Genomic DNA, 57,671 nt, shown 5'->3' on the forward strand with positions numbered 1-57,671 from the left:
GGGTGGACATCCTGGTCATCCAGGGCACCATCGTCTCGGCCGAGCACGTGTCGACTACCGACGAGCCCCTGAACCTCAAGGAGTTCATCGCCGACCTCGACCTGCCGGTGATCGTCGGCGGCTGCACCGACTACAAGACGGCGCTGCACCTGATGCGCACCGGCGCGGCCGGCGTGATCGTCGGCATCGGCGGCGACGAGTGGTCGACCACCGAGTCGGTGCTGGGCATCCGGGTGCCGATGGCCACCGCGATCGCCGACGCCGCGGCGGCCCGCCGGGACTACCTCGACGAGACCGGCGGCCGGTACGTGCACCTGATCGCCGACGGCGACATCCAGACCTCCGGCGACATCGCCAAGGCGCTCGGCTGCGGTGCCGACGCGGTGATGCTCGGCGAGCCGTTGTCGCTCTGCGAGGAGGCGCCCGCCGGTGGCGCCTGGTGGCACTCGGCGGCGAGCCACCCGTCGCTGCCCCGGGGCGCGTTCGAGGTCTCCGGCGACCCGCTCGGGTCGATGGAGCAGTTGCTGTTCGGCCCGGCCGACGAGGCCGACGGCCAGCTCAACCTGTTCGGCGGGCTGCGCCGGGCGATGGCCAAGTGCGGCTACCGCGACCTCAAGGAGTTCCAGAAGGTGGGCCTGGTCCTCGACCGCTGACCTGCCCCCTGCATGCCGGAAGGCCGGCCCCGCCACGTTGCGGGGCCGGCCTCCGTCGTTCCCAGGGGGTCAGCCCACTGTGAATTCGACCCAGTTCAGGTTGCCCAGGCCGCTGGTCGGCCCGCCCGGTACGGCGGTGTAGACCAGGTAGAGCCGGTGCGCCCCGGCCGGCTGGTTCACCGGCACCGAGGTGCTGGTGAAGGCCGCGTTGCCGGTGGTCGCGTTCAACGTCGCAGTGGCGACGAGCGGGCCGGTCGGCGAGTCGAGCCGCAGTTCCACCGCCGCGCGGGGGGTGCCCGCTGTGGCGGCCGAGCCTCCGGAGTGCCGCAGCGTCACGCTGGACACCCCACCCAGGTTGATCGGGTCGAAGGCGATGTGGTCGCCCGGGTCGATCGAGCTGACGTGCTGACCGCCGCCGGTGTCACCGGTGTTGGCGATCGTGACGCCCTCCTTCACCTGGGCGTTCTCGGCCTGCTGGCGAGGCGTCTGGATGATCGCCTGGCCGACTGTGGTGAGCGGGGCCTGCCCGCCGCCGCCCAGGTCGGTGTAGGAGGCGCTGATCCCGCCGTACAGGTAGCCGCCGGCGTGGTCACCGCCGTCGGCGGGGGTGGCCAGGATGCCCGTGCAGCCGGTGGTGGAGCTGTCCGGGTGCCCGTGGCTGTCGTGGCCGAGGACGAACGTCACCGTCACCCGTGAGCAGTCCACCGGCCCGTCCTCCGGGTCGGTCACCGTGACCGTGAACGGCACCGTGTCACCCCAGTTGAAGAAGCTGCCGGACACCGGGGAGGTGACTGTCACTGTGGGCGCGGTGTTGCCGACCACGATCTCCCTGGTGAGTACGGCGGTCCTGCCGCTGGAGTCGGTCACCGTCAGCTTGGCGCTGTAGGTGCCGTTCGCCGTGTAGGTGAACGACGGGTTCGGGTCTGCCGAGTCGACGGTGCCGTCGTTCGTGAAGTCCCAGGCGTACGAGATGGACTCGCCCGGGTCCGGGTCGTAGCTGCCGGCCGAGGAGAACTGCACGGTCAGCGGCACGGTCCCGGAGGTTGGCGTGGCGTCGAGCTTCGCCACCGGCGACCGCTGGCCCTTGACGTACCGGATCACCGACAGTTGCGCGTCGGGGTTGGCCCGGAAGAAGCCGTCGCCGTACTCCAGCAGGTAGAGCGAGCCGTCCGGCCCGAACTCCATGTCCATCGGGTTGTCGAAGACGAAGCCCGGCAGGAACTGCTCCACGCCGGTCAGCTTGCCCTTGCCGTCGGTACGCATCATGAAGATCTTGTCGCGGGTGAACTCACCGAAGACCACAGCGTTCTGGTAGTACTCGGGGAACTTCACCTCGGAGGTCGACTTCGAGTCGTACGAGTAGATCGGGCCGCCCATGGGGCCGACGCCGCCGGTGCCGATCACCGGCCACTTGAAGTCGCAGGCGACCGGCGGGTTCTCCAGGTACGCCCCGGCGCACGGGGTACGGGCGTCGAACGTGTACCAGAACTGCGGCTGCTCGACCTTCGGCAGCACCCGCAGGCCGGTGTTGCGCGGCGAGTCGTTTACCGGGGCACCGCAGTTGAACGGTGCGCCGGAGGTCCGGGTGACGAAGTCGTAGTCGACATACGGCAGGCTCGGCGAATAGCAGTACGGCCAGCCGTAGTTGCCGGCCTTCTTTGTGGCGAACCAGCGGCCGGTGCCGTCCGGGCCCCGGGTGGCGCTGGGCACGCGGGAGTCCGGCGAGTAGTCACCGACGTAGACAGTGCCGTCGGCGCCCACGTCGTACCGGAACGGGTTGCGCAGCCCCATCAGGAAGATCTCCGGCCGGGTCTTGCCGGCCTGGTCCTTCGCCTCGTCGAAGAGGTTGCCCTTCGGGATTGAGTACGTGCCGTCGGACCGTACCTTGATCCGCAGCAGCTTGCCGCGCAGGTCGTTTGTGTTGCCCGACGAGCGCTGCGCGTCGTACCCGGGGCCCTGGGCCGGCGACTCGTTGATCGGGGTGTACCCGTCGGAGCCGCCGGCGTTGGTGTCGTCGCCGGTGACGAGGTAGAGCAGTCCCTTGGCGTCGAACTTGATCTCGCCGGCCACGTGGCAGCAGATGCCGCGGTCGGCCTCGACCCGGAGGATCTGCTGCTCGGTGCTCATGTCCAGGCGCGGGGTCGGGGTTTCCACGAGCTTGACCCGGGAGAGCTGGTTGTAGCCCTTGAACTTGTCCCACACCGTCGGGTCGTTCGACGTGGCGGGCGCGTCGCCCTCGTTGACGCCCGGGGTGCTCGGGTCGTCGACCGGGGTGTTGAGCTTCGGCGCGTAGTAGATGTAGACCCACTTGTTCTTCGCGAAGTCCGGATCGATCGCCACCGACTGGAGGCCGTCCTCGTCGTGCTGGTACACGTCGATGGTGGTGATCACCGGGCTGGCGCCGGTCGCCGGGTCGTAGAGGCGTACCTCGCCGCCACGGGTGTTGTGCAGCACCCGGCCGTCGGGGAGCACTGCCAGCGACATCGGCTCGCCCGGTTCGCCGTTGAGGGTGACCTTCTCGTAGTTGCCGAGCACCGTCGCGCCGCAGTCGCCCTCGATCACGCCGGCGGACCACTGGATGCCGCCGAGCAGGTGCTCACGGAACTTCGCCGAGCGGTACGTCTCGATGCTGTGCCCGAGGCCGGTGTAGAAGGAACGCCCGCCCTGGTAGTCCTTGCACCAGGTGATCGGGTGGTCGTACCCCATCGTGCCGCCGGTGTAGGTCTTCTCGTCGACAGTGGCCAGGACGTGCGAGGTGCCCCGGACGTTGCGGTCGAAGTTGTACCACTCCTCGGTGAGGGTGAGCGTGCGCGGCAGCGTCTCCGACGCCGGGTGGGCGCGGTCGGCGACGTCGACCACGCCACGGGTGACGGTCGAGGCGCTTGCCACCTTCGCGCCGACCAGGTCCTGGTAGAAGGTCCAGTCCGGTTCGGTCTCCGCTGCGGCGTGTACGCCGACGTAGCCGCCGCCGGCCTTCACGTACGCCTCGAAGGCTGCCTCCTGGCTGGCGTTGAGGACGTCACCGGTGGTGTTGAGGAAGACCACGGCCCGGTACTTCGCCAGCTCGGTGGGGGTGAACACTGCGGCGTCCCGGGTGACAGTGACAGTGAACTTGTTGGCCTTGGCCAGTTTCCGGATCGTGTCGACACCGTCGTTGATGGACGCCCGGCGCTCACCGGCGGTCTTCGTGAACACCAGGACCTGGTAGGTCTTCGGGGCGCGCTTGGGGGAGCGGAGCGCGGCGGGGCCGTTCTCCACGACGGCTGTACCGCTCGGGGGTGGGTCGGTTGGCGCCGCAGTGGCGGGTGCGGCGGAGATGAGGGGGACGGTCAGGATGAGCCCAGCGGCGACGGCGAACCATCGTCGTCCGGTCGGTCGGATCATCGTTCCTCCGGTGGTCGGCGGGCGCGCGGCATCCCCGGCCCGGTGGGGCCGGCCGCGCGACTGCGTGGGGGGATGGACCGTGCGCGTCCCGTCGCCGTACGGGAGCGCGAAGGTGATCGGGGACGGCGGTTGTCCGCGCCCGTCACCACCGCCGGCTCGACGGCCGGCGGAGTGTGGGCACGGCCGGCGTCGAGCGGACGCCGGCCGTGCGGGGTGTTACTTCTTCAGGTAGATCGTCAGGTCGGACATGTTGCGGTAGCTGAGCGCCGCGAGGTCGAGCGACTGTCCCCGGTTGGCGGTGCCGCCGGGAGCGGTGTCCATCTCCCAGTTGGCGTGGTGGAAGTCCCGCTCGCCGATGGTCTGGAAGAACTGCTGGAAGTTGATGTCGCCCTCGCCGAGGGGTGCCATCTGGTGACCGTTGGGCACGCTGGTGTCGCGGTCGCCGTCCTTCGCGTGGAACAGCGGGAACCGGGTGGTCCGGTCGGCCACGTTGAGGATCGGGTCGAACAGGTCGGTCACCTCACGCCCGGCCGGGTCGACGTACTTCTGGTGCTTGTAGCGGGCCACGTAGCCCCAGTAGATGTCGAACTCGAAGAAGACGTACTTCGGGTCGGTCTTGCCGAAGAAGTACTCCAGCCGCCGGACGCCCGACGAGCGGGTGGGGCGGCCCTGCGCGTCGAGCGGCCCGGAGTCGAGCAGGAAGCTGTACGCGACGTCGTGGTTGTGCGTGTAGAGCCGCATGCCCCGGGCGCGGGCCTGCCGGCCCAACTCGTTCCAGAGGTCGGCGGCGGCGTCCCAGTCGGCCTTGTAGGCGCTGTTGGTCGGGTCGCTGCCGGTGCCGATGTTCTTCATGCCGAGTTCCTCGGCGATGTCCAGCTGCTGCTGGAAGGTGGCCGCCTGGATCGAGGCGTGGGTGCCGTTGGCGACCAGGCCGTTGTCGTCGAGGATCTTGCGGATCTCGCGCGGGGTGATCTGCCGGCCGAGGATCGAGGTGTGCTGGGTGTAGCCAGCGAACTCGATTTCCTTGTAGCCGATCTCGGCGAGTCGGGCGAGGACGCGTTCGAAGCCGTACGGCACTCCGCTGTCGTCGGGCGCTGCGGTGATCCGGTCCCGGACGCTGTAGAGGATGATGCCGCGGTTCTTCTCCGGGATCAGCGGTTCGACCCGCAGCTTGCTCTTGTCCTTACCCTTACCCTTGCCCTTGTCTTTGTCCTTGGGGTGGGCGAGGGCAGGGGAGCCGGTGGCGAGGACCGGCAGGCCGGCCGCGCCAAGTGCGGCGGCGACGCCTGCGGAGGCGGCGAGCAGGGACCGGCGGTTGATCCGGTTGGTCGGCGTGGCGTCGGTGTGGTCTGGCATGGTCCCACCTTTCGCGACGGCGTATGCCGTCGATAACGATCAGCAAGGGTGCGACGAGGGTCCGTCGCAGGGCGCCGCCGAGCGCCTTGTCCGCGTCTCCGGCGAGGCCGGGGGCCTGCGGTGTCGTGACATCGAAGGGGCAACTGCACGCCGCCGCCACGGCGTGTCGGTGTGGGACGCGACGTCCCGCTCCTGGACGCGATCGGCTGGGATGTTCCGAACGCGTTACATCTTGGGGTCAGACAGTAACGTCGGCGGTGGCCAAAAGAAAGTGTCAATGTGAGCTAACTTTTGCTTGTTTAAACGAAAGTAACTGACGATCGTCGATACACACCTCCGGCCCGGCCGTGCTGGCTACGCTCGTCGTGACCCGGGCGACCGGGCGAAAGGAGACGTGAATGGTCCTGACCGGACGGACGCCGCGCCGCCACCGGCTGGCCATAGTCACCGCGTTCACCTGTGCCGTCGCGCTCGGCGCCGCCGGATGTACGGGTGCAGACAACGACGGGTTCCGGCCCGGCGCCGCCGACGCCGGTGACCCGTACGTGCCCGGACGCGGCAACGGCGGCTACGACGTCACGCACTACGGCCTGGGCGTCCGCTACGACCCGACGACCGACCGGCTCACCGGCCGGGCCGCCATCACGGCCACCGCGACACAGGATCTGTCCCGGTTCAACCTGGACCTCGCCGGCCTGGACGTCGGCGCGGTCACCGTCGACCAGGCGCGGGCCGAGCACCGCCGCGACGCCAGCGAACTGGTGGTGACACCGCGCGACCGGCTGCCACGCGGCCGACAGTTCACTGTGGTCGTCGACTACCAGGGTGTGCCCAGTGCCGTCACCGACGGTGCGCTGGGCAGCGGCGGCTTCCTGCACACCGACGACGGCGCGATCGCGCTCGGTCAGCCCGACTCCGCAGCCACCTGGTTTCCGGTCAACGACCACCCGTCGGACAAGGCCAGCTACGACATCGCCGTGACCGTTCCAGACGGACTCGCCGCGCTCAGCAACGGCGTGCCCGGCCCGCGGAGCAGCGCCGACGGCTGGACCACCTGGCGCTGGTCGGAGCGCACCCCGATGGCCAGCTACCTGAGCACCCTCGTGATCGGCAACTACCGGGTGGTCGACGGCAACCACGCCGGACGGCCGATTGTCACCGCCGTCGCGGCGAGCCTCCCGGCGACCGGTGGCGCGGCAGGCTCGCTGGCCCGCACCGGCGAGATCGCGGACTTTCTGGCCAGCCGCTTCGGCCCGTACCCGTTCGACTCGTACGGGGGCATCGCCGTCGCGGACGACCGGATCTCCTACGCGCTGGAGACCCAGTCCCGGCCGGTCTACGGGCCCGCCTTCTTCACCGACGACAGGCCCAACCCGGGCGTTGTCACGCACGAGTTGGCCCACCAGTGGTTCGGCGACAGCGTCTCCCTCAGCAGGTGGGGCGACATCTGGCTCAACGAGGGTTTCGCCAGCTACGCCGAGTGGCTGTGGGAGGAGCACGACGGCGGCCGGACCGCGCAGCGCAACTTCGAACTCCAGTACGCGGTGACCGACTGGTCGCAGCCGTCGGTCGAGCCGGGCCGGGAACGGATGTTCGGCACCGCCGTCTACAAGCGCGGCGCGCTCGCCGTGCACGCGCTACGCCGGACCGTCGGTGACGACACGTTCTTCCGCATCCTGCGTACCTGGACCACCGAGCGGGCGGGAGGAAACGCCACCACCGCGGACTTCGTGGCGCTGGCCGAGCGGGTGTCGAACCGGCATCTGCGGCCACTCCTTGACGCCTGGCTGGTCGGCGGCACGGCACCCACCCTGCCGTGACGGGCCTGTGATGCCCTGTCGATAGGCTGCCGCCTGCGATCGGCACGGGCACCGGTCACGCGCGGGCGGCGATGCCTCCGCGCTGCCATACGGGGAGGGTTCGCGATGCGGAAAACGCCGCGCAGGCTGCGGGTGGCCGCCGCACTGCTGGTAACCGGGGCGCTAGTGACATCGGGGTGCGACTCGACAGCGCCGGACACTGCGACACCGGCGCCGAGCACGTCCCCGAAGCCTTCGCGTGTGTTCACCGCCGGTGCGGCCGGAGTCGGCGACAGCTACTTCCCCACCTACGGCAACGGTGGCTACGACGTCGGGCAGTACACGATCAAGGTGCGCTACGACCCGGCGAAGGACCGGCTGACCGGCACCGCCACAGTGCAGGCCACAGCGACAGCCGACCTGTCGACGTTCAACCTCGACCTGGCCGGCCTGACCGTCTCAGAGGTCACGGTGGACGGCGCGCCGGCCACCCACAGCCGGGACAAGAACGAGCTGGTGATCAAGCCGGCTGCCGGCCTGATCAGCGGCAACGGGTTCGTCGCCGAGATCACGTACTCCGGCGTGCCGAAGCCGCTGGAGAACGAGGCCCTCGGCAGTGGCGGCTTTCTGCACACCCCCGACGGCGCCATCGCGCTGGGCCAGCCCGAGTCGGCGAGCACCTGGTTCCCGGTCAACGACCACCCGTCCGACAAGGCCGCCTACGACATCGAGATCACCGTCCCGAAGGGCCTCACCGCGATCAGCAACGGCGTGCCGGGCGGCTCGACCACCACTGACGGCTGGACGACCTGGAAGTGGTCGGAGAAGTCGCCGATGGCCAGCTACCTGAGCACCGTGGTGATCGGCAAGTTCCGGATCACCACCGGCGAGCACAAGGGGCGGCCGGTCTACAGCGCGGTCACCACTACCGTGGCCAAGGGCGCCCCGGACGTGTCGATCGCGCAGACCGTCAAGGTGGCCGACTACCTGGAGAGCGTCTTCGGGCCGTACCCGGTCGACGCGTACGGCGGTGTGGTGGTCTCCGACAGCCGGATCTCCTACGCGCTGGAGACCCAGAGCCGCCCGGTCTACTCCGCAGGCTTCTTCAGGCGTGGCGAGAACACCGATGTGGTCGCCCACGAGTTGGCCCACCAGTGGTTCGGCAACAGTGTGGCGATTGCCAAGTGGGAGGACATCTGGCTCAACGAGGGCTTCGCGACGTACGCGGAATGGCTCTGGGCTGAGCACACCCGGCAGTCCACGGCCAAGCAGGCGTTCGAGGCCCGGTACGCAGGCGTGCCGGCCGAGGTGTGGAGGACGCCGCCGGGCCGGCCGGGGATGACGAAGCTGTTCAGCGAGTCGGTCTACCAGCGCGGAGGAATGACAGTGCACGCGCTGCGGGTGGCCGTCGGGGACAAGGCGTTCTTCGAGATCCTCAAGGCCTGGCTGGCCGAGAAGCGCAACGGCACCGCCACCACAGCGGAGTTCGTGGCCTTGGCCGAGCGCATCTCCAACAAGAAGCTCAAGCCCCTCTTCGACACCTGGCTCTACGGCACCCAGAAGCCCCCAACCCCCAAACCCCTCTAACCCCCCTCGCGCGCGCCCTTCCACCCCCGCGATCTTGCACTTTCTGCCAGGGCGAAAGGGTCGAATCACCACGAACCGGCGACCGCAAGTGCAAGATCGCGGGGGAAGGTGGGGTGGGGTTAGGTCTTTACCAGCAGGGTTGGGTGTTTTGTTAGGTAGGCGTCGGCTCGGCCGGCGCGGAGTTCGGTGAGGAACCCTCGGCCGGTCGCGGTGAGCTGCTCGCCGCGGTAGGCGCTGCCCCTGCCGACGCCCGAGCCGGGCAGGCCGACAAGCACGAACCGGTTCTCCGGCACCTTGCTGAGCGCGTACGCCAGGTCGACGATCTGGCGGCCACCAACGTAGATCAGGGTGTTTCCCAGCGCCTTGACCACCTGGTCGACGCGTTCCGGCTGCCGGGCCAGGTCCTCGGCGAGGATCTTGCGGGTCAGGGCACGGATCAGCTGCTGCTGGTGGCGTTGCCGGGCGTAGTCCCCGCCCGTCATGTAGCGCTGCCGCGCGTAGTCCAGCGCCTGCCAGCCGTTGAGGTGCCGCTCGCCCTTCTCGTAGACCATCTGTGGCCCGGTGTAGCCGCCGGGCGCGCTCTGCCGGTGCTTGCCGTCCGGCCGGCGGTGCATCGACGCGACCCGCTGGTCGACGTAGATGTCCACCCCGCCCAGCGAGTCGACCAGCCGGTCGAACCCGGTGAAGGTGAGCACCGCGCCAGCGTCGATGCGCAGCCCGGTGTAGCCGCTGACGGTGCTGCGCAGCAGCTCGTACCCCTGGGCGGTGTTCGGCTGCTTCGGCTTGCCCGGCACCCGGCTGCCGTAGCTCATGGCGTGGGTGAGCTTGGTCCGGCCGCCCGGGTAGCCGGCCTTGGGGAACGCCGGGATGTCCACCACCAGGTCGCGGGGCAGGGAGAAGAGGTACGCCTTACCCAGCCCTTTCGGAACGTGCAGCACGAGTACGGCGTCGGAGTGCGGCTCCCAGCCGGGCACGCTGACCCGGGTGTCGACCCCGACCAGCAGCAGGTTCAGCGGGCCGGTGATGTCGGCGCCCGGCGGCGGGCCGGTGGGGCTCGGGGTGGGCGTGCTGGCCGGCGACGGGCTCGGCGAACCGGCCGCCGGTGCCGCGCGCTGTGGCGTGTCGTCTCCGGCCAGCCGGTTGACGACCACCGTCCCGGCCACGACAAGCGCCACGATCGCCAGGGCGGTCAACCCGAGTAACAACCACCGTCGGCGCGGTGCCATCGATCCCAGAACCATCTCTGCTTCCTTCCCCGTATCGGAACAACGCTCCGACGGGTGCTCCGGGTTGCGGCCGGAAGGCTCCGGGTCGGTCGGCCGGAGCATGATCGCGCGAAAACTGCCGCTAGCGCGAGCGCTACTCGCGAGTAATGATGCGTGTATGCGGTATGACGTGCTCGTCATCGGATCCGGGTTCGGTGGCAGCGTCACGGCGCTCCGCCTCGCCGAAAAGGGCTACACGGTCGGCGTGCTGGAGGCCGGCCGGCGCTTCGCCGACGACGAGTTCCCGCAGACGTCCTGGCGGTTCCGCAGGTTCCTGTGGGCGCCAAAGCTGGGCTGCTACGGCATCCAGCGGCTCACCCTGCTCCGCCCGGCCGAGCGGCGCTCCGGAAACGGGGTGCTGGTGCTCTCCGGTGCCGGTGTGGGCGGCGGGTCCCTGGTCTACGCGAACACCCTCTACGAGCCGCTGCCCGCGTTCTACACCGACCCGCAGTGGCGGGACATCACCGACTGGCGCGACGAGTTGGCCCGCCACTACGACCAGGCGAAACGAATGCTCGGCGTCACCACGTACCCCGTGGACACCGGCGCGGACCGTGCCATCCGGGCGGTGGCCGAGCGGATGGGGGTGGGAGACACCTTCCACGCCACCCCGGTGGGTGTGCACATCGGGCGCCCCGGCGAGCGGGCCTCCGACCCGTACTTCGGCGGCGTCGGCCCGGAGCGCACCGGATGTCTGCACTGCGGCTCGTGCCTGACCGGCTGCCGGCACGGGGCCAAGAACACGCTCGTGAAGAACTACCTGTGGCTCGCCGAGCGGCTGGGTGTCACAGTGCACCCACTGACAACTGTGACCGCCGTCAAACCGGCCGCCGGCGGTGGGTACGACGTGCACACCGTCCGCACCGGCGCCTGGGTGCGTCACCGCCGTCAGGTGATCCACGCCGACGAGGTGGTGTTCGCCGCCGGGGCGCTGGGCACCCAACGGCTGCTGCACGCGATGAGGGACGACGGCGTGCTGCCGAAGCTCTCGCCCCGCGTCGGCGAGCTGACCCGGACCAATTCGGAGGCGATCCTGGGCGCCTCGGTGGCCCGCCACCGGGCCCGGTCCGAAGGGCTGGACTTCACCGACGGGGTGGCGATCACCAGTTCGTTCCACCCCGACCCGCAGACCCACATCGAGCCGGTCCGTTACGGGCGCGGCTCCAACGCCATGGGGCTGCTCCAGTCGTTGCTTGTCGACGGCGGCCCGCACCGGGTCCGGCGCTGGCTGGGCAGTATCGCGCGGCAGCCGAGGCTGGCCGCCCGGATGCTGTCGGTGCGCGGCTGGTCGCAGCGGACGGTCATCGCCCTGGTGATGCAGTCGGTGGACAACTCGCTTACCACCCGCTGGCGGCGGGGCGTGTTCGGCCGCAGGCTGGTCACCGGCCCCGGCCACGGAGCGCCGAACCCGACCTGGATCCCGGCTGGCAACACCGCCGCCCGGCTGCTCGCCGACGAGATCGGCGGTACGCCCGGCGGCTCGGTCACCGAGCCGTTCGACATTCCGGTGACCGCGCACATCCTGGGCGGGGCGGCGATCGGCGCCACCCCTGCCGACGGGGTGATCGACCCCTGGCACCGGGTGTACGGCCATCCAGGGCTGCACGTCGTCGACGGTGCCGCGGTCTCGGCCAACCTCGGGGTCAACCCGTCGCTGACGATCACCGCGCAGGCGGAGCGCGCGATGTCCTTCTGGCCCAACAAGGGCGACGAGGACCCCCGCCCGCCTCTCGGCACCCCGTACCGCAGGCTCCCGCCCGTACCCCCGAACAACCCGGCAGTCCCGCCAAACGCCCAAGGCGCGCTACGCCCCTAACCCCCACCCCACCCGGGAGCCCGAGCCCAAGCCCGACCGCATCGTCGATCATGGAGTTGTGGTGCCTCGCAAAAGGTGCATCTAGCCGCCATTTGCCCACCACAACTCCATGATCGACGTGGGCTGGCCCTCGGCTCGCGCGATCTTGCGGTTTTGGTCGGGCATGCGTGGCTTAGGAGGCGTTTGACCCGGGCGGCAACTGCAAGATCGTGGAGGAGAGGTGGGGGGAGACGCGGGGGTGTGGTGACTGGCGAGCCGGTGCTGGGGGTGGGGGTGACTGTCGGTAGGCTTTGTGCACATGAGCCTGCCTCGCCCTGTCCTCGTGGTGGACTTCGGAGCCCAGTACGCCCAGCTCATCGCACGCCGGGTCCGCGAGGCGAGGGTCTACTCCGAGATCGTGCCGCACTCGATGCCGGTCGCCGAGATGCTGGCGAAGAACCCCGCCGCGATCATCCTCTCCGGCGGCCCGTCCAGCGTCTACGCGCCGGACGCCCCGCAGATCGACGCCGGTATGTTCACCGCAGACGTGCCGGTCTTCGGCATCTGCTACGGCTTCCAGGCGATGGCCCAGGCGCTCGGCGGCACTGTCGCGAAGACCGGCAACCGTGAGTACGGCGGCACGCCGCTGCGCCCCCGCCTCCTCGAGCCGGGTGTGCTGCTGCGAGACCTGCCGGCCGACCTGCCGGTGTGGATGAGCCACGGCGACTGCGTAACCGAGGCCCCGGAGGGCTTCACGGTGACCGCCGAGTCGGCCGGCGCGCCGGTGGCGGCGTTCGAGGATGTGGCCGGTCGCCGGGCAGGTGTGCAGTTCCACCCGGAGGTCGGGCACACTGCCCACGGCCAGGAGATGCTCCAGCGCTTCCTGTACGACATCGCCGGCATCGAGCCGACCTGGACGCCCGAGAACATCATCGACGAGCAGGTGGCCCGGATCCGCGCCCAGGTGGGCGACAAGGAGGTCATCTGCGGCCTGTCCGGCGGCGTGGACTCCGCGGTCGCCGCCGCGCTCGTGCACAAGGCCGTCGGTGACCAGCTCACCTGCGTCTTCGTCGACCACGGCCTGCTGCGCGCGGGTGAGGCCGAGCAGGTGGAGAAGGACTACGTGGCGGCCACCGGCATCAAGCTCAAGGTGGTCGACGCGGCGGACCGGTTCCTGGGCGCGCTGGCCGGGGTGACCGACCCGGAGCAGAAGCGCAAGATCATTGGGCGGGAGTTCATCCGGGTCTTCGAGGCCGCCGCCCGCGAGATCGCCTCACACGGCGACGTGGAGTTCCTGGTCCAGGGCACCCTCTACCCGGACGTCGTCGAGTCCGGCGGCGGCACCGGCACCGCCAACATCAAGAGCCACCACAACGTCGGCGGCCTTCCGGAGGACCTGAAGTTCGCGCTTGTCGAGCCGCTGCGCACGCTCTTCAAGGACGAGGTCCGGGCGCTCGGCCTGCAACTCGGTCTGCCCGAGGCGATGGTCTGGCGGCACCCGTTCCCCGGCCCCGGCCTGGCCATCCGCATCATCGGCGCTGTTGACCAGGAGCGGCTCGACCTGCTGCGCCGCGCCGACCTGATCGCCCGTGAGGAGCTGACCGCTGCCGGGCTCGACCGGGGCGTGTGGCAGTTCCCGGTGGTGCTGCTCGCCGACGTTCGCAGCGTCGGTGTGCAGGGTGACGGGCGCAGCTACGGGCATCCCGTGGTGCTGCGCCCGGTCTCCAGCGAGGACGCCATGACCGCCGACTGGTCGCGCCTTCCCTACGAGGTGGTCGCCCGGATCTCGACCCGGATCACCAACGAGGTGGCCGAGGTCAACCGGGTGGTGCTGGACGTCACCAGCAAGCCGCCGGGCACCATCGAGTGGGAGTGAGCACCGCTCAGGCCGCCGGCGGCGGCGTGCTGGGCGGGGTCGACGGCGGCATGCTCGGCAGGGTCGTCGTCGGCGTGCTGGGCGGGTAGGGCGGCGTCGGGGCGTACCCCTGCTGGCCGCCCATCGTGGGCGGACCGTGCGGCGCGGCACCCGCCGGGTGCGGCCACGCGGGCGCGCTTGTGGGCTCCTCGGGCATCAGGAACCACATGATCGGGTACGCGAACAGCGCCAGCCCGCCGGTGAGCAGGCCGGTGACCGCGAAGATCACCCGGACCGCTGTGGGGTCGACGTTGAAGTAGCGACCGAGACCGCTGGCGACACCGGCCACCATGCGGTCGGTCGTGGGTCGCCGGAGCTGCTTGTACGGGGCGCGGGGAGGGGCGGTGTCTGTCATGCCTCCACGGTCCGCGCTGACGCCCGACCCGACCTCGGTGACCGCCCGGATCCTTACCCTGACCGACCCCTGAGTGGGGCCGCAAAGTCAGGAATCCGACTCTTTTCCGTTCCGGTAACCCGACCCGGGGAGAATTTGGTTCCGTGACCACCATGCTGGAGCCGCTTCGCAGGATCGCGGCATACGCAGTTTGTGCTGATTCAGACGGCCGAGTGTTGCTGGTCCGCGCATCGGAGCGCTCCGGCACCCCCGGCACCTGGTCGCTGCCTGGCGGGGCGGTCGACCACGGCGAGGACCCCAACCACACAGTGGTCCGCGAAACCGCAGCCGAGACCGGCCTGTCCGTCGCCGTGGCGGGCCTGGCCGACGTGCTCGCCGACATGCGGGCCCTGCCCGAGCGCGGCATCACCATCCACACCGACCGGCTGATCTACCGGGTCGGGGTGCGCGGCGGGACGCTCGCCGACCGGGCTGGCGATCGCCCCACCGACCTGGCCCGCTGGTACACCCTGGACAAGGCCCGTCGGCTGCCGCTGCGCTCGTTCACCGCACGTGCCCTGGGGCTGCCTGCGTCCTCAGCCGACGTGGTGCCCGACGAGGCACCCGAGTTCCCCTCCTTCTACGCGGTTCCCGGCCCCGACGGGCTGCACCGGGCGCAGCGCTTCGCCGCGTACGCCGTGTGCACCGACCCGGCCGGTCGGGTGCTGCTCACCCGGGTCTCCGACGGCTACCCGGGCGCCGGCTGCTGGCACCTGCCCGGTGGCGGCACCGACTACGGCGAGCAGCCCGGCGCGGCGCTGATCCGTGAACTTGTCGAGGAGACCGGCCAGACCGGTCGCCTCGTCGAGCTGCTCGGTGTGGCCAGCCACCGCGACGCCGCCTCGCTCGGCCCGGAGGGCTACCCGATCGACTGGCACGGCGTCCGCGCCTTCTACCGCGTTGTCGTCGACCAGCCCAACCCGCTGACCATCGCCGACGTGGGCGGCTCCACCTGCGAGGCCCGCTGGTTCGCCCGCGACGAGCTGGGCGCCCTCCCCACCGACCGCCTAACCGAGGTAACAGCAGAAGCGGTCCAAGCAGCCCGCCTAACCTAACCCCCGCCCCCACCTCCCCGCCCCCACCCGCCCTGCGTTGTTGATCATGAGGTTGACGGGGTGATCTGTCTGTCCCGGCCCCGCTAACCTCATGATCGATGACACTGGCGGGTGGGCGGGAAGCGCGTGGGTGGGGGCGGCAGGTGCGGGAGTTAAGACAGGTCGGGGCGTACGGAGTGCTGCGGGACGAGCACGGGCGGGTGTTGCTGGCGCGCGGGTCGGAGACCTCCCCGTGTCCGGGGGTGTGGCAGTTTCCCGGGGGTGGGGTCGAGCACGCTGAGCACCCGGCCCGGGCGGTCGAGCGCGAGTTCGCAGTGGGGACCGGGCTCGCCGTCACGGTGGGCGCGATCCGCGCGGCCGTCGCCGATGTGGCCACCTTCCCCGACGCCGACGCCGACGCCGACGCCGACGCCGACGCCGACGCCGACGCCGCCCACGCCGATGCCGCCCACGCCGACGTCAGGATGCACACCGACCGGCTGATCTTCGAGGTCGAGGCGACAGGTGGTGACCTTCGGCCGGAGCCCGCCGGTGGCACCGACGAGCTGGGTTGGTTCAGTCCCGATGAGGCGGCCCTACCGCTGATGCCGTTCACCGCCGAGATGCTCGGGCTGCCGGTGTCACCCCTGCCCGCCGGTCTTCCCCGGATGCCACCGCCCGATCCGGTCCCGAACGCCGACCGCCGCCTCCGCTTCGGGGCGTACGGGCTGGTCACCGATCCGGCGGGACGGATCCTGCTCACTCAGATCGCCACCGGCTACCCGGGGTCCGGCAAGTGGCACCTGCCCGGCGGCGGCACCGATCACGGCGAGCAGCCGACCACGGGGCTGCTCCGTGAGTTGGTCGAGGAGTGCGGTCAGTTGGGCCGGGTGGTGGAGCTGCTCGGGGTGGACAACCTGCACAACCCCGCCGCGCTCGGCCCGGAGGGCCGTCCACTGGACTGGCATGGCGTCCGGGTGATCTATCGGGTGCTCGTGGACGTACCTACCGACGCGGTGGTGACGGAATCCGCAGGCGGCTCGACTGCTCGGGCCGGCTGGTTCACCCGGGCCGAGATTGCCGGCCTGTCGTTGACAGGGGTTGCGGCGATGGCAATCGGGCAGCTCGGCCGATAGCCCTCCGCTCGACGAGCCGAGATGGTGACCCTCCGGTACAGTCAGAGGTGGGAATGATGGAGGAAACGGGCGATGAAGCCCGGGATGGGAATAAGACAGCGATTCGTGCGGTTTAAGCCTACAAGTACCGCCGGCAGCTATCGCCAAGCCACATTCCCCTATGCGATGGTGTACTCCGCAGAACGGCTGCCGGGCCCACGCAAGGTCCGGCACTAGATGACCGGACACCCGCCCCCACGGCGGTAAGCCGATCCGGTGATGGAGGAAACGTGCCGAGAGCCCCATGGCGCCGGCGTCGTACGACTGACAGTCCGCGCCCCGCCGGGCGTCGCTGGGCGGGCCGGTTGCGCCGCAGCAGCACGTTCGCCCGCCAGGTGCTTCTGGTTCGCGTGGGCCGCCGCGACGGCGACCTGCGCCCCACCGACCTCGCGCTGCCCGAGCACCGGTACGCAGAGCGGCAGCGTCGCCGCTACGGCCTGGACCGGCTCAACCGGCAGTCGCTTACCGCCAGCCGGGCGGAGATCGAGGCGGTGACGCCGGTCAGCCCGGCGCTGCCGCCCAGCGCGTACGCCGACGAGGCGTCGTCCAGCACGATCCCGCTGCTCCCTGGGGAGCGCACTGTCGCCCGCCGGATGAAGTTCGCACTGGTCAACGCCTGCACGCTTGCCAGCCTGATGCTCGGCATGCTGGCGATCTTCCTTGCCATGCAGGGTCAGGTGCAGATCGCCGCGCTCTGCCTGATCGCCTGCGTCGCCTTCGACGGTCTCGACGGCGCACTGGCTCGCCGGCTCGGCGTGGCCAGCCCGTTCGGCGCTCAGATGGACTCGCTTGCCGACATGTGCTCGTTCGGCCTCGCGGCACCCGTGGTGGTCTACGCGTCGCTCGCCGGCTCCGTTCCGACGGCTGCGGCCGCGGTGGCCTGCGCCCTGGTCGCAGCCTGTGCCGCGATCCGGCTGGCCCGCTTCAACGTCTCGCCGAAGGACGGCCGGTTCTTCTCCGGCGTCCCCACCACGATGGCGGCGGCGGTGCTTGCCGTGACCGTGGCGATCGGCGTGCCGGTGCCCGGCCCCGTGCTTGTCGCCGGGGTGGCGCTGCTCGCCTTCGCGATGGTGTCCAGCTTCCCGTACGCCAAGCTCGCCCGCCTGGTGAAGCTGCCGCCGTGGCTGTGGCTTGCCCCGGTGGTCGGCGCGCTTGTCGACGTCCAGCTCACGTTCGTCCTGATCGTGGTGGGTTACCTGGTCAGCGGGCCGGTGCTCTGGCTGCGCCAGCGTCGCACCGCCTGACCCGAGCACCCGAAACCTCCGAGCACACGAAACGGGGCGCCGCTGACAAGCGGCGCCCCGTCTCGCTCGTCGTGGGTCAGCGCCAGCGGGCGATGACAGTGGAGCCGCCGACGACCTTGTCGCCGGGCCCCACCAGCGGCTCGGCGGCGTCGGCCGGCAGGTAGACGTCGGTCCGCGAGCCGAACCGGATGAGCCCGAAGCGCTCGCCCTTGGCCAGCAGCGCGCCGATCGGCGCGCGCTGCACGATCCGCCGGGCGATCAGGCCGGTCCGCTGCGCGACCACCACCGTGCCGTGGCTGGTGTCCAACACCGTGTACGCGGCGACGTTGTGCTCGGCATCCGGCTTCATGGCGTTGACGAAACCGCCGTCGGCCACGAAGTAGTCGACCACCTTGCCGGCGACCGGAGACCGGTTGACGTGCACGTCAAGCACCGACAGGAACACCGCGACGCGCAGCCACTCGGCGTCGCCGAAACGCTCGTCGTGCAGGCGCTGCACCGACAGGACCTTGCCGTCCGCGCTTGCCACCACGGCGTTCGGATCCTCGGGTACGTCCCGCTCCGGGTCGCGGAAGAACGCGGCGACCGGCCCGGCGGCCAGTGCCGGCAGCAGCCACAGCTTGGAGGACGGCCGCGCCACCCGGGCCAGTGCGGCCAGGCCCAGCGTGATGCCCGCCGCCGCCACCCCGTTGGAGTCGATGTGCATGCCTCGGACCAGCGGCACGCTCGACGGCCGGTACGCCGGAGCCAACCGGTCCGCCGCAGCGGGAGCAGCCGTGGTGAAACGCAGCCGGTAGACGCGCACCGGAGGCACGTTGCGCACCACGAGGTCGGCGCCGACGCCGTAGAGGGCGTCCTGCCTGGCCAGCTCGGCAGCGGCGCCGGTGGTCCGGCCCGGTGTCGCCGGGGTGGCGACGCTGAGCACCGCGCCGTCGGTCAGGTGCTTGGCCAGCCCGTCGATGGCGCTGCGGGTCTCCTCGGCGGTGCCGGTGAACGCCTCACCGGCGATGACCACCGCTGCGGCCTCCGCCTCGGGCAGCGAGTCGACCACGCGTACCCGGTCGGCGACCCAGCGGCCCTGGGCGGTGACGTGCTCGCGGAGCGCGGTGGCGTCGGACGTCTCGGCGGGGACCACTGTGAGCCGGTCACCGGGGAGCAGCGCCTCGATGGCCGCGGCCAGCACCGCGGACTCCGGGCTCGCGCCGACCAGCAGGGCGGCCTTGGGGTCGTTCATCCGGGCCAGCTCGGCCACGAGCGTACGGGCGGCTCGCTCGCCGATGCGGACCGGACCGGACCGGCCGGTGGTACGCACGGCGGGGGACTGCGTCATGTCGGGCGGGCTCCTGACGGGGGTAGAGACGGGAATCGCGGCGGGGCCGTCACGGCGGGACGGGCCGGCCGGCGGAGGCGAGATCTCTCCAGCGGCCAGCATATGCGCCTGCGCGCGCCGACCGCACTGCCGTGGTGGTGCGGCAGTGCGGTCGGCGGCGACACCATGGTCACGATTTCGGCTGCGGGCCCTTCCGCTCGTCTGCCGGGTCGACGTCGGGCTGCCGGAGGTCGACCCGGGTCGGCCCGTCGGCCCCGGCCCCGACACCAGCACCGGCCCCGGCCTCGGGTGGACCGGAGACCGGCGCGCCCGCCGCCTCCGTCGGTGGCTCTGCCTCCGTCGACGGTTCCGCCGTCTCAGCCGCTGGTTCCGGTTCGGCGGGCGGATGGGCCAGCCAAGCGGGGTGGATCACGTCCGCCGTCGACGGTTGCGGGGTCGATGCCTGTGGCGTCCGCAGTTCGGCGGTCGGCGTCTCCGGCGTCGATAGTGGCGGAGGTGCGCCCCAGGTCGGTGCCTCCGGCGCCGGTCGTGACGGGGGAGCGTCCCAGGTCGGCGCTTCCGGTGCCGGTGACGGCGAGGGAGTGTCCCAGGTCGGCGCCGAGCCGAAGGCCAGGGTCGGTGCCCCGGAGGTCGGTGCCCCGGGCTCGGCACCGACAGTGTTCGGTGCGGCGTCGTCCGGCGCCGGACGGCCTGGTTGGCCGGAGCGCAGCGCGCCGACCAGTCCGAAAACGCCGATCAGGATCAGCGCGCCGGCCAGGAACCAGCCCACCGGCGGCAGGACGAGCCCGAGCAGCTGGGCGAGCAGCCACCAGGCCGAGAGGGCGAGGAAGAGCAGCCCGAAGGCGAACGAGATCAGATCAGTGCGGTGAGCCTTCACCGGGTCACCTCCAGGTTGCCGGCGTTGACATGGATGTACAGGCGCAGTGTTCCGCCGCCGGCGCCGTCCGCACCGAGGTCGGTGGACTCCCGCAGTTCGCCGTCAAGCCCGCCGGAGCGCTTGCCGAAGATGATGGCGTCGCCCGCGTTGACGTCTGCCACCGTCGTCACGTCCACGTTCGGGGGAACGACAACTGTCGCGTGACCGAAGTTGACCTGCACGGTCACCTGGCTCTCCTGCTTCGTGAAGTCGATCCCCCGCAGGTCGAGCACTGCGTCGCCGAAGCTGTTCTCGTACCGGTCGGCGAGGTCGCGGTGATCGGTTGGTGCCCAGGTGACCGCGCCGTCGACGCCGCGGATCCGGTCGTAGGACTCGGCGACCGTCGCCGTCCCCAGCGCGGCTGCGGTCACCAGACCGAGCGCGATCAGCCAGCGGGCCCGGCCGAACCAGGTGCCGACCAGCAGCCCCAGCCCCACCGTTGCCAGCGCGGCCGCGAAGTACGCCGACGCGCCGAAGGTGAAGACGTCCAGCAGGTCGAGCAGACCGACCAGACCGAGGGCCAGGAAGATCAACGAGAAGGTGACCGCGCCGAGCGGCGAACGCTCCCGGGGCCGCTTCGGCGGCTTCGGTGGTTTGGGCGGGGGGGACGCGGCCGGAGTCGCCGAGGCGTACGGGCCGTGCGGCGCGAACGGGGGACGGTAGCCGCCCGGTGTCGCCGCGCTCCGGTGACCGGTTGGCGCGCCGGTCACCGGAGCCGACGGCCAGCTGGCGCTGCGCGTGCCGGTGGTCGGCGTGCCCGTGCTGGGCCAAGTGGACGTGCCCGTGCTGGGCCAGGTCGGCGCGGGAGCCGACAAGCCCGCCGGCGAAGGAGCCGTCGAGTCGGCAGGCGCCCCGGTCACCGGCTGCCCGGATACCGGCTGTTCGGTCGTCGGCTGCTCGTACACCGACTGCTCGGTCACCGGCTGCTCGGTCACCGGCTGGCCGGTCGCCGGCTGCGCGGTCGCGGGCTGCGCGGCGGTCGAGGGTTGTGCCGCGTAGGCGGGGGCGGTCGGTGGTGCGGTCGTGGTGGCGTACGCCGGGTCACCGCCGGACAGCGGTGCCGTAGCGAGCGGGCCGGCGGGCGGTGCCGCACCGTGCGCCGGTGCCGGCCAGGCGACCGGTGGGACCGGCCCGGGTGGCGTGCCGGCCGGGCCGGGCGGGGTGCCAACCGGAGTTCCGGGCTGTGGCCCCCGGCCGTCCCGGTTGAGCAGCAGGGCGCCGCCGATCAGGATGGCAACGCCGAGCAGCACCGCGCGGAAGGCGTCCGTGACGATGTAGCCGAAGCTTGCCGCGACCAGGATGCTCAGCACGATGACTGTCACCGGCGACATGCTGGAACGGCCGCGGCCCAGCATGGATTCCACCGGGGACGCCGTGTCGCCCTCGTTCGGGATGATCAGCCAGGCGGCGACGTACACGAGGATGCCGATGCCGCCGAAGAAGCCGAGGACTGCCAGCAGTACCCGCCAGAGCACCGGATCGGTGTTTGTGGCCCGTCCGATCGCCGCACAGACGCCGGCCAGGTAGCGGCCGTCGCGGGGCCTGACCAGCCCGTACCGCGAGGTGAAGCCGTTGCCCCCCAGCGGGCCGACCGACGGTCCCCCCGGCCCGGGTGGCGGCGTGCCGGCGCCACCGCCCGCTCCGTACCCGGGTCCGTATCCCGTGCCCGCCGCGAACCCGGCAGCGGGCCCGGAGCCGGTCGCGCCCGGCTGGAAGCCGCCACCGGGGTGTTGGCCCGTGCCCGGCTGGGAACCGGCGGATTCATACGTGCCGGACGGGGCGCTCGGTGTCGGTCCGCCGGTCGGGCCGGCGCTGGTGGGCGGGCCGAACGTGGTGGGCTCGGTCCAGCCGGCGGGTGTCGTGGCTGGTGCGGGCGGTGCTGAACCGCCCGGCGGTGACGACCCGGGGCGGGGCGACGGGGCAGCTTCCTCGGTCATAGGTCGATCCTGCTGCCCACTGCGCCCGAGCGACCTCAGGACCCGACCCTGACCCCACCCTGAGATCCGGGCCTCCGGAATGTCGGGGGGCTCCCCGTGGTCGTGGGACGCCGCAGCGTGTGACGATCGGACGCACCGACCTCGCCCATCCACCACACCGTGACCAGGGAGCCTCCGATCAGCACCGTGACCACGCCACCGCGCCTCTACCGCGCACCCGAGCATCGGATGGCCGCCGGGGTCGCTGCGGGCATCGCCGACCACCTCGGCATCTCGGTGCTGCGCGTGCGGGTCGCCTTCATGGTGCTGCTCGGGCTGAGCGGGCTCGGCCTGCTGCTCTACGCGGCGTTCTGGGCGGTGGTGCCGCTGCGGCCCGGTGACACCGCCGTGCCACCTCGACGCGACGTGGGGCAGCTTCTGCCGTTCGTCGGGATCGGGCTCGGCGTCCTGCTGATCCAGGTGATGGTCTTCGACTCGGTGGGGGCGGCAGGCACCGCAGGCTGGCTGGTGGCGATCATCGCGGTCGGCGCGGGGGTCATCTGGCACCAGTCCGCGCCCGAGCGGCGGCGGCAGTGGGGCGACACGATGGCGGTGCCCTGGCTCGGTGCGGTCGTGGAGGAGAGTGACCGGCGGGCCTTCGTCCTCCGGTTCATCGGCGGCGGGATCCTGGTCGCGGTCGGCATCATCGGCGTCGCCGCCGTCTACTCGCCGGCGCAGAACTTCGACGCGGTGATCAACGGCGTGATCTTCGCGCTGGTGGGGCTGGCCGGCGTCGGTGTGGTCGCCGCGCCGGTGCTGTGGCGCACGTACAGCCAGCTCCGTTCGGAACGGGAGGGCCGCATCCGCGAGCAGGAGCGGGCCGAGCTGGCGGCGATGGTGCACGACCAGGTGCTGCACACGCTGGCCCTGATCCAGCGCAACGCCAGTGACGTCAAGACGGTGCAGCGGCTGGCCCGCGGGCAGGAGCGCTCGCTGCGTAACTGGCTCTACAAGCCCACCGCGTCGCCGAACGAGCGCTTCGCCGCCGCCCTGGAGCAGGCCGCCGCCGAGGTCGAGGACACCTTCGCCATCACCGTGGAGGCGGTGGTGGTGGGGGACCGGGAGACCGACGAGCGGGTCGGCGCGCTCGTCGCCGCCGCGCGGGAGGCACTGGTGAACGCCGCACGGCACGCCGGCGTGCAGACCGTGTCGCTCTACGCCGAGGTGGAGCCCGACCAGGTAAGCGTCTTCGTCCGGGACCGAGGTGCGGGCTTCGACCCGGATACCGTGGAGGACCACCGGCACGGCGTACGCGGCTCGATCATCGGGCGGATGAAGCGGCACGGCGGACGGGCCGAAATACGGTCCGGTCCGGGGGAGGGGACCGAGGTCCGGTTGATCCTGCCGATCTCCCGGGACTCGTCCGCAGCGGAGAGGAACAAATGACCATGTCCGAGCAGCCGACGGAGCACCTGGACCCGGCGAACGACCGCCCCGAGCGGCTCAGGGTGTTCCTGGTGGACGACCACGCCATGTTCCGTGCCGGCGTACGCGCGGAGCTGGGTGCCCACGTGGAGGTGGTGGGCGAGGCGAGCACTGTGGCCGAGGCCGTCACCCGCATCGCTGCCGTCGCCCCGGACGTGGTGCTCCTCGACGTGCACATGCCCGACGGCGGCGGCCGCGCGGTGCTGGAGGCGATGCGGCGCAGCCACCCGCAGGTCAAGTTCCTGGCGCTGAGCGTGTCCGACGCCGCGGAGGACGTGATCGGGTTGATCCGGGCCGGTGCCCGGGGGTACGTCACAAAGACCATCTCGCCGGACGAGCTCGCGGCGGCGATCCGCCGGGTGGCCGACGGTGACGCGGTGTTCAGCCCACGGCTGGCCGGGTTCGTGCTGGACGCCTTCGCGGCCCGGCCGGACGCCCCGGTGGCCGACCCGGAGCTGGACCAGCTCACCAACCGGGAGCGGGAGGTGCTGCGGCTGCTGGCGCGGGGCTACGCGTACAAGGAGATCGCCAAGGAGCTGTTCATCTCCATCAAGACGGTGGAGACGCACGTGTCGAACGTGCTGCGCAAGCTCCAGATGTCCAACCGCTACGAACTCTCCCGCTGGGCGGCGGACCGTCGGTTGGTGTGATCCGCCCCTATCTGTTTCGCCTTCGGCCCCGGCCCGCTCTCGCGGTGCCGGGGCTGATGTCTTCTACGCCCGTGACGAGGACGGCCCGGTCGATGTCTTCGGCGCCGTGACGGCCACGGCTCCGGCCGCTGGGCCGACGCATCGGGTAGGTAATTCGGTTGCGGGTGTCGATCGAGAGCGGCGGCACCGTCGCCCGCCGATGATCAGACGGCCTACCTCGGCGTCTTCATCCGCCCGGCCGGTGATGACACCCGTGCAGACGAGGTCGACATCGTCCGGATGGCCAAATAGCAGGGCTGCGCGCTGACGTCGAATGTGCCGGGACGGGACGCGGGAAAGCTCACAGAATGCCCGGACCCAGGTCGTGCGGCGACGTCCGGCTAGCCACGTTTCTCCTGGTCAGAGCTGTTTGAGTGGCCGGTTTTATGATCATTTTTCAAGTATCGGCAACGTGGCGGGCAACTAACGTCTTGATAACGGCACCTTCACGGAACCGGCAGGTAGGTGTCACAGTGGCAGCACCTCACCCTCGGTGTAGGGCACTCCGCACGGCTCGCGACCACGACCTCCGCTGTTTCCCGGCGATTCGTGGTCGTGATGCCTGCGTAGAGTCGTGCCCCGTCGGGTGGGGAGCCCGGCGGATCGGAACATCAGGGGTGTCCCCAGCTTCCCTGTGGTCCCGGCGACCCCCGCCCCGGGGTGGTCGGGCGGTGTCACCCCCAAAACGTGCGTGAAACCCACGACGGAACCAGGTTAGAAAGAGGAGGCCCCTCGGAATGAGAGTCTCGAAGCGGGCGACGAGCGCGATCGCGCTCAGCGCGGCTGCCGCGCTTGTCGCGAGTGGTTGCTCGAGCGGTGACGGTGACGGCGACGCCGCCGCCAGCAAGGACGGCTCGATCGTCATCCACGGCGTCCAGCCGGAGAACCCGCTGGTCCCGTCCAACACCACGGAGACCGGCGGTGGCAAGGTCATCGACTGGCTGTGGACCGGCCTGGTCGAGTACCCGAACGACGGTGGGGCCCCGCGCAACGCGCTGGCCGAGTCCATCGACACCAAGGACTCCAAGGTCTTCACGATCAAGATCAAGAAGGGTACCAAGTTCCACGACGGTACCGAGGTGAAGGCGAAGAACTTCGTCGACGCCTGGAACTGGGCCGCCTACTCCCCGAACGGTGCGCAGAACGGCACCTTCTTCTCGGACATTGACGGCTTCGACAAGACCTACACCTCGGACCCGGATGGCCCGGACGGCCCGCAGAAGGCCCCGGAGCCGTCGGCCAAGGAGATGTCCGGTCTCAAGGTCATCGACGAGCAGACCTTCGAGGTCACGCTGGCTGCCCCGACCGCGGTCTTCCCGACCAAGCTCGGCTACAGCGCCTTCATGCCGCTGCCGGACGCCTTCTTCACCATGAAGCCCGAGGAGTTCGGCAAGAAGCCGATCGGTAACGGCCCGGTGAAGTTCGTGTCGTGGGACGACAACGTCCTCATCAAGCTCACGCGCTTCGATGACTACAACCTGCGCGACAAGATGAAGATCAAGGACGTCGACGTCAAGCTGTACCAGGACGAGACGGCGGCCTACAACGACCTGCTGGCGAACAACCTCGACTTCATGGAGGTTGTCCCCACCTCGGCGCTCGCCGGTGACAAGTGGAAGACCGACCTCGGTGACCGGGGCATCTCGACCGTCACGCCGTCGACCGCTTTCATCGCGTTCCCGATCTACGACAAGCGCTTCCAGGACCCGCGCCTGCGTCGTGCCGTGTCGCTGTCGATCAACCGGCAGGAGATCTCGGACAAGATCTTCTTCGGTACCCGCAAGCCGGCCGACAGCTGGGCCAACCCGCTGACCCCGGGTGCCAAGCCGGGTAACTGCACCGCCTGCAAGTTCGACCCGACCACGGCGAAGCAGCTGCTGGACGAGGCCGGCGGCTTCAAGGGCGAGATGGTGCTGTTCTACAACGCCGACTCCAGCCACAAGGACTGGATGGACGCCGTTGCCCAGCAGATCAAGACCAACCTCGGCATCGACGCTCGGGCTGAGGGCGTGCCGACCTTCGCGGTCTTCCGCCAGAACATCAACGCCCACAAGATGACTGGTCTGTACCGCGCTGCCTGGCAGCAGGACTACCCGGACGTGGAGAACTGGGTCAACCCGCTCTTCATCACCGGTGGTTCCTCGAACGACGGCCTCTACAGCAACAAGGATGTCGACGCTCTTGCCAAGCAGGCCAGCGCCGCGCCGAGCCTGGAGGCCTCCCACGAGGCGTTCGCCAAGGCCGTCGAGCTGGTCGACAAGGACGTCCCGAGCATCCCGGTCTACTTCTACGGCCAGCAGTCCGGCCACTCGGAGAAGATCAAGAAGCTCGAGCTGACCAACGTCGGCGAACTCGACATCACCTCGGTCGAGCTCTGATCCGAACGGTCTGACCCCGGGTCGGGCTCGCCACATCCGGTGAGCCCGACCCGGGGCCGTTCCGCGAGTGGGTGTCACCACACGCACTCGCACGTTGTCACCCCGTGTCGGCCGTCCGACGCGCCCCTTGTCTGGAGGACCACCCCATGGGCCGTTATCTGTTGAGGCGGCTGCTCCAACTCGTGCCCGTCTTCATCGGGACGACGTTCCTGATCTACGCCCTCGTCTGGGCCGTTCCGGGAGATCCGTTCGCCGGCAAGTGCGGTGAGCGCCGTTGCCCGGACCAGTACATCGCCTTCATGACCGAGAAGTACAACCTGGACCAGAACGTCGTCGTCCAGTACGCCAGCTACATGAAGAACCTGCTGCAGGGCGACTTCGGTCAGACGTTCTCGCAGCGCGAGATCAGCGACATCATCCTCACGTCGTACCCGAACACGCTGAAGCTGGCCCTTGTGGCCCTCGCCATCGAGGCCGTGATCGGCCTCGGCGCCGGCGTCCTGACCGGCCTGCGGCGCAACGGCTTCCTCGACAACCTCGTTCTGGTGTCGACCCTCTTCCTGATCGCGCTGCCGGTGTTCGTCATCGGCTTCGTGCTCCAGTGGCTGCTCGGCGTGCAGTGGGGCATCATCAAGCCGACCGTCTCCTCCGAGATGCGGTTCTCCGAACTGATCGTGCCGGGCTTCGTGCTCGGTAGCGCGTCAGTGGCATACATCGCGCGGGTGGCACGAACGAGCATCGCGGAGAACCGCCGTGCCGACTACGTGCGTACCGCCATCGCCAAGGGCCTTCCGATGCGGCGGGTGGTGGGCGTGCACCTGCTGCGCAACTCGCTCATCCCCGTGGTCACCCTGCTCGGCACCGACCTCGGTGCCCTGATGGGCGGCGCGATCGTCACCGAGGGCATTTTCGGCATCAACGGAATCGGGCGCCAGGTCTTCCGTGCGATCGTCACCAAGGAAAGCGCTACCGTGGTAGGGATCGTGGTTGTCCTGGTGCTGGTCTATCTCGTGATGAACCTGCTGGTTGACCTGCTCTACGCCGCCCTGGACCCGAGGATCCGCTATGAGTGACCCGAGTACCGCATCGATCGTCAGTACCCCTGCCGCGCAGCCGACCGAGGCGGGCACCCCTGCCACCGGCGCGCCGCAGAGCAACGAGAAGCCGCGTGGCCTGCTCGGGGATGCCTGGCGTGACCTGCGACGCAAGCCGCTGTTCTGGATCTCGTCCACGCTGATCGTGATCTTCCTGCTGATGGCCGCCTTCCCGGCGCTGTTCGCCCCGGGCGACGCGGTCAACGGCGCGTTGTCCCGCAGCCTGGTCAAGCCGGGCGCGGACGGCTGGTTCGGTTACGACGTGCAGGGCCGGGACGTGTACGCCCGGGTCATCTACGGCGCGCGTGCCTCCATCGTGGTCGCCGTGCTCTCCGTGATCGGCACACTGCTTGTCGGTGGCACCATGGGCATCATCGCCGGCTACCGTGGTGGCTGGGTGGACGCCCTGCTCAGCCGCATCGCCGACGTCTTCTTCGGCCTGCCGTTCGTGCTGGGTGCGATCGTCATCCTCACCACGTTCAACGGCTCGGGCACCAGCAACAGCAAGGCCGAGATCATGGGCCTGGTGATCGTCTCCCTGGTCGTGCTGAGCTGGCCGGTCGTCATGCGCCTGATGCGTTCCTCGGTGCTCGCCACCAAGGAGGCCGACTACATCGTGGCGGCCCGCGCACTGGGTGCCGGCACCGGGCGGATCATCCTCAAGCACCTGCTGCCGAACTGCCTGGCCCCGCTGCTGGTATACGGCACGATCATGGTCGGCTCGTTCATCGGCGCCGAGGCAACGCTGTCGTTCCTGGGCGTCGGCCTGAAGTCGCCGGTGGTGTCCTGGGGCATCATGATCAGCGACGGGCAGCAGTTCATCCGGGTCGCGCCGGGTCTGGTGTTCTTCCCCGCCGCGTTCCTCGTCGCCGCAGTGCTGAGCTTCGTGATGCTCGGCGAGGCGGTCCGCGAGGCCCTCGATCCGAAACTCCGCTAGGGGAGATCCAGTTGTCCGACATTCTCGTGTCCGAGCAGTCCGCGCCGGGAACCGGCGGCTCCGGACGTCCCTCCGGCCGGTTGCTCGAGGTCGACGACCTGCGGGTGGAGTTCCGTACCCGGGACGGCGTCGCAAAGGTCATCAACGGGGTCACGTACCACGTCGACGCGGGGGAGACCCTTGCCGTGCTCGGCGAGTCCGGCTCCGGTAAGAGCGTCACGGCACAGACCATCATGGGCATCCTCGACACGCCGCCCGGCTTCGTCACCGGTGGGCAGGTCCGCTTCCATGGCAAGGACATGCTCAGCATGGGCCAGGAGGAGCGCCGCCGCATCCGCGGCGAGGGCATCGCGATGATCTTCCAGGACGCGCTCTCCGCTCTGAACCCGGTCTTCACCGTCGGGTTCCAGATCGCCGAGCAGTTCCGGGTCCGGCGGGGCATGGGTCGCGCCGAGGCCAAGAAGCGCGCGATCGAGATGCTCGACCAGGTCAAGATCCCGAACGCCAAGAGCCGGTTCAGCAACTATCCGCACCAGTTCTCCGGCGGTATGCGGCAGCGCGCGATGATCGCGATGTCGCTGGCGCTCGACCCGGAGGTGCTGATCGCCGACGAGCCGACCACCGCGCTCGACGTGACGGTGCAGGCCCAGATCATGGACCTGCTCGCCGAGCTCCAGCGTGAGCGGCAGATGGGCATGATCCTGATCACCCACGACCTCGGTGTGGTCGCCGACGTCGCGGACCGGATCGCTGTCATGTACGCGGGCCGCATCGTCGAGGAAGCCGACGTGTACGACCTGTACGCCAAGCCGGCGCACCCGTACACGATGGGTCTGATCGACTCGATCCCGCGCATGGACGAGAAGGGGCAGCAGCTCCGGACGATCAAGGGCCTGCCGCCGAACCTGATGAACATCCCGCCGGGCTGCCCGTTCAACCCGCGTTGCCCCATGGCTCAGCCGGTATGCCGGGAGAAGATCCCCCCGCTGCTGCAGGTGGGTCCTGCCCGGGCCAGCGCCTGCCACTTCGCCGAGGAGCTGGTGAACCGTGTCTGAGAACATCCTCGAGGTCCGTGACCTGGTCAAGCACTACCCCGTCACCCAGGGCGTGGTGTTCAAGAAGACCGTCGGTCAGGTCAAGGCCGTCGACGGGGTCTCGTTCGGTCTGCGTACTGGTGAGACGCTCGGCGTGGTCGGCGAGTCCGGCTGCGGCAAGTCGACCCTCGCGCGGGTGCTGATGAACCTGGAGAAGCCGACCGCGGGCAGCGTGGTCTACAAGGGCCAGGACATCTCCAAGCTCTCCGGTGGGGCACTGCGGCGGCTGCGTCGGCAGATCCAGCTGGTCATGCAGGACCCGTACACCTCGCTGAACCCGCGGATGACTGTCGGTGACCTGATCGGCGAGCCCTTCGAGATCCACCCGGATGTGGCACCGAAGGGCAGCCGGCGCACCAAGGTCCGGGAGCTGCTCGACCTGGTGGGCCTCAACCCGGAGCACATCAACAGGTACCCGCACCAGTTCTCCGGCGGTCAGCGCCAGCGCATCGGCATCGCCCGCGCGCTCGCGCTGCGCCCTGAGGTGATCGTCTGCGACGAGCCGGTCTCGGCGCTCGACGTCTCCATCCAGGCCCAGGTGATGAACCTGCTGGAGAAGCTGCAGAGCGAGCTGGGGCTGTCGTACGTCTTCATCGCGCACGACCTCTCGGTGGTCCGCCACCTGTCGGACCGGGTCGCGGTGATGTACCTCGGCAAGATCGTCGAGATCGGCACCGAGGACGAGATCTACGAGCGGCCGACCCACCCGTACACCCAGGCGCTGCTCTCGGCGGTGCCGGTGCCGGACCCGACACAGCGGAACAACAAGACGATCATCCGGCTCACGGGTGACGTGCCGTCGCCGATCAGCCCGCCCTCGGGCTGCCGGTTCCGGACCCGCTGCTGGAAGGCGCAGGACATCTGCGCCGAGCAGGTTCCGCTGCTGGAGGTCCGACGCGACTCGGACCACCCGAGCGCCTGCCACTTCGCGGAGCGGCGCGAGATCGTCGCCACCCACGAGGCGTAACAGGTCATCGGAACTGCCTGCCGACGTCACCACGACGTCGGCAGGCGGTTTCGTCTGTCCGGTGTTCCCTCAGCGGGCCGGTGCGACCCCGAACCCCCGACCGGTGCCCGGAGTGCCTCCGGTGCCCGGCGGAAGGCCGGAGGCGGTCACAGCGGGCCGCGACCCGCACGGAGCAGCAGCAGTGCCAGTTGGGTGCCGTCCGCGCCGAGCGCACCCCGGAAGCGTTCCAGGATCTCCCGCTCCCGGGAGAGCACAAGACGCGTCCCGCCGGAGGCCATCCGGGTCACCCCGACCTCCTGCGACAGCGCGGCCCGCTCCTGCCAGAGCGAGATCAACGCGTGGTCGATCTCGTCGATCCGTTCCCTGATCTGCACGATCCGTGCGGCTGCGGTCGGCTCAACGGTGCCGGTACCGGTGCCGCTGCGGGCCCCGGCCGTGTCGCGGGCCTCGACCGAGGGCTGGTCCGGCTCCGGCAGGGTCGGGCCGCTGCTGTGCTCCACCACGTCTGTCATCATCGGGTACCTCTCGCGCTGTGGTGCCCGGTGCCCAGAACCCGGGACGAAAAAGCCCCGGGCTCCAGGAGCCCGGGGCTTTCGCAGGTCTGATCGATCAGGCGCGACCTACGGCAGCCGGACTCCCGGTGCCGTAGTAAAAGTAGTAGCGCTCAGCGATCACGCGGTCGAGTATGCCCACGTCGACTGTGGGTGCGCAAGGATTCCGCGGCAAAAGGCGGCCCCTGCCACAGCGGGAAGCGTCGGCAGTGGGAGCCGTCCACCGCCGGAGGACGCGGTCGGCAGGCTGCCTGCTCCGGCGACGGCGCGGTCGGGAAGTGTCCGGCCGGCGGCATAGACTTGTCGCGCGATGCATCCTCTCTTCGACATTCCCGCGTCCCCGCCCGCGCCGGAGTCCGCGCCGGCCCGTCCGCACCGCCCCGGGTCGGCCTCAGCCCGCCTCGATCCGCGTGAGCTGCTCGCCGGGTTGAACGGGCCGCAGCGCGACGCGGTCAGTCACGCCGGCTCGCCGCTGTTGATCGTGGCCGGGGCTGGGTCCGGCAAGACCCGGGTGCTCACCCACCGGATCGCCTACCTGCTTGCCGCCCGGGACGTGCATCCCGGAGAGATCATCGCCATCACCTTCACCAACAAGGCGGCCGGCGAGATGAAGGAGCGGGTCGCGGCCCTTGTCGGCCCGCGGGCCCGGCTGATGTGGGTGTCGACGTTCCACTCCGCGTGTGTCCGCATCCTTCGCGCCGAGCACGAGCACGCCGGCCTCAAGTCGACGTTCTCGATCTACGACGCCGACGACTCCCGCCGGCTCATGCAACTGGTCACCCGGGAGCTCGACCTCGACCCGAAGCGCTACCCGGCGCGCGGGCTGGCCGCCCAGGTCTCCAACCTCAAGAACGAGCTGGTCGACCCGGAGCAGTTCGCCGCGCGGGCCAGCGGGCCCAACGAGCGGGCGCTCGCCGAGGCGTACACGCTCTACCAGCGCCGGCTGCGCGAGGCGCACGCGCTCGACTTCGACGATCTGATCATGACGACGGTGCACCTGCTCCAGTCCCACCCGCACGTCGCGGAGAGCTACCGGCGACGGTTCCGGCACGTGCTTGTCGACGAGTACCAGGACACCAACCACGCCCAGTACGTCCTGATCAAGGAGCTGGTGTCCGGCACCGACGGGCTGGCGCCGGCCGAGCTGTGCGTGGTCGGTGACGCCGACCAGTCGATCTACGCGTTCCGGGGCGCGACGATCCGCAACATCCTGGAGTTCGAGCGGGACTTCACCGACGCGCGGACGATTCTGCTGGAGCAGAACTACCGCTCCACCCAGACCATCCTCAACGCTGCCAACGCGGTGATCGACCGGAACACCTCCCGCAAGCCGAAGCGGCTGTGGAGCGAGGCCGGCGACGGCGAGCGGATCGTCGGCTACGTGGCCGACACCGAGCACGCCGAGGCGGACTGGGTGGGCCGGGAGATCGACCGGCTTGTCGACGCCGACGAGACCCGCCCCGGCGACGTCGCGGTGTTCTACCGCACCAACGCGCAGTCCCGCGTCTTCGAGGAGGTGTTCATCCGGGCCGGTCTGCCGTACAAGGTGGTCGGCGGGGTGCGCTTCTACGAGCGCAAGGAGGTCCGCGACGCACTGGCGTACCTGCGGTCGGTGGTGAACGACGACGACACGGTGAGCCTGCGGCGGGTGCTGAACACTCCGCGCCGGGGCATCGGTGACCGCGCGGAGGCGTGCGTCGAGGCACTGTCCAGCCGGGACCGGATCTCTTTCGGGGCGGCGCTGCGCCGGGCCCGGGAGGCGCCCGGCATCTCCACCCGGGCGGCCAACGGCATCGCCGACTTCGTGGCGCTGCTCGACGGCGCCCGGGAGATGGCCGAGACCGGCACCCCGGAGGAGGTGCTGGAGGCTCTGCTGACCCGCTCGGGCTACCTCACGGAGCTGGAGGAGAGCCTGGATCCGCAGGACGCCGGCCGGGTGGACAACCTCCAGGAGCTGGTGAGCGTCGCCCGGGAATACACCGAGCGGATCGAGGCGACCGGCGCCGACGGCGAGCGGGCCACGGTGGCGGGCTTCCTGGAGCAGGTGGCGCTGGTCGCCGACGCCGACCAGATCCCCTCCGACGACCCCGACCACCAGGGCGTCGTCACGCTGATGACATTGCACACCGCCAAGGGCCTTGAGTTCCCGGTGGTGTTCCTCACCGGTCTTGAGGACGGCGTCTTTCCGCACCTGCGCTCGCTCGGTGACACCCGCGAGCTGGAGGAGGAGCGCCGGCTGGCGTACGTCGGCATCACCCGCGCCCGGCAGCGCCTCTACCTCTCCCGTGCGGTGACCCGCTCGGCCTGGGGCCAGCCGTCCTACAACCCGCCGTCGCGGTTCCTGGAGGAGCTGCCACCGGAGCTGGTGCGCTGGGAGCGCACCGAGGGGTCGTACACCTCGTGGGCAGGCGGTGGCGGCGGCGTCGGCGGGCGCGCGGACCGCGCACCCGGCGGTCGCGGCACCTTCACCGGGGGTACGCCGAAGGCGGCGCAGTTGGCCCAGCGGCTCGGCGTGGACGCCAGTCGCCTCACCACGGCCAGCGAGTTGCCGCAGGGACCGAAGGTGTCCGCCGGTGACCGGGTCAACCACCAGCGCTACGGGCTGGGGCGGGTGCTCGCCGTCGAGGGGCACGGCCCGGGCGCCCGCGCGCAGATCGACTTCGGTGACCAGACCATGTGGCTGGTGCTGCGGCACGCCCCTGTCGACAAGCTCTGATCAGGGCGGCCACGGCTGCCCGCCGCGCGACCGGCCGGCATCGCGCTGTTGCACGGAAAGAGTGGCCTCGGCGCTGCCGGAGGCCACTCTTTCCGTGCTGTCGCAAGAACAGGCGGACCTGCCAGGTGCGCTGGTTCAGCAGCCGAGGTCGACGCCGCGCGCCCGCATGAACGGCGCGGGGTCGACCTGGTTCCACATGCCCTGGTGCACCTCGAAGTGCAGGTGCGGGCCTGTGGAGTCGCCGGTGCTGCCCTCGTAGCCGATGACCTGACCGGCCTTGACCTTCTGGCCGACGGTGACCGCGAGCCGGCTCTGGTGGGCGTAGTGGGTCAGGTAGCCGTTGCCGTGGTCGATGAAGACGGAGTTGCCGTATCCGTCGTAGGCGTCGCCGGCCTTGGTGACGGTGCCGGCGGCCGCGGCGTGGATGGGCGTGCCGGAGGGCAGCGCCAGGTCGATGCCGGCGTGCAGGGTGCCCCAGCGCTGCCCGTAGCAGGAGGTGATCGCGGCACCCGACATCGGGTTCACCCAGGCGGCCGTGGTCTTCGTGGTCTTCGTCGCCGCCTTCTTCGCCGTTGCCTTCGGCTTGGCGGTGGCCTTCTTCGTCGGCGTCGGGCTGGCGGTGGCCGACGGGCTCACGGTCGGGCTCGCGCTGGGCGTAACCGACGGGGAGTCCGGCGCTGTCGACTCGCGGGCGGAGCGGTCAGCCCGGCTGGCGGCATCGGCCCGCGACTGCGCGTCGAGCGAGACGGCGGTGGGTGCCGGGCGGTCGCCGCCGGTGGTGGCGACGGCGACGCCACCCAGGCCGAGGGCCACCAGGGCAGCTGCGCCGAGCGCGATGCGACGGTTCCGCTGGCGGGCGCGTCGCGGCTGCTCGGTGATGGTGTCGGGGGTGTTCTCGTTCTGGACGGGGCTGTCTTCCTGCACGGCGGACCTTCACAGTCGAGGGGGCACTTGACCTCGAAATACTGGTGTCGGGTCGAGCCGGACGGGGCATCGGGACCGGGCGGCCGATCAACGGGCGCGGCGCCGACTGCCCGGATTTGAGGCACTACGAAGCGGTCTGTCCGAAAAAAGGATCATGTGGGATGGTGCCGTCGGTCACACTCGCCACTGTGATTCGGCAGACATCCGGCGGCGGCCGGCAACGAAAAACCGCCCGGATCGACAGATCCGGGCGGTCAACGGTCGGTACGCAACGTCAGGACGCGGCTACCTCGCTGTAGATTGCCTCGACTTGCAGCTTGATGTCCACTCCGCGCTTCTGGAGGTAGGGCACCGGGTCGATGGGCTGGCCCTTGACATGCAGCTCGAGGTGCAGGTGGGTGCCGTAGGCGTGGCCGGTCTGACCCACGAGGCCCAGTTGGTCGCCTGCCTTGACCTGCTGCCCCTCCTTGACGCTGAGCGCGGAGGAGTGGCCGTAGATGGCCTCGCTGCCGTCCGGGTGCTGGACGATCACCGCGTAGCCGTAGCCGCCGAACCAGCCGGCCTTGGTGACCAGTCCTTCGTGCACCGCCACGTACGGCGTGCCCTCGGGGACGACCAGGTCGACGCCGGTGTGCAGCTTGCCCCACCGCATCCCGTACGGCGAGTTGAAGTCGTAGCCCTGCAGCGGCAGCATCCAGACCTCGGGCTCGGCCGCTTCCTTGCCGCGGCTGTCCCGGGAGGCACGATCGGCGTTGCCCGCACGCTCTGCGGCGTCCTGGCTGGTGACCGACGCCTGCTTGAGCTCGTCGAGAACCGACGGGCTGACGTCCTTGGCGTCGGGCAGGGCGCTCGCGCCGAGGGCGACGAGGCCGGCACCGACGAACGCGGTGGTGACGACTGCCGCGTAGCGGCTACGCGGGGGGGTGGGGACACGGCGACGACCGCGATATCGATCGGGCTCAGACGACAGGCGCTGGCGCACGCACACCCTCCGTTGTCGGGGTTCCGAAGCGGCTAATGGACGTCCGTGAAGCTCGGATGAACGTCTGCCAACCGCGTCGTCACCCGTCCATGGACCTGATGACAACCGTGGACACGTTAGCCAACCCCCAGGCGAGTCACAAGCCAGAGTGAAGAATTGGCGTGTCGATCTGTCCGTTTGCGTTCCCGATTGTCACGCATCACGGCGTCGATCGGTGCCCCCGTAACTGCCCGTTCGTCGCCGAGCGTGACCGGACCGGCGGAGTCGTCCGACTTGACGCTGCAGCCTGCCGGACTTCGTGCTCCGGCGGGTACGCCAGGTCGGTGCGGCCGGAACGCCAGGCGGTTTTCCGGTCCGGATTTCCCGCCCCCCGTCGTACGGGTTACCGTTCGTTCAGGTGAAGGTCGTGTAGCCGGTGAAAGGTGTGCGCTGATGAGCTCTCGAATTCGGGTCGTCGTCGCCAAGCCGGGCCTGGATGGCCATGACCGGGGCGCGAAGGTCGTGGCGCGTGCCCTGCGGGACGCCGGGATGGAGGTCGTCTACACCGGCCTGCACCAGACCCCGGAGCAGGTAGTGGAAGCCGCCATCCAGGAGGACGCCGACGCGGTTGGCCTCTCCATTCTCTCCGGCGCGCACATGACGCTGTTTCGCCGGGTGCTCGAACTGCTGGGGGAGCGGGACGCCCGCGACATCGTCGTGTTCGGTGGCGGCATCATCCCCAACGGCGACATCCCCGAGCTGGAGAAGATGGGCGTAGCCAAGATCTTCACGCCGGGAGCCACCACCCAGGCGATCGTCGAGTGGGTCCGGCAGAACGTCGGACAGCCCGTCGCCTGAAAGACGGTGCGCCGGGGGTGTCGAACCGGAGCCGGGCACGGGGGAGGGGCCGGACGCACCCCTCACACGTCCGGCCCCTCTATGCACGATGCCCCGCCGCCACCCCTCGACCGACAGGGCATCGGCCGTCTCCCGTCATCGCGCTGTTCAGCGCTCCGACACCTGACTCAACGACGCCCCCACGGCCGGGTTACGCACCCTTGCCAACATCGCCCGGTCGATTGATGCCGGCCAAGCCGTGACCGGAACTCCCACGTCAGGTGTCCGGTTGTGCATTACCGCACACCGCGCACCCGCTCGGTTGCCGGCCGTGCCCACCTCGCTAGGCTGCCGCCAATGGCCTGTGTGAAGTGATGACAGGCGTCAAACTGTTTTTGAACGCTGGTGGCGGCGCGACGGCGCGCCGCGGAGACGGGACGGGACGCGCAATCGTGGACCTGTACGAGTACCAGGGGCGGGACCTGTTCGAGCGGCACGGCTTGCCCGTGTTGGCCGGCGGCGTCGCCACTACCCCGGAGGAGGCCCGCGCGATCGCCGAACGCCTCGGCGGTCGGGTGGTCGTCAAGGCGCAGGTAAAGGTCGGCGGCCGAGGCAAGGCCGGTGGCGTCAAGCTCGCCGAGGGCCCGGATGAGGCGGTGGCCAGGGCCACCGACATCCTCGGCATGGACATCAAGGGCCACACCGTCCACAAGGTCATGATCACCGTGACCGCGGACGTGGCCGACGAGTACTACTTCTCTTATCTGCTCGACCGGGCGAACCGCACCTTCCTCTGCATCGCCAGCGTGGCCGGCGGTATGGACATCGAGCAGGTCGCCGCCGAGACCCCGGACCGCGTGGTCAAGGCCCCCATCGACGCCGTCAAGGGTGTCGACGAGGCGAAGGCCCGCGAGATCGTCACCGCCGCCGGGTTCCCGGCCGAGGTCGCCGACCAGGTCGTCGAGGTGGCTGTCGGGCTGTGGCAGGCGTTCGTCGCCGAGGACGCCACCCTGGTCGAGGTGAACCCCCTCGCGAAGAACGGCGACGGGCGGCTGCTGCTGCTCGACGCCAAGATCAGCCTGGACGAGAACGCCGCGTTCCGGCACCCGGACCACGAGGCGCTTGTCGACCAGGCCGCCGTGGACCCGCTGGAGCAGGCCGCCAAGGCCAAGGACCTCAACTACGTCAAGCTCGACGGCGAGGTCGGCATCATCGGCAACGGCGCGGGTCTTGTCATGTCGACCCTCGACGTCGTCGCGTACGCCGGTGAGCGGCACGGCAACGTCAAGCCTGCCAACTTCCTCGACATCGGCGGCGGCGCGAGCGCCGCGGTGATGGCGAACGGGCTGGAGATCGTGCTCTCCGACCCGGCCGTGAAGAGCGTATTCGTCAACGTCTTCGGCGGCATCACCGCCTGCGACGAGGTCGCCAACGGCATCATCCAGGCGCTGGCCCTGCTCGAGCAGCGTGGCGAGCAGGTCACCAAGCCGCTCGTCGTCCGCCTCGACGGCAACAACGCCGAGGCTGGCCGGGCGATCCTGGACGGCGCGAACAACCCGCTCGTACAGCGGGTCGACACCATGGACGGCGCGGCCGAGCGGGCCGCCGAGCTGGCAGCTGCGGGGGTCTGATCATGGCTATCTGGCTGACCAAGGACTCGAAGGTCATCGTTCAGGGGATGACCGGCTCCGAGGGCTCCAAGCACACCCGGCGGATGCTCGCCGCAGGCACCAACGTCGTCGGCGGCGTCAACCCGCGCAAGGCGGGCCAGAAGGTCGACTTCGACGGCGCCGAGCTGCCGGTCTTCGCGTCCGTGGCGGACGCCATGGCCGAGACCGGTGCCGACGTCACAGTCATCTTCGTGCCGCCGCAGTTCACGAAGGCCGCAGTGGTCGAGGCGATCGACGCCGCGATCCCGCTGGCCGTGGTGATCACCGAGGGCGTGCCGGTGCACGACACGGCCTCGTTCTGGGCGTACAACCTGTCGCAGGGCGAGCGGACCCGGATCATCGGGCCGAACTGCCCCGGCATCGCCTCCCCGGGCGCCGCCAACGCCGGCATCATCCCTGCCGACATCACCGGCTCCGGCCGGATCGGCCTGGTCAGCAAGAGCGGCACGCTGACCTACCAGATGATGTACGAGCTGCGCGACATCGGCTTCTCCACATGCGTCGGCATCGGTGGCGACCCGATCATCGGGACCACGCACATCGACGCCTTGAAGGCGTTCGAGGCCGACCCGGACACCGACGCCATCGTGATGATCGGTGAGATCGGCGGCGACGCCGAGGAGCGGGCTGCCGAGTTCATCAAGGCCAACGTCACAAAGCCGGTGGTCGGCTACATCGCCGGCTTCACCGCGCCCCCCGGCAAGACCATGGGCCACGCCGGAGCGATCATCTCCGGTTCGGCCGGCACCGCCGAGGCGAAGCAGGCGGCGCTGGAGGCGGTCGGAGTCAAGGTCGGCAAGACGCCGACCGAGACCGCGAAGCTCATGCGGGAGATCATGTCCGGCAACTGAGCCGGTCAGGCAGCAGCGCAGGGGTCGACCGGTATCGAGCCGGTCGACCCCTGCGGCGTACCACCCAGGCGAAGTGGCCCAGGATCAGTCGTTGTTGCTCCAGAACGGGTAGTTGCCCGTCGACCGGAGGATCGCGCTCCCGATGATGTTGATCACGCCGAATGCGATGGCGAGGTAACCGAGAACCGGCGACTGGCCGTACCGCCGGGCGTCGCGGATCGACAGGTAGCCGAAGATGACGCCGAGAATGCCGCAACAGATCAGGCCCAGCACGATGCCCAGCACGCCCCAGAGCGTGGTGCGGTCCCGGCCCCTGGCCGGAGGGGGTGGGGGCGGTGGGTATGCGGTCGTCACGGCTACCTCCGGGCGATCATGGGCGGGCCGACCCGGGAGTGACCGGCGGACCCGACCCGGAAGGCGGCGACGGGCCACCTCCTCTGGGCCGAGGCTAGACCCGGCCGGGCGGCTCCGAACCCCGGTTCGCCCAACTCGCCGCAGTCCAGGCCGCTTAACGGACTGCCACCGCCCGTCTGACATGCCAGAGTAGAGCGGATGTCCCCCGTCACCCCTGACCATCCCAGTCGCCCCGGCGGCGTGCGTGCCGACGACCTGTCGGTCGACCGCGCCGCACCGCGGCGGCGGGTGCCCGCGCCCCGCGCCGGCGAGTCGCCGCGCGGGCGGGCACCGCTGCCCGTCGCCGCCGGGGTGGCCGCCGGTTGGGCAGCCCTCACCTCGTACCTGCCGGTCGCCATCGTGCTCGGCCTGGTGCAGCTCGGCGCCGACTCCACCACCCTGAGCGGCACCCTGCGCACCGCGCTGGCCGGCTGGCTGGTGGGGCACGGCGTACCGCTGCACACCGACGCCGGCCCCTTCGGTCTCGCCCCGCTGGCGCTCACCGTGCTCGCGCTCTGGCGACTGACCCGGGCCGGCGTGCACGTCAGCCGCGCGATCGGCGCGCGTGACAGCTATTCACCGCGACGAGCGCTTATCGCCGCGGGCACTGTCGGCCTGGCGTACGCGCTGCTCGGCGCGCTGGCCGCGGTACTGGTGGGCACGGGAGGGCCGGACGTGTCCCCGGTGCGGGCGGCGGTCACGTTCGCGGTGGCCGCCACGCTCGCCGCACTTGTCGGCGCAACCCGGACCACCGCTGTGACCCGCCTGCTGAGCACCCGGCTGCCGGATCCGCTGCGAGACGCTGTGCGCACCGGGCTGGTGGCCGCGCTCCTGCTACTCGGGGCGGGTGCCGGCGCGGCAGGTCTGGCTGTGGCCACGGGCGGCGGTGACGCCGCGGACATGATCGGCGCGTACCAGACCGGGGTGGCCGGGCAGGCCGGGATCACCCTGGTCAGCATGGCGTACGCGCCGAACGCCGCGATCTGGTCGACAAGCTATCTGCTCGGGCCGGGCTTCGCGGTCGGCGTCGACACCGCCGTCCGCACAAGCGAGGTGTCGGTGGGCGCGCTTCCGGCCATCCCATTGCTCGCCGGCCTGCCCCGTGGCCCCGTGGACGGCCTCGGCGCACTGCTCCTCGCGGTGCCGGTGCTGGCCGGGATGGTGGTCGGCTGGTTGCTGGCTCGCCGGATGGCCCGCCTCGCCGGGCCGGAGCAGGCCCCGCTGCGCTGGGGCGGGCTGTTGGCGCCGGCGGCACTGGCCGGGCCGGTGGCCGGCGTACTCCTCGGCGTGGCCGCCGCGGTCTCCGGTGGGCCGCTCGGTGCCGGCCGTCTGGCGCAGGTCGGTCCGGTGGCCTGGCAGGTCGGGGTGGTCACGGCCGCTGTCATCACGGCCGGCGCACTGCTCGGAGCCGCCGCCACCCGGACGCTCACCCGGAGCCCTCGCGGCAACCAGCCCCGCCGGCGCGATCCGGAGCCGGACCGGCGCGACCTGTCCTAGACGAACGCGCCGTTGCGGCTCGCTGGACGCGGCCCGGATGTGCTGGGGACGGCGCGGGGCGCCCCGGACGAATCCGGAGCGCCCCGTCAGGACCGGACCGATCAGGGCTGGGCCGGCAGGTTGATGTTCGCGAAGATGCCCAGGATGATCAGCAGGATGCCCAGGCCGGCACCGACTGCACCGCAGATCAGACCCGTCTTGGCCTGGCCGCCGTTGCTGGCCTGGCCCTGAGCGGCCTTCTGCTGGCCCAGGTAACCGGTCACCACAGCGGCGATGCCGACCGGGATGCCCAGGTACAGGCAGCAGACCAGCGGGATCGACGCGATGCCGAGGATCATCGACACCAGGCCGAGGGTGTTGTTCTGGCCCTGCTGCTGCGGGTAGCCCGCGTTCGGGTAGCCGGGAGCGCCACCGTACTGCGGCTGCTGACCGTACGGGTCCTGCGGCTGCTGGCCGTAGGGCTGGCCCGAGGTGGGCTGCTGGCCGTACTGCTGGCCGTACGGGTCCTGCGGCTGCTGACCGTACGGCTGGCCCGAGGTGGGCTGCTGACCGTAGGGCTGACCCGACGTCGGCTGCTGGCCGTAGGGGGCGGCCGGCGGCTGACCGTACGGGTCGTGCGGCGGCTGGGGTGCGGTCGGGTCCGGGTTCGGCTGCTGGCCGTACGGGTCCTGACCGGGGTTGCCGGGCTGCATTCGAGAAGCTCCTTGGATTGTTCCGTTAGTTACTGCTGCCGTTCCCACTCATGATCGCGCTCAGACCGCCCAACGCGCAGCACAGCAGCACGATGACATACCACGCAATGCCGACGATAAGTGCCCACTTGGACCACTTGCGTGATTCTGCGGCCGCGGCCTGGGCCCCGGCGTAGTCGCCCTGCTGAAGCAGCGGGTTCACCTTTGACGCGTTGATGATCGCTGGGATGGCCAGCGGCCAGAAGAGGAAGACAGCGACGATCGACATCGTCATGTTGTTGTCGACCGGCGGTTGCTGCTGGGGGTGGTGACCGGGCTGCATGGGGGTGCTCCTCATTCCAACGACACGGCTGGCGTGCCGGAACAGTGACGTGGTGCGGGCCGGCACGGTGTCCAGCCCGGGCGACCGGCAGCGTACCTGGTCGATGCCCGTGAAATCTGTCAGAGATCGGCGCGCCGCCCAGCCGGAGAGCGTCCTGACCTGCCCGATAGGGTGGCCCGGTGACCGCGTCCGTCGCCCGCCTCGTCGTCCTCGTCTCCGGCTCCGGAAGCAACCTTCAGGCGCTGCTGGACGCCGCCGCCGACCCCGCGTACGGCGCGCAGGTGGTGGCGGTCGGCGCGGACCGCGACGGCATCGCGGGCCTGGACAGGGCGCAGGCCGCGGGGGTGCCGACCTTCGTCGAGCGGGTCCGCGACCATGAGACGCGCGAGGACTGGGACCTGGCGCTCACCGCGCACGTCGCGAAGCACCAACCCGACCTGGTCATCTCCGCAGGCTTCCTCAAGCTGGTCGGTGAGCATTTCCTCGCCGCCTTCGGTGACCGCTACCTGAACACCCACAACACTCTGCTGCCGGCGTTCCCCGGCATCCACGGCCCGCGCGACGCCCTCGCCTACGGCGTGAAGCTCACCGGGGCCACGCTCTTCTTCGTCGACGCCGGCATGGACACCGGGCCGATCGTGGCGCAGGTCGCGGTGCCGGTGCTCGACGACGACGACGTGGACGCGCTCACCGAGCGCATCAAGGAAGCCGAGCGGCGCCAGCTCGTCGAGCAGGTCGGCCGCCTGGTCCGCGAAGGCTGGACCATCACCGGAAGGAAGGTCACGGTTCCGTGAGTTCCACTCAGGACGGGCGCCGCCCGATCAGGCGGGCGCTGGTCAGCGTCTACGACAAGACCGGGCTGGTCGAGCTGGCGCAGGCCCTGCACGCCGCCGGTGTGGAGATCGTCTCCACCGGCAGCACGGCGGGCACCATCGCCGCCGCCGGGGTGCCGGTGACGCCGGTGGAGACGGTGACCGGTTTTCCCGAGGTGCTCGACGGCCGTGTGAAGACCCTGCACCCGAAGGTGCACGCGGGTCTGCTCGCCGACCTGCGCAAGGACACCCACGTGGCGCAGCTCGACGAGCTGGGGGTGGCGGCGTTCGACCTGTTGGTCTCCAACCTCTACCCGTTCCAGGCGACGGTCGCCTCCGGTGCCGGCGTCGAGGAGTGCGTGGAGCAGATCGACATCGGTGGGCCGGCGATGGTGCGGGCCGCCGCCAAGAACCACGCCTCGGTGGCGGTGCTGACCGACCCGGCGGGATACCCGGCGTTGCTCGGCGCGCTCGGCGAGGGCGGCTTCACGCTGGCCCAGCGTCGCGCCCTGGCTGCCCGCGCGTACGCCGACATCGCCGAGTACGACGTGGCAGTGGCCCAGTGGTGTGCCCGGGAGCTGGCCCCGGCCGACGACTCCTGGCCGGCGTTCGCGGGGACCGCACTGCGTAAGTCGACGGTGCTGCGCTACGGGGAGAACCCGCACCAGCCCGCCGCGCTCTACACCGACCCGGACGCCCCGGCCGGGCTGGCGCAGGCAGAGCAGTTGCACGGCAAGGAGATGTCCTACAACAACTACGTCGACGCGGACGCCGCCTGGCGGGCTGCGAACGACTTCGCCGACCAGCCGGCCGTGGCGATCATCAAGCACGCCAACCCGTGCGGCATCGCCGTGGGCGCGGACGTGGCCGAGGCGCACCGCCTGGCGCATGCCTGTGACCCGGTGTCGGCGTTCGGCGGCGTGATCGCGGTCAACCGGGCGGTCTCGGTCGAGATGGCCCGGCAGGTGGCCGAGATCTTCACCGAGGTGGTGGTCGCCCCCGGCTTCGACGAGGGCGCCGTCGAGGTGCTGCAGGGCAAGAAGAACATCCGGCTGCTGCGCGCGCCGGTGTGGACCCCGGCGACTGTCGAGTGGCGGCAGGTGACCGGTGGCGTGCTGACCCAGGTCGCCGACCGGGTGGACGCCCCGGGCGACGATCCGGCCAACTGGCAGTTGGCAACCGGTGAGGCCGCCGACGAGGAACTGCTGCGTGACCTGGCGTTCGCCTGGCGGGCGGTCCGCGCCGTGAAGAGCAACGCGATCCTGCTCGCCAAGGACGGCGCCACAGTCGGCGTCGGCATGGGTCAGGTCAACCGGGTCGACTCGGCGCAGCTCGCGGTCAGCCGCGCCGGCGCCGACCGGGCCCGGGGTTCGGTGGCCGCCTCGGACGCGTTCTTCCCGTTCGCCGACGGCCCGCAGATCCTCATCGACGCCGGCGTCCGCGCCATCGTCCAGCCCGGCGGCTCGATCCGCGACGAAGAAGTAATCGCAGCGGCCAAGAAGGCAAACGTAACGATGTACCTAACCAAAACCCGCCACTTCTTCCACTAACCGCGCTGCCCCACCCCCCCCACCCCACCCCACCCCACCCCGCCCCGCCCCACCCCACCCCGCCCCACCCCGCCCCGCCCCGCCCCGCCCCCACCCCGTCGATCATGGAGTTGTGGTGCCCCGCAAAAGGGGTATCGGCTGAGAAATCGCCCACCACAACTCCATGATCGACGCGATTGGTGGGGGGAGGGCGAGAGGGGTTAGGGGGTTGGGGGGCGTAGTTCTGCGAAGTGGCAGGCGGACGGGTGGGGGTCTGCTGCGCGGGGCACGGTTTGCGGGTCCTCGACCGCGCAGATCTCCTGGGCCTTCCAGCAGCGGGTGCGGAAGTGGCAGCCACTCGGCGGGTCGGCAGGGCTGGGCACGTCGCCGACCAGGCGGATCATGTTGCGCTGGTCGCGTACCTCCGGGTCCGGCACCGGCACGGCCGAGAGCAACGCCTGGGTGTACGGGTGGGTGGCCCGCTCGTAGATCTCGTCCTCGGTGCCGATCTCGACGATCCGACCGAGGTACATGACCGCCACCCGGTCGGCGATGTGCCGCACCACGGACAGGTCGTGCGCGATGAAGATGTAGGAGAGCCCGAACTCGTCCTGGAGCTGCTCCAGGAGGTTGATCACCTGGGCCTGGATGGAGACGTCGAGCGCGGAGACCGGCTCGTCGCAGACGATCACCTCGGGCCGCAGCGCGAGCGCGCGGGCGATGCCGATGCGCTGGCGCTGACCGCCGGAGAACTGGTGCGGGTACCTGTTGATGTGCTCTGGGTTGAGCCCGACGACGTCCAGCAACTCCTGTACCCGCTTCTGCTTGCTGCCCTTCGGCGCCGCGTCGCGGTGGATCTCGAACGGCTCCCCGATGATGTCGCCGACGGTCATCCGCGGGTTCAGCGAGGTGTACGGGTCCTGCATGACCATCTGCATGTTGCGGCGCAGCCGACGTAGTTCGCCGCCGGAGGCCTTGAACAGGTCCTTGCCCTCCAGGGTGGCCCGTCCGGCGGTGGGTGTCTCCAGCCGCATGAGCAGCCGGGCGAGTGTGGACTTGCCGCAGCCGGACTCGCCGACGACGCCGAGCGTCTCGCCCCGGCGCAGCTCGAAGCTCACGCCATCGACTGCCTTTACGGCGCCGATCTGCCTCTGGAACAGCACGCCCTGGGTGATCGGGAAGTGCTTCACCAGGTTGTCGACGGAGAGGATGGTCTCGCCCCGGACCTTCGTGGGGCTAGCGGGCGCTGTCATCACGGACCTCCTGCGCGAAGTGGCAAGCGCTGGTCCGGCCGTCGCCGAGGACCAGGTCGTGCGGCACCACGTCCACGCAGACCTGCTGGACGTACGGGCACCGGGGGTGGAACGGGCAGCCGGAGGGGATCCGCATCAGGTTCGGCGGCAACCCCTTGATCGTCGACAGTTCCTGGCCGCGGACGTCCATCCGCGGGATCGATTCCAACAACCCTTTTGTGTACGGGTGGGCGGGCGCCTTGTAGAGCGAGCGGACGTCGGCGTGCTCGACGATCCGGCCGGCGTACATGACGGCGATCCGGTCCGCGACGCCGGCGACCACCCCGAGGTCGTGGGTGATCAGGATCATGGCCATGTTGAGGTCGCGGCGCAGGTCGGCCAGCAGGTCCATGATCTGGGCCTGCACTGTGACGTCGAGGGCGGTGGTGGGTTCGTCGGCGATGAGCACCTTCGGGTCGAGCGCCAGCGCCATGGCGATCATGACGCGCTGCCGCATGCCGCCGGAGAACTGGTGCGGATAGTCGCCGACCCGCTTGGCCGCCCCGGGGATCTTGACCAGGTCCATGAGTTCGATGGCCCGGCTGCGGGCGTCGCTGCGGGACATACCGGAGCGCTGGCGTAGCGTCTCGCCGATCTGCCAGCCGACCGGGAAGACCGGGTTCAGCGCCGAGAGCGCGTCCTGGAAGATCATCGCGATCTCCTTGCCGCGGACCTGCCGGCGCTGCTCCTCGGAGCTGGTGAGCAGGTCCTGACCCTGGTAGAGGATCTGGCCGGAGCGGACGAACGCGGGCGGGGTGTCCAGGATGCCCATGATCGCCTGGGCGGTGACCGACTTGCCGGAGCCGGATTCGCCGAGCACCGCGAGGGTCTCCCCGGCGTCCAGGTGGTACGACACGCCGTTGATCACCCGGGCCACGCCCTCGTGGGTGCGGAACTCGACGTGCAGGTCCCGCAGCTCCAGCAGATGACCGCCCTCGGGTGTGGCGGAGGCGGGCGTGGGTTGAACGGTCATGACGGTGCCTGCCTTTCGCTCGCGACTGCGGGGCTCGCTTCGCTCACTCCTCGCGCTCGCACGGTGCCTGCCTTTCGCTCGCGACTGCGGGGCTCGCTTCGCTCACTCCTCGCGCTCGCACGGAGAATCTCACCGCAGCTTCGGATCGAAGGCGTCACGGATCGCGTCGCCGAGCATGATGAACGCCAGTACGGTCAGCGCGAGGAAGGCCGACGGGACGATCAGCGGGGTCGCCGCCTCCCGCATGTGGATCCGGCCGGTGTCGATGTCCTGGCCCCACGAGATGGTCGGTGCTTTCAGGCCGATGCCCAGGAACGAGAGTGTGGCCTCGGCTGCGATGAACGAGCCGAGCGCGATCGTCAGCACCACGATGGCCGGGGCCAACGAGTTCGGCAGGATGTGCCGCCACATGATCCGGCCGTTGCCGGCGCCGAGCATCCGGGCCGCCGCCACGTAGTCCTGTTCCTTGGCGGTGATGACCGAGGAGCGGACGACACGGGCGGCCGTGGTCCAGCCGAGGATGGCCAGGACGAAGATCACCGCGGCGATCCGGGCGTTCTCGCTGTCACTGGAGACGCGCTTGAGCAGCACGATCGCCGCCAGCAGCAGCGGGATGCCGAGCACCACGTCGATCACCCGGGAGAGCAGCGCGTCGATCCAACGGCCGAAGTACCCGGCAAGCATGCCGACCGTCAGCGCGATCACCCCGGTGCCGAGCGCGGCGAGCGCGCCGACAAGCAGCGAGGCCCGTGTGCCGTAGACCGCCCGGGAGTACGTGTCGCAGCCCTGGAAGTCGTACCCGAAGATGGCCCCGCCGGACGGCCCGGCGTGCTGCCGGGACAGCAGGCAGTCGTTCGGGCTGTTGGCGGTGAACAGGCCGGGGGCGAGGGCCATCAGGGTGAAGACGATGACAAGCGTCAGCGAGATCCAGAAGATCGGGTTGCGGCGCAGGTCGCGCCACGCGTCGCCGGCCAGGCTGCGCGGTCTCTGCGGCGTGTCGACCTGGTTGGGTGCGCCGGGTTCACCGGAGGGGCCGCGACGCGCCGCCTGGTTCTCGGTGGCGGCCACCGTCTCGAAGTCACTCATGCCGGCACCTCGCTGTGCTCACTCATAGCGGATCCTCGGATCGAGTACGGCGTACAGGACGTCCACCAGCAGGTTCGAGACCAGGTAGACCACGACGAGCACGCTGACGATGCCCACCACGAGAGGGCCGTCCTCGGTGCGGATGCCGCGGAAGAGGTTGAAGCCCACACCGGGGATGTTGAAGACGCCCTCGGTGATGATCGCGCCGCTCATCAGGTTGCCCAGCTCCACACCGAGGAAGGTGACCACCGGGATGAGCGAGTTGCGCAGGACGTGGACGGTGACGATGCGACGTTTGACGAGGCCCTTGGACCGGGCGGTGCGCACGTAGTCGGCGCGGAGGTTCTCGGCCACCGAGGTGCGGGTCAGGCGCAGCGCTGTGGCCAGGGACAGCGAGCCGAGCACGATGCCCGGCAGCAGCAGGGCGTAGAACGTCGGTTGGGAGCCGGCGGTGGGCGGGAAGAGCTGCCACTTGACGCCGAGGAAGTACTGGGCGAGCGGTGCCAGCACGATGGTGGGGATGCCCAGCACCAGCAGTGTCAGCACCAGCGTCGAGTTGTCGAAGATGCTGGCCCGGCGGATGCCGGCGATCACACCGGCGCTGACGCCGAAGATGATCGCCACGGCGAGCGCTATGAGTGCGAGCTTCACGGTGACCGGCCAGGCGGCCTGGAGGATGTCGCCGATCTGCCGGCCGGTAAGGGACTGGCCCAGGTCGCCCTGGAGCAGGTTCTTGACGTAGTCGAAGTAGCGGTAGAAGAAGCCGCCGACGCCTGTCGCGTCGAGGTGGTACTTCTCCGTCAGGTAGGCCCGCTGGGCCGGCGTCACCGGTCGTTCGCCAGCGAGTGCCTGGATGGGGTCACCCTGGCCGGCGAACATCAGCGCGTAGACGATCAGGGTGGTCCCGAAGAACGCCAGGACCATCTGGAGGAGGCGCCGAAGGATGTAGCGGAGCATGCTTAGCAGTCTCTCCGGAAATATGCGAAAGGGTCGCAGGACGGCATCTCTGGTCGTACCCGAAATATCGGAGATGTGCCGTCGGCCCCGGTGGAGGTCCGCACCGCCGGTGTCGCGCCCGCGTCAGCGGGCCGGCGGGTACCGCGCGGTTCGGGCCACCCGGGCGTTGTCGCTCGGGTGGCCCGCACCTCGGTCAGCTCAGCTGGCCGCTTCGATCTCGATGAGGTTGACCCGCTGGAACAGGTCCATCTCGACGTTCTTGACCTTGGACGAGTGGCCGTACACGTTCTCGCCGAAGCGGAGCGGGATCACCGGCATGTCCTTGGCCAGGATGTCCTCCGCCTGCTGGTACTTGGCGATTGCCTCGTCCTGCGTCTTGGCGGCGGCACCCTCCTTGAGGAGCTTGTCGAACTCCGGGTTGCTGTAGCCGTAGTAGTTCGACGAGCCGTTCGCGCTGTACAGCGGGCCGAGGTAGTTCTCCATGGTCGGGTAGTCCATCACCCAACCCATCCGGAAGGCGCCCACCGGCTGCTTGGCCTCGACCTTGGTCAGCAGGTCGGCGAACTTCGGCTCGGCCGAGCCGACGGCGTCGACACCCAGGTTGGCCTTGAGCTGGTTGACCGTGGCGTCGACCCAGTCCTTGTGACCGCCGTCGCCGTTGTAGGAGATGACGATCTTCGACGGGCCGCCAGCGGCCTGGTAGAGCTTCTTGGCCTCGGTCGGGTTGAACTCCCCGGCCGCACCCGCCGTGTTCTCCCGGTAGCCCGGAAGCACCGGCGAGACGAACGAACGTGCCGGCGCCTGCGAGTCCTTGAAGACCGACTTGGTGATCTCGTCACGGTCGATCGCCATCGAGATGGCCTTGCGCACGTCCGGGTTGCTGTAGTCCTTGTCGAACGTCGGGAACGCGAGGAACTGGAACGACGACATCGGGCTGGACTGGTAGCGGTCGCCCAGATCGCTCGGCGCGGTGCTCAGGCTCTCGGTCGGGATCGTGGGCAGCACGTCCAGGTTGTCGGCGAGGACGTCCGCGTAGGCCGCGGTGAGCTGCTGGTAGATCCGGAACTCGACGTTCTTGACCTTGGGCTTCTCGCCCGGGTACGCGTCGTACCGCTCGACCTCGATCTTGCTGTCGTGCTGCCAGGAGCCCTTCATCTTGAAGGGGCCCTGACCGATCGGCGCCTGCTCGTACGAGTCCTTGATCACGCCCGGGGCCGAGAACGCGGCGTCCGGCAGCGGGAAGAACGCGGTGTAGCCCAGCGTCGTCTTGAAGTCGATGTACGGCTCGGAGAGGGTCACCTGGAAGGTCAGGTCGTCGACCTTCTTCAGGCCGGACAACTCCTTGGCCTTCGGCTTGTCGCCCTGCATGTCGGCGTAGCCAGCGATCTTCTCGAAGAAGTAGTTGCTGTCCTGGCCGTTGGGGGCGTACGCGCCGTAGTTCCAGGCGTTGATGTAGTCCTCGGACGTCACCTTCTCGCCGTTGTGGAAGGTGTAGCCGTCCTTCAACTTGATCGTCCAGACCTTGTTGTCGGACGAGGTCACCGACTCCGCCGCCACCTCGTACGGCTTGTTCTGGGCGTCGTAGTCGATGAGCGGGCTGAACAGGCCGGCGAGGACCTGCGCACCCGACGTCTCGGTGGTGTTTGTGGGAACCAGGTGCTTCGGCTCGCTGATCTGGATGCTGACCGCTGAACTTCCGCTTCCGCCGGACCCACCGTCTCCGCCGCTGCCGCAGGCCGCGAGGCCCAGCGTCACCGCGAGCGGGAGGGCGGTCCAGGCGGCGAGCCTACGAACTCGCATTGTGCCTCCTCATCTCCTCACGCTGCGCAGTCAGGCCCGACGCTGGGTTTACGCTGCGCAACAAGCGGCAACGGTAGGTCGCGCTACCGGCCGTCGACAACGGCTCGGTAGCGGGCGCGTAACGGTCGGAATACCCTGCCGGGTGACGCAGGCGACAGTCGCCTGTATCGAATCGGACGGGCTGGCTCTGGCCTAGACATATTCGCGTCTGGTCAGGTGCCCACTGTGTTCGTGTGGCCCGGATTCGCCACTGCTCGGTTCGTCGTCCGGGCTCCGCCCGATCGATCACTCTGACCGGTCCGCGCGTGACCAGCTCCACAAATGCTCACTGATAGTGACGAGAAGTGTGTCACTATCCGTTACTGATTCGGGTCCGGGTGCCCGTCCAGCGAGGTCGTCTGAAGGGCAGGTGCCGGACATGAGACGATCTGCTCGTGACGGCGACGCTTCTGGACGGCAAGGCGACCGCGGCGGAGATCAAGGACGAGCTGCGGATACGCGTGAAGGCACTCGCGGAACGCGGCATCATCCCCGGGCTGGGCACGGTCCTGGTCGGCGCGGATCCCGGCAGCCAGGCGTACGTCAACGGCAAACACCGTGACTGCGCCGAGGTCGGCATCGCCTCGATCCGGCGGGAACTGCCGGCCGACGCCACCCAGCAGCAGGTCGACGATGTCATTGCCGAGCTGAACGCCGACCCGGCGTGCCACGGCTACATCGTCCAACTGCCGCTGCCGGCCCACCTCGACACCCAGCGCGTGCTGGAGCTGATCGACCCGGACAAGGACGCCGACGGCCTGCACCCGGTCAACCTGGGGCGACTCGTGCTCGGCTACGACGGGCCGCTGCCCTGCACCCCGCGCGGCATCGTGGAGCTGCTCCGCCGGCACGACGTGGCGCTGCGCGGCGCGACAGTGGCGGTTGTCGGCCGGGGCAACACCGTCGGCCGACCGCTCGGCCTGCTGCTCACCCGCCGCAGCGAGAACGCCACTGTGACGCTCTGCCACACCGGCACGCTCGACCTCGCCTCGCACACCAGGGCCGCCGACATCGTGATCGTCGCGGCAGGCGTACCCGGTCTGCTCACCGCCGACATGATCCGGCCCGGCGCCGTTGTCGTCGACGTGGGCATCACCCGGGTGATCGGCGCGGACGGCAAGGGCCGCTACACCGGTGACGTGGCCCCGGAGGTGGCCGAGACGGCCGGTGGGCTGGTGCCCATGCCCGGTGGTGTCGGTCCCATGACGCGGGCCATGCTGCTCACCAACGTGGTCGAACGCGCCGAGCGCGGCTGAAGTGTAAGGAAGGGCACCTTTCTTGCCGCCACCCGCGTCTGACGGGGCCCTTCCTGGCTCAACCAGGCCGTAACCGTCCGCCCCTGGCCTGATCGGTGCCAGGATGGCTGATACGGTCCGGAAAACCGACTGGTAGCAGGGAGTGGGACGACCATGGGTAAGAAGGTCACTGTCGTCGGGGCTGGCTTCTACGGCTCCACCACCGCACAGCGCCTGGCCGAGTACGACGTCTTCGACACCGTCGTGATCACCGACATCGTGGATGGCAAGCCCGCGGGACTCGCCCTGGACCTCAACCAGTCGCGGGCCATCGAGGGCTTCGAGACCAAGGTCGTCGGCGTGACCACCGGCCCGAACGGCGAGGGCTACGAGGCCATCGAGGGCTCCGACGTCGTGGTGATCACCGCAGGCCTGCCGCGTAAGCCCGGCATGAGCCGCATGGACCTGCTCGAGACCAACGCCAAGATCGTCCGGCAGGTGTCCGAGAACGTGGCCAAGTACGCCCCGAACGCCGTGGTCATCGTGGTCTCCAACCCGCTGGACGAGATGACCGCCCTGGCCCAGCTGGCCACCCAGTTCCCGAAGAACCGGGTGCTCGGCCAGGCCGGCATGCTGGACAGCGCCCGGTTCACCAACTTCGTCGCCGAGGCGTTGAGCGTCCCGGTCGCGTCCGTACGGACGCTCACCCTGGGCTCGCACGGCGACACCATGGTGCCGGTGCCATCGAAGAGCACCGTCAACGGCAAGCCACTGCGTGACGCGATGCCGGCCGCGCAGATCGAGGAGCTGGTCGTCAAGACCCGCAACGGTGGCGCCGAGGTCGTCGCGCTGCTCAAGACCGGTTCGGCGTACTACGCGCCGTCCGCCGCCGCCGCCCGGATGGCCAAGGCCGTCGCCGAGGACTCCGGCGCGGTCATGCCGGTCTGCGCGTGGGTCGACGGCGAGTACGGCATCTCCGGCGTCTACCTGGGTGTCGAGGCCGAGATCGGCGCCGAGGGCGTCAAGCGGGTCGTCGAGACCGACCTGGACGCCGACGAGCTGGCAAGCCTGAAGGAGGCCGCCGAGGCCGTCCGCGCCAAGCAGGGCGACGTCGCCAGCATGTGATCGAACCCAGCCCATGCTGAAGGGGCGCGCCGGCAGAGCCGGCGCGCCCCTTCAGCGTCCGCGTCCCTTCCGCCTCGCCCCACCCGCCCCGGCGCGGCCCGATCCTGGTTGTAGTGGTCTCCTGGGCTCTCCAGGCCCATGTATCCAGGAACAAGCGCGATCTTGGCCCGCTCGACTGATGATCATGGTTGGTGGAAGGGTGTGAAGGGGTCGCCCAGATGCGGCGTGGCGAGTACGACGGGCGAGAGGCTGCCGAGCAGGCCGGTGCGGGAGCGCCGGGCCGCCTCCGGGTCCACCTCGTGGGCGTACGCCAGGTCGGGGTCGACCAGTTGCACGGCGTGCACCAGCAGGTCACCGGTGAACAGCATCCGCTCGTCGGCCGCCTCCAGCAGCACCGACTGGTGGCCGGGGGTGTGCCCGGGAGTTGGCAGCAGTCGTACCCCCGGGGTGAGGGTGGTCTCGCCGTCGACCACCCGGAGCTGGCCGGCGGCGCGCAAGGGCGCGACAAGGCTTGCCCGCAGCCCGGGGTTGATCATCTCCAGGGCGGCCAGCTCGGCCCGCTGCACGAGGTAGTTCGCATTGGGGAAGTACGGCCGCCCCGGCGTGCCGGTCACCGCCCAACCGACGTGGTCGGTGTGCAGGTGGGTAAGCACGACGGCCCGCACGTCGTCCGGGTCGATCCCGGCCGAGGCCAGCTCCGCCGGCAGCCGGCCCGGCACCGGCGCCCAGCTCGCGGCGGGGGAGTCCACCGGCCCGATACCGGCGTCGACAAGGGTTACCGGCCCGTCGCCGGCACGGAGGGCGAAGCTGCGGAACGGCAGCAACCACCGCCCGTCGACGGTGACACTTGTCGGGTCGCGCCGGTCGGCCTCCCGCCAGTGCGCCGCGGTGGCCGCCGGAAACGCCCTCGCGCGGGACTGGAAGAACGGCCCCTCCCCGTCGGTGAGTGGGGTGACCGTGATAGACCCGAGGGTGCGGCTCAGAGGCATCGGGTGATGGTGCCAGGGAAATCCTGTGCCGTGCAGCCCGGTATCCGCCGGCCGGTCGAGGCCGGGTGGGGGCTGCCGGCCCATTTGCAGTACGCTCGTACTGCTTGAGCACGTGTCCCCCGAGAGGAGCGCCGGCCGATGGCGAAGATCAAGGTAAACAACCCGGTCGTGGAGCTCGACGGCGACGAGATGACCCGGATTATCTGGAAGCAGATCCGGGAGCAGCTGATCCTGCCCTACCTCGACGTCGACCTGCACTACTACGACCTGTCGATCCAGCACCGCGACGAGACCGACGACCAGGTCACCGTTGACGCCGCCAACGCCATCAAGGAGCACGGCGTCGGCGTCAAGTGCGCGACCATCACCCCGGACGAGGCCCGGGTGGAGGAGTTCGGCCTGAAGAAGATGTGGCGGTCGCCCAACGGCACCATCCGCAACATCCTCGGCGGCGTCGTCTTCCGCGAGCCGATCATCATGTCCAACGTGCCGCGGCTGGTCCCCGGCTGGACCAAGCCGATCATCATCGGCCGGCACGCCCACGGTGACCAGTACAAGGCCACCGACTTCGTCGTCCCCGGCCCGGGCACGGTGACCATCACCTACACCCCGGCCGACGGCGGCGCCCCCATGGAGATGGAGGTCGCCAACTTCCCCGGCGGCGGCATCGCCATGGGCATGTACAACTACGACGAGTCGATCCGGGACTTCGCCCGCGCCTCGTTCCGGTACGGCCTGGACCGCAACTACCCGGTCTACCTGTCCACCAAGAACACCATCCTCAAGGCGTACGACGGCCGGTTCAAGGACATCTTCGCCGAGGTGTTCGAGAACGAGTTCAAGGCCGAGTTCGACGCCGCCGGCATCACCTATGAGCACCGGCTGATCGACGACATGGTCGCCGCCGCGCTCAAGTGGGAGGGCGGCTACGTCTGGGCCTGCAAGAACTACGACGGTGACGTGCAGTCCGACACCGTCGCGCAGGGCTTCGGCTCGCTGGGTCTGATGACCTCGGTCCTGCTCTCCCCGGACGGCCGTACCGTCGAGGCCGAGGCCGCGCACGGCACTGTCACCCGGCACTACCGGCAGTACCAGAAGGGCGAGAAGACCTCGACCAACCCGATCGCGTCGATCTACGCCTGGACCCGGGGCCTCGCCCACCGGGGCAAGCTGGACGGCACGCCGGCGGTGACCGAGTTCGCCAACACTCTGGAGCAGGTCATCGTCGACACCGTCGAAGGCGGCCAGATGACCAAGGACCTCGCGCTGCTCATCTCGCGCGACGCGCCGTGGCTGACCACCGACGAGTTCATGAACGCGCTCGACGAGAACCTGGCCCGCAAGATCGCTGGCTGATCCAGCAGTACCGACAGCGGAGCCCGCCGGCACCAGCCGGCGGGCTCCGGCTTGTCTGGCAGGTGACACGCCTCCGGCGTCACCGCCCCCGGCGCGCCTCGTTGACCAGGGTGGACGAGATGCCAGTCGCGTCCACGGAAGGTTGACCGCGGTCGACCCGCTGCGTGCGTGCCGATCAGGCAGCCTTCCCGGCTGTGGCGTGCACAGCCAGCCGTCCCTTCCCTGCGGGGGGCCCTGTCCCGGGCCCCCCGCGCCCTGTTTCTCAGGGGTTAGGCGTTAGGAAGGGACCCTTCCTATGCACGAGGCGTTAACAGGGGGCCCTTCCTTCAGGCGGCGCGTAGCAGGTCGGCGGCCCGCTCGGGGGCGATGTCGTTGATGAAGACGCCCATCCCCGACTCGGAACCGGCCAGGTACTTCAGCTTGTCGGCGGCCCGCCGGATGCTGAACAGCTGCAGGTGCAGGTGCCCCAGCTCGCGGTCGATCCGGACGGGCGCCTGGTGCCACGCGGCGATGTAGGGCATCGGCATGTCGAACAGCCCGTCGAAGCGGCGCAGCAGGTCCAGGTAAAGCGGGCCGAAGGCCTCCCGCTCGTCGTCGTCAAGCGCCGGGATGTCCGGCACCACCCGGCGCGGCGCGACGTGCACCTCGAACGGCCATCGGGCCGCCGCCGGCACGAACGCCGTCCAGTGGTCGTTCTCGACGACCACGCGGTCACCTGTGGCGCGCTCGGCGGCCAGCACGTCGGCGTACAGGTTGCCCCCGTTGGTCCGCTCGGCGTGCCGGCGAGCCGCGGCCAGCAGCGCCCGGGTGCGCGGCGTCACGAAGGGGTACGCGTAGATCTGCCCGTGCGGGTGGTGCAGTGTGACACCGATCTCGACGCCCCGGTTCTCGAAGCAGAACACCTGCTCCACGCCGGGCAACTCACCGAGCACCTCGGTGCGGTCGGCGAGCGCGTCCAGGACGGTGCGGACCCGGCGCGGGGGGAGGCTGGCGAAGGACGCGTTGTGATCCGACGTGAAGCAGACCACCTCGCACCTGCCCAGCCCGGGCCGGACCGGCGTGAACGGGGTGATCTCGCCGGGCTCGTCGGCGACCCGGCCGCTCAGCGACGGGAACCGGTTCTCGAAGACCACCACGTCGTAGTCGGAGGCAGGGATCTCGGTCAGCCGGTCGCCCACCGACGGGTCCAGCGGGCACTCGTCGGCGGGCGGGAGGAAGGTGCGGGTCTGCCGGTGCACGGCGACTGCCACCCACTCGTCGGTAAGCGGGTCGTAGCGCAGCTGCGAGGCGGGCGGCGGTGGTGGCAGGTCCCGGCGGTCGGGCTGGTCGCGGACGGCGTCGTCGTTCTCGTCGAAATAGATCAGCTCCCGGCCGTCGGCCAGGTCGATCGCGGTGCGCTTCACTGCGCCGCCCCCTCACTCGTCGGCGTGCGCGTCGCGCGGCCCGCCCCCGTTGCCTTCACCATTACCAATTCGCCCACCTGTTCGCCGAGTGCCCGCCGTGCGGGCGGGGGCAACCGGTCGTCGCTCACCAGCACGTGCGCCGCTGCCAGTTCGACGATCGAGGAGATGCCCACGGTGCCCCACTTGGTGTGGTCGGCGAGCACCACGAGCCGGTCCGCCGCGGCCACCAGCGCCCTGTCGGTCTCCGCCTCCATGAGGTTCGGGGTGGTGAAGCCGGCCCGTTCGGTGATGCCGTGCACCCCGAGGAACAGCAGGTCCAGGTGCAGCGTCCGGATGGCGTCGACAGCGAGCGGCCCGACGAGGGCGTCCGAGGGCGTACGCACACCGCCGGTGAGCACCACCGTCTGATCGGATCGACCGGCGGCGTGCAGCACCTCGGCCACCGGCAGCGAATTGGTCACCACGGTCAGGCCGGGAACGTCCACCAGCCTGCGGGCCAGCTCGGCTGTCGTGGTGCCGGCGGACAGCGCGATCGCCGCACCCGGGCGGACCATCTTCGCCGCCCGGTCCGCGATCGCGGCCTTCTCCGCCAGTTGACGCACCGACTTGGCGCGGAAGCCCGGCTCGTCGGTCGAGCTGGGGCCGGTCGCGGTGGCGCCCCCGTGCACCTTTGCCAGTAGGCCGCGCTCGTCGAGCGCCTCCAGGTCACGCCGGATGGTCATGTCGGAGACGCCGAACTCGGTGGCCAGGTCACTCACCCGTACACCGCCGGCCGAGCGGACCCGCTCCAGGATGGCCGCCTGCCGCTGTTGAGCGAACATCTCGCGTTTCCTCCCCGGCGCCACGCACTCTCACGCGCTCGAACGTGTTCCAACAAAGACGAACACTAGCGCGTACGCCGAAGCGGTGGAAGGAAAGGGGGTGGCCGACGACTCAGGCGGACGGGATCTTGAGCTCCACCCAGCCGGTCTCGGTGAGGTGTTGCAGCACAGCCTCCACCGCGTCCGCCACGCTCAGGTCGGTGGTGTCGAGCACCAGATCGGCGTCGGTCGGCACCTCGTACGGGTCGTCGATGCCAGTCATCCCGGTGAGCAGGCCGGCCCGGGCGCGCGCGTACAGGCCCTTGCGGTCCCGCTGCTCACACACCTCCAGCGGCGTGGCGACGTGCACAAGCGTGAAGCCCGCCCCGGCGGCAAGCGCCATCTCCCGGGCGGTCGCCCGCGCAGCCGCGTACGGGGCGATCGGGCAGCAGAT

General features: G+C 70.1%; 46 protein-coding genes and 1 pseudogene (2 of these 47 running past the window's edge). 25 read left to right on the forward strand and 22 right to left on the reverse strand.

What is annotated here, in order from left to right:
* Positions 1-653 carry the 3' portion of a GuaB3 family IMP dehydrogenase-related protein gene (locus ACPXB1_RS04640; protein WP_355590638.1) on the forward strand. 466 nt of this gene lie to the left of the window's left edge, so 653 of the gene's 1,119 nt are visible here — the last part of the coding sequence; the start codon falls outside the window, past its left edge; its stop codon occupies positions 651-653.
* A 69-nt stretch (positions 654-722) separates the two neighbouring features.
* Here ACPXB1_RS04640 and ACPXB1_RS04645 read toward each other — a convergent pair whose 3' ends face one another.
* Both ACPXB1_RS04645 and ACPXB1_RS04650 read right to left on the reverse strand, forming a co-directional pair.
* Positions 723-4,037 (reverse strand): ThuA domain-containing protein, encoded by a 3,315-nt coding sequence (locus tag ACPXB1_RS04645; RefSeq protein WP_425734835.1) that lies wholly within the window; start codon positions 4,035-4,037, stop codon positions 723-725.
* Positions 4,038-4,253: 216 nt separating this feature from the next.
* Positions 4,254-5,393 (reverse strand): sugar phosphate isomerase/epimerase family protein, encoded by a 1,140-nt coding sequence (locus ACPXB1_RS04650; protein WP_425734836.1) that lies wholly within the window; start codon positions 5,391-5,393, stop codon positions 4,254-4,256.
* A gap of 398 nt (positions 5,394-5,791) precedes the next feature.
* Here ACPXB1_RS04650 and ACPXB1_RS04655 point away from each other — a divergent pair, with 398 nt between their 5' ends.
* Both ACPXB1_RS04655 and ACPXB1_RS04660 read left to right on the forward strand, forming a co-directional pair.
* Positions 5,792-7,213: a M1 family metallopeptidase gene (locus ACPXB1_RS04655; protein WP_355590647.1), complete on the forward strand. Its 1,422-nt coding sequence runs from the start codon at positions 5,792-5,794 to the stop codon at positions 7,211-7,213.
* 105 nt (positions 7,214-7,318) lie between these two features.
* Positions 7,319-8,779 (forward strand): M1 family metallopeptidase, encoded by a 1,461-nt coding sequence (locus tag ACPXB1_RS04660; RefSeq protein WP_355590650.1) that lies wholly within the window; start codon positions 7,319-7,321, stop codon positions 8,777-8,779.
* Between the two features lie 119 nt (positions 8,780-8,898).
* Here the strand turns inward: ACPXB1_RS04660 and ACPXB1_RS04665 are convergent, their stop codons facing one another.
* Complete coding sequence (locus tag ACPXB1_RS04665; RefSeq protein WP_355590653.1) at positions 8,899-10,020, reverse strand: LCP family protein; 1,122 nt, start codon at positions 10,018-10,020, stop codon at positions 8,899-8,901.
* A gap of 142 nt (positions 10,021-10,162) precedes the next feature.
* Here ACPXB1_RS04665 and ACPXB1_RS04670 point away from each other — a divergent pair, with 142 nt between their 5' ends.
* Positions 10,163-11,860, forward strand: a complete 1,698-nt coding sequence (locus ACPXB1_RS04670) for a GMC family oxidoreductase (RefSeq protein ID WP_355590656.1) — start codon at positions 10,163-10,165, stop codon at positions 11,858-11,860.
* Positions 11,861-12,158: 298 nt separating this feature from the next.
* Positions 12,159-13,715: a glutamine-hydrolyzing GMP synthase gene (gene guaA / locus ACPXB1_RS04675; RefSeq protein WP_355590659.1), complete on the forward strand. Its 1,557-nt coding sequence runs from the start codon at positions 12,159-12,161 to the stop codon at positions 13,713-13,715.
* A 7-nt stretch (positions 13,716-13,722) separates the two neighbouring features.
* On the opposite strand, the gene ACPXB1_RS04680 is transcribed toward guaA, so the two are convergent.
* Positions 13,723-14,109, reverse strand: coding sequence for a PspC domain-containing protein (locus ACPXB1_RS04680; RefSeq protein WP_355590662.1), 387 nt, complete (start codon positions 14,107-14,109; stop codon positions 13,723-13,725).
* Positions 14,110-14,252: 143 nt separating this feature from the next.
* Here ACPXB1_RS04680 and ACPXB1_RS04685 point away from each other — a divergent pair, with 143 nt between their 5' ends.
* The 3 genes from ACPXB1_RS04685 to ACPXB1_RS04695 all read left to right on the forward strand — a co-directional run bounded on the left by ACPXB1_RS04685 (position 14,253) and on the right by ACPXB1_RS04695 (position 17,601).
* Complete coding sequence (locus tag ACPXB1_RS04685) at positions 14,253-15,203, forward strand: NUDIX hydrolase (protein ID WP_355629001.1); 951 nt, start codon at positions 14,253-14,255, stop codon at positions 15,201-15,203.
* 98 nt (positions 15,204-15,301) lie between these two features.
* Positions 15,302-16,318 carry an NUDIX hydrolase gene (locus ACPXB1_RS04690; RefSeq protein WP_425734837.1) on the forward strand — a complete coding sequence of 339 codons (1,017 nt, stop codon included), beginning with the start codon at positions 15,302-15,304 and terminating at the stop codon, positions 16,316-16,318.
* Positions 16,319-16,662: 344 nt separating this feature from the next.
* Positions 16,663-17,601 (forward strand): CDP-alcohol phosphatidyltransferase family protein, encoded by a 939-nt coding sequence (locus tag ACPXB1_RS04695; protein WP_355591375.1) that lies wholly within the window; start codon positions 16,663-16,665, stop codon positions 17,599-17,601.
* A gap of 76 nt (positions 17,602-17,677) precedes the next feature.
* On the opposite strand, the gene ACPXB1_RS04700 is transcribed toward ACPXB1_RS04695, so the two are convergent.
* The 3 genes and pseudogenes from ACPXB1_RS04700 to ACPXB1_RS04710 form a co-directional block, all read right to left on the reverse strand.
* Positions 17,678-18,931 carry a phosphatidylserine decarboxylase gene (locus tag ACPXB1_RS04700; RefSeq protein ID WP_355590668.1) on the reverse strand — a complete coding sequence of 418 codons (1,254 nt, stop codon included), beginning with the start codon at positions 18,929-18,931 and terminating at the stop codon, positions 17,678-17,680.
* Positions 18,932-19,568: 637 nt separating this feature from the next.
* Positions 19,569-19,808: pseudogene (locus tag ACPXB1_RS04705) on the reverse strand (hypothetical protein); the annotation flags it as partial.
* Positions 19,805-21,784, reverse strand: a complete 1,980-nt coding sequence (locus tag ACPXB1_RS04710; protein WP_355628998.1) for a PspC domain-containing protein — start codon at positions 21,782-21,784, stop codon at positions 19,805-19,807. The gene ACPXB1_RS04710 and the pseudogene ACPXB1_RS04705, both read right to left, overlap by 4 nt.
* A 159-nt stretch (positions 21,785-21,943) precedes the next feature.
* Here ACPXB1_RS04710 and ACPXB1_RS04715 point away from each other — a divergent pair, with 159 nt between their 5' ends.
* The 7 genes from ACPXB1_RS04715 to ACPXB1_RS04745 all read left to right on the forward strand — a co-directional run bounded on the left by ACPXB1_RS04715 (position 21,944) and on the right by ACPXB1_RS04745 (position 30,407).
* Complete coding sequence (locus ACPXB1_RS04715; RefSeq protein ID WP_355590674.1) at positions 21,944-23,209, forward strand: PspC domain-containing protein; 1,266 nt, start codon at positions 21,944-21,946, stop codon at positions 23,207-23,209.
* Between the two features lie 2 nt (positions 23,210-23,211).
* Positions 23,212-23,898, forward strand: coding sequence for a response regulator transcription factor (locus tag ACPXB1_RS04720; RefSeq protein WP_355590677.1), 687 nt, complete (start codon positions 23,212-23,214; stop codon positions 23,896-23,898).
* 776 nt (positions 23,899-24,674) lie between these two features.
* Complete coding sequence (locus ACPXB1_RS04725; protein ID WP_355590680.1) at positions 24,675-26,315, forward strand: peptide ABC transporter substrate-binding protein; 1,641 nt, start codon at positions 24,675-24,677, stop codon at positions 26,313-26,315.
* 146 nt (positions 26,316-26,461) lie between these two features.
* Positions 26,462-27,388, forward strand: coding sequence for an ABC transporter permease (locus tag ACPXB1_RS04730; RefSeq protein WP_355590683.1), 927 nt, complete (start codon positions 26,462-26,464; stop codon positions 27,386-27,388).
* Entirely contained in the window at positions 27,381-28,346 is a 966-nt protein-coding gene (locus ACPXB1_RS04735; protein ID WP_355590686.1) for an ABC transporter permease, read from the forward strand. The genes ACPXB1_RS04730 and ACPXB1_RS04735 overlap by 8 nt, the downstream gene beginning before the upstream one ends.
* A 26-nt stretch (positions 28,347-28,372) precedes the next feature.
* Complete coding sequence (locus tag ACPXB1_RS04740) at positions 28,373-29,401, forward strand: ABC transporter ATP-binding protein (RefSeq protein ID WP_355591378.1); 1,029 nt, start codon at positions 28,373-28,375, stop codon at positions 29,399-29,401.
* Positions 29,394-30,407 (forward strand): ABC transporter ATP-binding protein, encoded by a 1,014-nt coding sequence (locus tag ACPXB1_RS04745; RefSeq protein ID WP_355590689.1) that lies wholly within the window; start codon positions 29,394-29,396, stop codon positions 30,405-30,407. Before ACPXB1_RS04740 ends, ACPXB1_RS04745 begins: the two co-directional genes overlap by 8 nt.
* A 146-nt stretch (positions 30,408-30,553) precedes the next feature.
* Here the strand turns inward: ACPXB1_RS04745 and ACPXB1_RS04750 are convergent, their stop codons facing one another.
* Positions 30,554-30,922 (reverse strand): chorismate mutase, encoded by a 369-nt coding sequence (locus tag ACPXB1_RS04750; RefSeq protein WP_425734838.1) that lies wholly within the window; start codon positions 30,920-30,922, stop codon positions 30,554-30,556.
* Between the two features lie 346 nt (positions 30,923-31,268).
* Here ACPXB1_RS04750 and pcrA point away from each other — a divergent pair, with 346 nt between their 5' ends.
* Positions 31,269-33,674: a DNA helicase PcrA gene (gene pcrA, locus ACPXB1_RS04755; protein WP_053660516.1), complete on the forward strand. Its 2,406-nt coding sequence runs from the start codon at positions 31,269-31,271 to the stop codon at positions 33,672-33,674.
* A gap of 135 nt (positions 33,675-33,809) precedes the next feature.
* Here the strand turns inward: pcrA and ACPXB1_RS04760 are convergent, their stop codons facing one another.
* Both ACPXB1_RS04760 and ACPXB1_RS04765 read right to left on the reverse strand, forming a co-directional pair.
* Positions 33,810-34,598 (reverse strand): M23 family metallopeptidase, encoded by a 789-nt coding sequence (locus ACPXB1_RS04760; protein ID WP_425734839.1) that lies wholly within the window; start codon positions 34,596-34,598, stop codon positions 33,810-33,812.
* 274 nt (positions 34,599-34,872) lie between these two features.
* Positions 34,873-35,580, reverse strand: a complete 708-nt coding sequence (locus tag ACPXB1_RS04765; RefSeq protein WP_355590695.1) for a M23 family metallopeptidase — start codon at positions 35,578-35,580, stop codon at positions 34,873-34,875.
* Between the two features lie 432 nt (positions 35,581-36,012).
* Between ACPXB1_RS04765 and ACPXB1_RS04770 the strand changes: the two genes are divergently transcribed.
* From ACPXB1_RS04770 to sucD, 3 genes are all read left to right on the forward strand, one after another.
* Entirely contained in the window at positions 36,013-36,417 is a 405-nt protein-coding gene (locus tag ACPXB1_RS04770) for a cobalamin B12-binding domain-containing protein (RefSeq protein WP_355590698.1), read from the forward strand.
* 431 nt (positions 36,418-36,848) lie between these two features.
* Complete coding sequence (gene sucC / locus ACPXB1_RS04775) at positions 36,849-38,027, forward strand: ADP-forming succinate--CoA ligase subunit beta (RefSeq protein WP_355590701.1); 1,179 nt, start codon at positions 36,849-36,851, stop codon at positions 38,025-38,027.
* Between the two features lie 2 nt (positions 38,028-38,029).
* Positions 38,030-38,917, forward strand: a complete 888-nt coding sequence (sucD, locus tag ACPXB1_RS04780) for a succinate--CoA ligase subunit alpha (RefSeq protein ID WP_355590704.1) — start codon at positions 38,030-38,032, stop codon at positions 38,915-38,917.
* Positions 38,918-39,001: 84 nt separating this feature from the next.
* Here sucD and ACPXB1_RS04785 read toward each other — a convergent pair whose 3' ends face one another.
* Positions 39,002-39,271 carry a DUF4190 domain-containing protein gene (locus ACPXB1_RS04785; protein ID WP_355590706.1) on the reverse strand — a complete coding sequence of 90 codons (270 nt, stop codon included), beginning with the start codon at positions 39,269-39,271 and terminating at the stop codon, positions 39,002-39,004.
* Between the two features lie 198 nt (positions 39,272-39,469).
* Here ACPXB1_RS04785 and ACPXB1_RS04790 point away from each other — a divergent pair, with 198 nt between their 5' ends.
* Positions 39,470-40,807, forward strand: a complete 1,338-nt coding sequence (locus tag ACPXB1_RS04790) for a cell division protein PerM (protein ID WP_355590708.1) — start codon at positions 39,470-39,472, stop codon at positions 40,805-40,807.
* 101 nt (positions 40,808-40,908) lie between these two features.
* Here ACPXB1_RS04790 and ACPXB1_RS04795 read toward each other — a convergent pair whose 3' ends face one another.
* Together ACPXB1_RS04795 and ACPXB1_RS04800 are read right to left on the reverse strand one after the other, a co-directional pair.
* Complete coding sequence (locus tag ACPXB1_RS04795; protein WP_355590711.1) at positions 40,909-41,499, reverse strand: DUF4190 domain-containing protein; 591 nt, start codon at positions 41,497-41,499, stop codon at positions 40,909-40,911.
* A gap of 25 nt (positions 41,500-41,524) precedes the next feature.
* Positions 41,525-41,821: a CD225/dispanin family protein gene (locus ACPXB1_RS04800; protein ID WP_355590714.1), complete on the reverse strand. Its 297-nt coding sequence runs from the start codon at positions 41,819-41,821 to the stop codon at positions 41,525-41,527.
* Between the two features lie 179 nt (positions 41,822-42,000).
* Here ACPXB1_RS04800 and purN point away from each other — a divergent pair, with 179 nt between their 5' ends.
* Positions 42,001-42,615, forward strand: coding sequence for a phosphoribosylglycinamide formyltransferase (purN, locus tag ACPXB1_RS04805; protein WP_355628993.1), 615 nt, complete (start codon positions 42,001-42,003; stop codon positions 42,613-42,615).
* On the forward strand, positions 42,612-44,183 hold the full coding sequence (purH, locus tag ACPXB1_RS04810) for a bifunctional phosphoribosylaminoimidazolecarboxamide formyltransferase/IMP cyclohydrolase (protein WP_355628990.1): 1,572 nt from the start codon (positions 42,612-42,614) through the stop codon (positions 44,181-44,183). Before purN ends, purH begins: the two co-directional genes overlap by 4 nt.
* A gap of 200 nt (positions 44,184-44,383) precedes the next feature.
* Here the strand turns inward: purH and ACPXB1_RS04815 are convergent, their stop codons facing one another.
* The 5 genes from ACPXB1_RS04815 to ACPXB1_RS04835 all read right to left on the reverse strand — a co-directional run bounded on the left by ACPXB1_RS04815 (position 44,384) and on the right by ACPXB1_RS04835 (position 50,270).
* Positions 44,384-45,415, reverse strand: coding sequence for an ABC transporter ATP-binding protein (locus tag ACPXB1_RS04815; protein WP_355590723.1), 1,032 nt, complete (start codon positions 45,413-45,415; stop codon positions 44,384-44,386).
* On the reverse strand, positions 45,399-46,427 hold the full coding sequence (locus tag ACPXB1_RS04820; protein WP_425734840.1) for an ABC transporter ATP-binding protein: 1,029 nt from the start codon (positions 46,425-46,427) through the stop codon (positions 45,399-45,401). The genes ACPXB1_RS04815 and ACPXB1_RS04820 overlap by 17 nt, the downstream gene beginning before the upstream one ends.
* A gap of 129 nt (positions 46,428-46,556) precedes the next feature.
* Entirely contained in the window at positions 46,557-47,513 is a 957-nt protein-coding gene (locus ACPXB1_RS04825; RefSeq protein ID WP_425734841.1) for an ABC transporter permease, read from the reverse strand.
* A gap of 18 nt (positions 47,514-47,531) precedes the next feature.
* A complete protein-coding gene (locus ACPXB1_RS04830) occupies positions 47,532-48,470 on the reverse strand; it encodes an ABC transporter permease (protein ID WP_053660488.1) in 939 nt (312 codons plus the stop codon).
* 198 nt (positions 48,471-48,668) lie between these two features.
* Complete coding sequence (locus tag ACPXB1_RS04835; RefSeq protein WP_355590733.1) at positions 48,669-50,270, reverse strand: peptide ABC transporter substrate-binding protein; 1,602 nt, start codon at positions 50,268-50,270, stop codon at positions 48,669-48,671.
* A gap of 434 nt (positions 50,271-50,704) precedes the next feature.
* On the opposite strand from ACPXB1_RS04835, the gene ACPXB1_RS04840 reads away from it, so the two are divergent.
* Both ACPXB1_RS04840 and ACPXB1_RS04845 read left to right on the forward strand, forming a co-directional pair.
* The gene (locus ACPXB1_RS04840) at positions 50,705-51,565 is read left to right on the forward strand and encodes a bifunctional methylenetetrahydrofolate dehydrogenase/methenyltetrahydrofolate cyclohydrolase (protein WP_355590736.1); all 861 of its coding nucleotides are present in this window, start codon (positions 50,705-50,707) and stop codon (positions 51,563-51,565) included.
* 153 nt (positions 51,566-51,718) lie between these two features.
* Positions 51,719-52,669: a malate dehydrogenase gene (locus tag ACPXB1_RS04845; RefSeq protein ID WP_355590739.1), complete on the forward strand. Its 951-nt coding sequence runs from the start codon at positions 51,719-51,721 to the stop codon at positions 52,667-52,669.
* A 182-nt stretch (positions 52,670-52,851) separates the two neighbouring features.
* On the opposite strand, the gene ACPXB1_RS04850 is transcribed toward ACPXB1_RS04845, so the two are convergent.
* Positions 52,852-53,658 carry an MBL fold metallo-hydrolase gene (locus tag ACPXB1_RS04850; RefSeq protein WP_355590742.1) on the reverse strand — a complete coding sequence of 269 codons (807 nt, stop codon included), beginning with the start codon at positions 53,656-53,658 and terminating at the stop codon, positions 52,852-52,854.
* A gap of 138 nt (positions 53,659-53,796) precedes the next feature.
* Between ACPXB1_RS04850 and ACPXB1_RS04855 the strand changes: the two genes are divergently transcribed.
* Complete coding sequence (locus tag ACPXB1_RS04855) at positions 53,797-55,014, forward strand: NADP-dependent isocitrate dehydrogenase (protein WP_053660478.1); 1,218 nt, start codon at positions 53,797-53,799, stop codon at positions 55,012-55,014.
* Between the two features lie 326 nt (positions 55,015-55,340).
* On the opposite strand, the gene galT is transcribed toward ACPXB1_RS04855, so the two are convergent.
* The 3 genes from galT to cysC all read right to left on the reverse strand — a co-directional run.
* Positions 55,341-56,417 carry a galactose-1-phosphate uridylyltransferase gene (gene galT, locus ACPXB1_RS04860; protein WP_355590745.1) on the reverse strand — a complete coding sequence of 359 codons (1,077 nt, stop codon included), beginning with the start codon at positions 56,415-56,417 and terminating at the stop codon, positions 55,341-55,343.
* Positions 56,414-57,238, reverse strand: a complete 825-nt coding sequence (locus ACPXB1_RS04865; RefSeq protein WP_355590748.1) for a DeoR/GlpR family DNA-binding transcription regulator — start codon at positions 57,236-57,238, stop codon at positions 56,414-56,416. The genes galT and ACPXB1_RS04865 overlap by 4 nt, the downstream gene beginning before the upstream one ends.
* Before the next feature lie 112 nt (positions 57,239-57,350).
* Positions 57,351-57,671 carry the end of an adenylyl-sulfate kinase gene (cysC, locus tag ACPXB1_RS04870; protein ID WP_355590751.1) on the reverse strand. Its footprint extends 1,209 nt past the window's final position, so only the last 321 of its 1,530 coding nucleotides appear in the window; its start codon lies beyond the right edge, outside the window; its stop codon occupies positions 57,351-57,353.

It is taken from the genome of Micromonospora sp. DT68 (assembly GCF_049847245.1).
GTDB lineage: Bacteria > Actinomycetota > Actinomycetes > Mycobacteriales > Micromonosporaceae > Micromonospora > Micromonospora profundi.

Coding starts and splice junctions, on each gene's coding strand:
- ACPXB1_RS04680 (WP_355590662.1), bottom strand. CDS start 14,109: ATGACAGACACCGCCCCTCCCCGCGCCCCGTACAAGCAGCTCCGGCGA.
- ACPXB1_RS04665 (WP_355590653.1), bottom strand. CDS start 10,020: ATGGTTCTGGGATCGATGGCACCGCGCCGACGGTGGTTGTTACTCGGG.
- ACPXB1_RS04710 (WP_355628998.1), bottom strand. CDS start 21,784: ATGACCGAGGAAGCTGCCCCGTCGCCCCGCCCCGGGTCGTCACCGCCG.
- ACPXB1_RS04655 (WP_355590647.1), top strand. CDS start 5,792: ATGGTCCTGACCGGACGGACGCCGCGCCGCCACCGGCTGGCCATAGTC.
- ACPXB1_RS04650 (WP_425734836.1), bottom strand. CDS start 5,393: ATGCCAGACCACACCGACGCCACGCCGACCAACCGGATCAACCGCCGG.
- ACPXB1_RS04815 (WP_355590723.1), bottom strand. CDS start 45,415: ATGACAGCGCCCGCTAGCCCCACGAAGGTCCGGGGCGAGACCATCCTC.
- ACPXB1_RS04730 (WP_355590683.1), top strand. CDS start 26,462: ATGGGCCGTTATCTGTTGAGGCGGCTGCTCCAACTCGTGCCCGTCTTC.
- ACPXB1_RS04770 (WP_355590698.1), top strand. CDS start 36,013: ATGAGCTCTCGAATTCGGGTCGTCGTCGCCAAGCCGGGCCTGGATGGC.
- sucD (WP_355590704.1), top strand. CDS start 38,030: ATGGCTATCTGGCTGACCAAGGACTCGAAGGTCATCGTTCAGGGGATG.
- ACPXB1_RS04825 (WP_425734841.1), bottom strand. CDS start 47,513: ATGAGTGACTTCGAGACGGTGGCCGCCACCGAGAACCAGGCGGCGCGT.
- ACPXB1_RS04795 (WP_355590711.1), bottom strand. CDS start 41,499: ATGCAGCCCGGCAACCCCGGTCAGGACCCGTACGGCCAGCAGCCGAAC.
- ACPXB1_RS04820 (WP_425734840.1), bottom strand. CDS start 46,427: ATGACCGTTCAACCCACGCCCGCCTCCGCCACACCCGAGGGCGGTCAT.
- pcrA (WP_053660516.1), top strand. CDS start 31,269: ATGCATCCTCTCTTCGACATTCCCGCGTCCCCGCCCGCGCCGGAGTCC.
- ACPXB1_RS04800 (WP_355590714.1), bottom strand. CDS start 41,821: ATGCAGCCCGGTCACCACCCCCAGCAGCAACCGCCGGTCGACAACAAC.
- ACPXB1_RS04690 (WP_425734837.1), top strand. CDS start 15,302: ATGACACTGGCGGGTGGGCGGGAAGCGCGTGGGTGGGGGCGGCAGGTG.
- ACPXB1_RS04845 (WP_355590739.1), top strand. CDS start 51,719: ATGGGTAAGAAGGTCACTGTCGTCGGGGCTGGCTTCTACGGCTCCACC.
- ACPXB1_RS04790 (WP_355590708.1), top strand. CDS start 39,470: ATGTCCCCCGTCACCCCTGACCATCCCAGTCGCCCCGGCGGCGTGCGT.
- ACPXB1_RS04750 (WP_425734838.1), bottom strand. CDS start 30,922: ATGATGACAGACGTGGTGGAGCACAGCAGCGGCCCGACCCTGCCGGAG.
- ACPXB1_RS04835 (WP_355590733.1), bottom strand. CDS start 50,270: ATGCGAGTTCGTAGGCTCGCCGCCTGGACCGCCCTCCCGCTCGCGGTG.
- ACPXB1_RS04660 (WP_355590650.1), top strand. CDS start 7,319: ATGCGGAAAACGCCGCGCAGGCTGCGGGTGGCCGCCGCACTGCTGGTA.
- ACPXB1_RS04865 (WP_355590748.1), bottom strand. CDS start 57,238: ATGTTCGCTCAACAGCGGCAGGCGGCCATCCTGGAGCGGGTCCGCTCG.
- ACPXB1_RS04670 (WP_355590656.1), top strand. CDS start 10,163: ATGCGGTATGACGTGCTCGTCATCGGATCCGGGTTCGGTGGCAGCGTC.
- ACPXB1_RS04720 (WP_355590677.1), top strand. CDS start 23,212: ATGTCCGAGCAGCCGACGGAGCACCTGGACCCGGCGAACGACCGCCCC.
- ACPXB1_RS04830 (WP_053660488.1), bottom strand. CDS start 48,470: ATGCTCCGCTACATCCTTCGGCGCCTCCTCCAGATGGTCCTGGCGTTC.
- ACPXB1_RS04850 (WP_355590742.1), bottom strand. CDS start 53,658: ATGCCTCTGAGCCGCACCCTCGGGTCTATCACGGTCACCCCACTCACC.
- ACPXB1_RS04735 (WP_355590686.1), top strand. CDS start 27,381: ATGAGTGACCCGAGTACCGCATCGATCGTCAGTACCCCTGCCGCGCAG.
- ACPXB1_RS04645 (WP_425734835.1), bottom strand. CDS start 4,037: ATGATCCGACCGACCGGACGACGATGGTTCGCCGTCGCCGCTGGGCTC.
- ACPXB1_RS04700 (WP_355590668.1), bottom strand. CDS start 18,931: ATGACGCAGTCCCCCGCCGTGCGTACCACCGGCCGGTCCGGTCCGGTC.
- ACPXB1_RS04855 (WP_053660478.1), top strand. CDS start 53,797: ATGGCGAAGATCAAGGTAAACAACCCGGTCGTGGAGCTCGACGGCGAC.
- guaA (WP_355590659.1), top strand. CDS start 12,159: ATGAGCCTGCCTCGCCCTGTCCTCGTGGTGGACTTCGGAGCCCAGTAC.
- ACPXB1_RS04725 (WP_355590680.1), top strand. CDS start 24,675: ATGAGAGTCTCGAAGCGGGCGACGAGCGCGATCGCGCTCAGCGCGGCT.